Genomic DNA, 57,671 nt, shown 5'->3' on the forward strand with positions numbered 1-57,671 from the left:
GTAGATCATCTCCCCTGCTTCGTTTAGGCGAACCGGAGCTGATCAACCCGGTGCGGTCGAGAGGCACATGACAGGCCAGGAATCGCCCGTTGACAACTTCCCTGAAGCTGTACATTTTTGGTGTAGCGCATTCTGATCCTTGACAGGGGCACGTCCTACGCGCTGTCTGTCTGCGACAGCGGTTTTGAACTGCGCCTCCCCCCACATCCCAAAATTGTTTCACCGATAAGGACGGAGGATTCTCCATGGCCGATGCCCAATGTGTGTGCGGCGCACTCAGACTTATGATGCGAGAGCCAACAAAACTGGTTGCCGCATGTCATTGTTTAGCCTGCCAGCGGCGAACCGGTACATCGTTCAGCGTCAACGCGTTCTATGCAACTGATACCGTCGAGATTTCGGGAGTTGCAACGGAGTTCATTCGCGTTGCCGATAGCGGCCGCAATGTCCGCATGTATTTTTGCCCAACCTGTGGTTCGACAGTCTATTGGAAGCCTGATGCTCAACCCACAATAATCGGCGTGGCCGTTGGTGCATTGGCCGATCCAGACTTTCCGCCCCCAATGATATCGATATTTGAGAGATATAAACATCATTGGGTAACTCTTCCTGAAGAGACCGAGTGCTTCCAGGCGAGTATGATAAAAGAATACTCGCCTGATCTGACGCGAAGGTCACTTTAGCGTCAGCATTCCCGGATGGAGCCTTATTGCTGTTCCATCTTTGCCCGCGCAGACTCCTCCGGATGAGGTTAGAGTGTGTCGGCCAAGGAGACGGGACGAATGGAGCTGTCGAAAGCGGCCAGAGCGGGCGCGGCGCGTGGATATAGGGACGCCGTTCTGCCCGCGGCGTTGCCAGCGCGCCCGCATCGCAGACGATGACCCTGCCCGCTATCGGCTCGAATGCCGCACGGAAATGCTGCATCGACTTCAGAACCAACACGCGGCGAGCCGTCGGTTCTATCCCGAAAGTGCGCAATTGCTGAAGATCGCATCTGCTGCGCTTCTGAAACGATCGGGACTTCGATCCCCTCAATATCGATTACGGCGTGGCCGACCTCCACCGACCCAGTTCGCGGCGCCGATGAACCAGATCCGCAAGGCCGTCTTCTCACGACGGGCGGAGCGAGCTTCGCCCGCAGCCTCGTCGCCCAGGGACTGGTCGACCGGTTTGCCCTGCTGGTGGCCCCCGTGGCGCTGAGCAAAGGCCTGCCGCTGTTCTCCGAACTCGCCGCGCCGATGTCTCTCAAGCTTGTGAGCTCGAAAGCCTTTCCGGGGAGCGCAGTGGCGCAGATTTATCGGCCGGCATGAGCCCCTGCCGAAAGTCCGGTTGCCGGTAGTCTATCTACTCTTGGACAACCTATTCATTCAGCGTGCGACCCTTCCATCAGACTAGCTAATTTCCCGAGCGATGAATCGGCAGGCTCTTCGGCACGGTGCGTGCCCTGCGTGACGTCTCCCAATACGCAACAAGGCCCCTCGCGGGGCCTTGTCCTATTAATTTTGCCCTGAACTCATTTCCCCATCATCTGCTTGGCATTCTCTGGCGTGATCGCGGTGGTAGCCACCGTCACCGTCGGCTCAACCGACGAAGCACAATCAAGCAGAATCTTCTTCGACATCTCGATCGCCTCCTTGGCGCCGGTCGGGTAGGTGAAGGTTGCCGCCCAGTCGCCCTTGGCCACGGCCTCGATGCCGCCGGCCGGGCCCGGCAGGCCGTCGGTGCCGATAATCTTGACCTGCTTGCCCGCGCCCTTGGCTGCAAGCAGCGCGCCGGCTGCCATCATGTCGTTCGAGGCGTAGAGCACCTTGATGTCGGGGTGCGCTTGCAGCATGGCAGAAAAGGCGGTCTGAGCTTTGTCGGGCACCCAGTCGGCGGCCTGCTCGGCCACCACCTGGATCTTGCCATTTTCCTTCACACCATCCTTGAAGCCGTTGAGCCGCTCCACCGCCGGCGTCGAACTTGGCAGGCCTTCAAGCACCGCTGCCTCGCCGCCTTCCGGGAGCAGGGTCTTTGCGGTGTATTTTCCTGCTTCGAGAGCGATCTTGTAATTGTCGCCGCCGATGAATGCCGTGTAGTCCTTGCCGGGATCGCCGACCGTCTTGCGGTCGAGTTCGATCACCGGGATGCCGGCGTCCATGGCACGCTTCACCGCGGGCGTCAGCGGTGCCGCCTCGAAGGGCGAGATCAGCAGAAGATCGACTTTTTGAGTGATGAAGTTGTCGACCTGCGAGGTCTGCGTGTTGACGTTGCCGGCGCCATCGGCGATCTGCAGTGTAAGCTGCGGCACGGCCTTCACCGCCGCAGTCAGCTCGTCATTGACATGCTGGCGATAGGGCTCGGCATTGTTCGCCTGGGAAAAGCCAATGATGAACTGGCCGTCCTTGGCGCAGGCCTTGACCATAGGGTCGGCGGCCTCTGCGGTGCCCGCCATGCACAGGCACGTGCCGGCGAGCAGTCCAAGCCGCCAGGCACGCCACGATCCTCGTTCTATGGTTCTCATGCTCTCTCTCCTCCTTTTGGGGCCGCTGCGGCCAGATCTTGGTTTCTAACGCCTTCCACTTGCCGCCGTCTGCATGCTATCTGCCCAAACCCTCGCGGCGGCGAACAAGGGATTGAAGCACTGCCGCCAGCACGATGATCGCGGCGGTCGCGAGCAACTGCATGGCCGGGGTGATGTTGTTGAGCTGAAGGATGTTGGCGAGCGCGCCGAGCATGATAGTCCCGGCGACGGTGCCGACCATAGAGCCGGCCCCACCGAACAGGCTTGTCCCGCCAATGACCACTGCTGCGATTGCCGTGAGCTCATAGCCCATGCCGTCATTGGCGCTGCCGAAATTGAACTGGCCGGCATGAACGATGCCGGCAAGGGCGGCGGCAAAGCCGGTGATGGCATAAACCGACATCTTGACCACCGAGACCGGCACGCCGGAAATACGCGCCGCCCGCTCGTTGCCGCCGACGGCAAAGACATAGCGGCCGAAGCGCGTGGTGTTCAGTACCAAGGTGGCAATGGCGGCGAAGACGATGAAGACAATGGTCGCCACCGGCACGGTGTTGTTGAACAGACGCTCGCCCAGCACCGCGAAAACAGGTGGCGCCAGGCCGGGACCGTCGCCATAGGAAATGTTGATGTACTGGTTGCCCGAAACGACCAGCGCGAGCCCCCGCGCCGCCTGCAGGCCAGCGAGCGTGACAATGAACGGCTCGAGGCGAAAGCGGCTGGAAATCATGCCCTGGATCATGCCGAAGACGGTGCCCATTGCCAGCACAGCAAGGACGGTCGGGATAAGCCCGAAGCCGCCGGAGATCATCATCGTTGCGGTAACCACGCTGGAGAGACCGAGCACGGCGCCCACTGAAAGGTCGATGCCGGCGGTGATGATGACGAAGGTCATGCCGATGGCAATGATGCCGGTTTCAGACACCGCGCGCACGATGTTGGCCATGTTGTCGGGCGCAAGGAACAGGATCTCGCCATGGCGCCTCGGCGAGAAGATGACGCCGCCGATCGCGACCAGCACCAGGCCGATCAAGCTCTGGAAGCGCACGACCAAAGCGAGCGGATCGCGATGCACGGGTGCTGCCGCCAACGGCACGCCTGCAGCCGAAGTCGTCTCGTCAGACATCAGGTCTCCTTGCCGTTTGCTGCGGCCAGCACCGTGTGCTCGTCGACGCCGCCGATGAATTCCGCTACGTTGCGCCCCTGGCGCAGCACTACGATGCGATCGCATAGGCCGATCAGCTCAGGCATTTCGCTGGAGGCGACCAGAATGCCCAACCCTTGAGCGGCCAGTTGCCTCAGCCGCGCATAGATCTCGCCTTTCGCACCGACATCGACGCCGCGCGTCGGCTCGTCGAGCAGCAGAAGACGCGGATTGCCTAAGATCTCCTTGGCCAGTACCACCTTCTGCTGGTTGCCACCTGAAAGCGCGCCGACGGCGATGTCGGGGTTCTTTGGCCGGATGTCGAACTGACCGAAGGATTGTTTCACCGCCTCCGCCTGCCGGCCCGGCGACATCAGTCCGGCCGGCGAGAGGCGGCGGATCACCGACATGACCAGGTTGAGGCCGACAGCCATCCTCAGCATTAGCCCGCTGCCGCGACGGTCGTCCGTGACGAAGGCGATGCCAGCCGCTCGAGCCGCCCTGATCGAGTTGAGCTTCACCTGACGCCCGTCGAGGGCGATGTCGCCCTCCCAGCGACCGGAGAGGCCGGTGCCGTAAAGCGCGCTGAGAAGTTCGGTCCGCCCTGCCCCCATGATGCCAGCCAGTCCGACGATCTCCCCTTCATTCACATCGAGGGAAAGCCCTGTCGGGGCCTGCCAGCCGGCACTGTCGCGCGTCAGCCGGAAGGTTGCATTACGCAAGCTGAGGAGCGCCCGGCCGACTGCTTTAGCGCGCTGGGGATAAAGCTCGTCGAGGGGACGCCCGACCAGCAGCCGCACCAACTCGGCTTGCGGGGCGTGCGGCTCGGTGACTCCGGCAACGCGCCCGTCGCGCATCACCGTCACCCGGTCTGCGATCTCGGGCACTTCCTCCAGCCGGTGCGAGATATAGACGATACCGATGCCGCTGGCGGCTAGCTTGCGCATGATGTCGAACAGCCTTTCGACCTCGCTCACCGTCAGAGCCGCCGTCGGCTCGTCCATGATCAGCACGCGCGACGCGTAGGACAGCGCCTTGACGATCGCCACCACCTGGCGCTGGCCGATCGAGAGATCGGCGACCAGTCGTGCCGGGTCAATGGCGAGTTCGATCGCTTCCAGCCGTCTGTGGGCCTCGCGGCGCATCGCCGCCACATCGAGCAAGCCGCCCGGGCGCACTAACTCGCGGCCCAGGAAGAGGTTCGACGCCACATCGAGCGTCGGCACGAGATCGAGTTCCTGAAAGATGGTGGCAATGCCGGCGCCCTGGGCTTCGCGTGGATTGCTGAAGCGCACTGGCTTGCCGTCGATCTCAATCACGCCCTCGTCCGCCGCATAAACTCCCGACAACAGGTTCATCAATGTCGACTTGCCGGCACCGTTCTCGCCCAGCAGGGCGTGGATCTCGCCTCGCTTGAGATCGAAATCGACTCCCCGTAGTGCCTGGACGCCGCCGAAGCGTTTTACGGCGCCTGTAACCGATAGAAGCGGCGCGCTCATGCCGGCCTCCCGCAAGATTGGCGGGCATGCAGCGTCGCCTGAAGCCGCACCGAGCGGGGCTCGATATCGGTGGATGCAATTCGGGCACTAAGCAAGGATGCCGCCTGCCGGCCGATTTCGGTGCAAGGCTGCGCAATAAGGGTCAGTCGGGGCTCAAAACAGTCGGCCCATTCGAAGTCGTCAAAGCCGACAAGTGAAAGATCCCGAGGTATTGCGAGACCTTTTTCGCGAACCGCTCGGACCGCTCCGATCGTCGCCATATTGTTGCCGGTGACCAACGCTGTAGGTGGCGAAGGCAATGACAACATCGCGTGGGTCGATGCCGTAGCGCTCGCCGTGTCGACGTTCCCGGGCGGCAGATATTCCGGCACGTAGGCAAGTCCGTTGGCCATCAAAGCTGACTTGAACGCATCGATACGTTCGCGAGTCGTAGCAAGGCCCGGCTGCCCTGCAATGAACCCAATCCGCTGGTGGCCGAAAGATGCGACGTGATCGATAAGAGCCCGCATCGCGGATTGGTTTTCAACGCCGATCTGGTCGAAGCGTTCGTCGGCGAAGCGGTCGATCAAGACGCAGGGCAACTTCTTCTCGGCCAGATAGTCGATCGCCCGCTGCGGCGCGCCCGATGGCGCCAGAATGACGCCGTCGACCCGCCGCTGATGGAAAGCACGGACCACCGAAAGTTCGCGATCCGGGTCGTCCTGGGTGTCGGACAGGAAAACCATAAGACCGAGACGCGCGCACTCGGCCTCCACTGCGCAGATGATGTCGGTGAAATAGGGATTGGAAATTGCCGAGATTGCCAGGCCGACGCTGTTGGTCGTCGAGGCCTTGAGAGACCGCGCCAGCTCGTTGGGCTGATAGCCCATCGAGGCAATCACGTCGTTGATGAGCTTCGCCTTCTCGGGCGATACAAAACGGGTGCGGTTGACGACATGCGACACGGTCGAAACCGACACGCCCGCGCGGCGCGCCACTTCAGCCATTGTCGGCATGGCGGCTCAAATGGGGTGCTCGCAAGCGCTCCTCCCTAACTGCGTTTCCCATTCGCTCTTGTTCTGATTGGCGCATTGAGCGAAACGATACCGCAGTCGAAACGTTTGCGCAATCGTTTCGATGCTCATGAGGGCCGTTTCTAACCTCTCGAAAATGGCCAATTGTAGCGCTGTCAGCCGCAATGCCTGGAATAGAATTCTGTATTCTGGCCCAGCAGTGGTGATAGACGCCGCAATGATCTGGCTTGGCCTCGACACCGAGCTCTTCACTCGCTGGTCTTCGGCAATAGCCAACAGCGTTGAATAAGACCTCATTGTCACAATCTTTGGTGGGGGGAACCTGGTTGACGCATGAGGCGCCCGTGCGGCGCCGTGCCCGTGGTCGCCATGCTTGCAGCACCCCAGTGGCTGAAGTCGTCGAAGCTGTGGGTTGGCGATGCGGTGGCAACGGACGTTGGGCGGAGATGGGTTACAAGCCAGTGACGCTTCGAACGGCCGCCGAGTATTTCGTTCGCTCCTTCCCTGAGCTTCGAAGTTTGTCGCTGGGTCCCGGCCTTTTATCGTGTTATGCTAATAAACCAAAAAGACCTTCCTTGAAGGGAAACGGAAATGTCCGCCATGTCAGCGTTGACGCGGACTTTCATTGCCGCTGTTCTTGTCGGCGGCGCGCTCGTCATGTCGTCGGCCATCGGAGCGGGAGTTACCGACGATGTCGTGACGGCAACGCGACTCGCGGAATTGCTCCGGGCGGGGCGAAGTATCATCTCGAACTATCAGACGCTCATCAATGACCCTGCTCTTGGCGACAAGCACCTCGACGGTGAGCGCATTGCGAGAGAGGCCATCGTCGCTTACTCAAAACACACCGGTCACGACCCGCTTTCCGGGGAATTGACTGAGCGCGACCGTCGTCTGCTTGAGGCCCAGATTGAGGCGATGCGAGAGGTGGTGAACGAACAACAAGATAACATCAACCGCTCGGGAACCGCTTTCAAAGGGTTCGTGCCGGCCGTGTTTGCGCGTCTGATGAATGACAAGTTCGCCGCCAAGGCCGGCAGCGAAGCTCGGGTGCGGGTGACTGCGCCAGAGCAACTCGTGCGCAACCGCAAATCGCTTCCGGACGCCTGGGAAGCACAGATCATCAAAAGCGTCTTGCTAGATCGGCAGAGAGCGAAGGGAGAAGCCTATACGGAAGTCACAGCGGTGGATGGACGCCAGGCATTTCGAATGCTGTTGCCCGAATACTATACTGGCTCGTGCCTTTCCTGTCACGGCGAGCCGAAGGGCGAGATCGACGTGACAGGATATCCAAAGGAGGGCGGCAAAGCGGGCGATCTGGGAGGCGCGATCAGCATCGTCTTGTTCAAATGAGCGCTTTGGAACAATCACCCCGAGTGAAAGCGGTTTCGGCGCCGGCGAGGCCCCTTGCACGTCGCTTTGCGAATCTACCGATTTCGGCCCGCATAGCTGCGCTGACAGCGGCCGGCCTTATCAGCCTCATCCTATCCTCCATTTTTCTCACACAGGCACTTTATCGCAGTGCAGATCGAACCGCGGAGACCAAGGCATTTTTCGACGCCGCGTCCACTGCGGCTGCGGCGCACGTAACATTCGGCGAATTGCGATACTGGCTCACCGACCTGTCGGTTAGCTTGTTGATGAATTCGCAGCGTAATGCCGAGCAGGCGCGCGAGCGACTCCTGGCACACCTGGACCGCCTTTCAAAATCATCACCGGATGCGGTCAGGGAAATCCGCGTTGAGATCGATGCCTATGTCAAAACAGCGTTAGAGGCGGCAGACAGCTATACTCAAGACAACCGCATCATCGGCAACACTCTCCTCGCCCAGGCGCGCACCCACAGCGCAAATGTGGATGCTGCGCTTAACAAACTCGTTGAACGAGCGAGCGCCGAGGCAGAAGCCGCCCGGAACGAGGTCGTAACGGAAACCCAGAAAACGGCGACCACTGCTGCTGTTCTGGTGGCCATCGTGGTGATGATCGGGTCGCTTCTCACCATCCTTGTCCTTCGCTCGATCGTCGGCCCGTTGCGGCGGCTAAACCGGGTGATCGGAAATCTGACGGAAGGACGTTACGACGTCGAAATACAGGCAGAGGGAGGGGATGAGCTCGGCGCGATGGCGCGGACGCTTCGGCTTTTCCGGGCGAGCGCAATTGAAAAGCAAAGACTGGAAGATGAGGCGGAGCGGCAAAGACGGACGATCGGAGCGGCACTCGAGGCGATTTCTGACGGATTTGTCCTGTTCGACTCGGAGGACAAGGTCCTTCTTGCCAACAGCAAATACTGCGAAATCTTTCCCGATAATGAGCGAGCTACTCTGCCTGGGAAAAGCCTTCAGGATATTCTGAAAAGACGCTTGGCGAGCGGGCACGTCGACCTTGAGGGCGCGTCGCCGGAGGAGTGGATTGCGAAGAGGCTGCGCATCCAGAAGGATCCGGCAGGCTTCGTCCACGAGGGGCGCTTCGGAGAACGCTGGGTCCGCGTCAGCAAACGAAAGACCCCTGACGGCGGAACCGTCGCCATTTATACCGACATCACGGAACTGAAGCAGAGAGAGGTCGAACTCGAGCGGGCCAAGAGTCATGCTGAAGCGGCAAATGAGGCCAAGAGCAGCTTTCTCGCGTCCATGAGCCACGAGCTACGCACTCCACTGAACGCGATCATTGGCTACAGCGAGATGCTGATCGAAGAGGCGAGCGGCCAGCAAATGAACGAGTTCGTGCCAGATGTGGAAAAGATCGCCGGGGCCGGTCGCCATCTCCTCGCGCTCATCAACGACATCCTCGATCTGTCGAAGATCGAGGCAAATAAGATGGCAAATTTCCTGGAGACTTTCGACGTCGCCGACTTATTGCGCGATGTCCAGGCCACAGTCGCGCCACTGATGGCGAAAAACCGAAACAGTTTCGTCCTGGACCTCGCGGGCGACCTCGGGAAGATGCATTCCGACCAGACGAAGTTGCGTCAGAACCTCTTCAATCTCCTAAGTAACGCGGCCAAGTTCACCGAGGGGGGCCGTGTAACGCTGGCGATTCGACGCGAGAGGAGATCGGACGGCGACTGGCTGATATTCAGAGTATCCGACACCGGGATCGGGATGACGCCAAAGCAGCAAGAACGGCTCTTTGACGCTTTTACGCAGGCAGACGCCTCCACCACTCGCAACTATGGCGGGACGGGATTGGGCCTCAGCATAACCCGGAGTTTCTGCCGCATGATCGGAGGCGTTGTAACCGTCAAGAGCGAGTTAGGAAAAGGCTCGACCTTCACAATGCAGATTCCAGCCGAGTGCAACGAAGATCCTGGCGAGCAGAAACCAGCCGAGCCGCTGTCGTCGAGGCCGTCGGAACAGACGGTTCTGATCATAGATGACGAACCAGCCGCCCGAACTCTCATCGCCAAGGCCTTGGCAGAGGTGGGACTGGCATCGATCGAAGCAGCAAGCGGCGAGGAAGGCATAGCCGCAGCGCGAGCGCATCGCCCGGCCGCGATCGTTCTCGACATCATCATGCCGCATCAGGACGGCTGGTCAGTGCTGCGCTCCCTGAAGGCCGATAAGGAGCTCTGCGAGATTCCGGTAATCCTTGCGACGATACTTGCAGATCGCGAACTCGGCCTCTCACTCGGTGCGGTCGAATACCTCACCAAGCCGATCGACACCCGGAGGCTTATTCGAACGATAGAGGCTTGCGGCGGCGGCAACCGCGATGTGCTTGTTATTGACGACGATCAAGCCTCGCGCGACTTCCTTCGGCGTATCCTGATCAAGAAGGGTTGGCGGGTTCACGAGGCAAGCGATGGCCTGCGGGGCCTCAAGCTGATGAAGCGATTGCTGCCGCGTCTGGTCCTCCTTGACCTGCTGATGCCCGAAATGGACGGGTTCCAGACGCTGAACGAGATGCAGCAGGTGCCCGAACTGCAAAACATTCCGGTCGTCGTCGTAACTTCGAAGGATTTGTCGGCGGACGAACTCAAATGGCTTCGCGACAGGGCGGTCTCGGTTGTGACCAAGGGCGCAAACAGTCGGTCCCAGTTGGTCGAGGCCCTCGAGCGCCAGATCTTCCCACTTGAGTCGACGGGTGCCGGCAACGCCGATCGCGGAAGCGCCCCTATAGTTGAAGGAAGCCAGAGATGACGAGGATCCTTCTCGTAGAAGACAACGAATTGAACCGCGACATGCTCTCGCGACGGTTGCTGCGGCGTGGGTTCGAAGTCCTCATTGCGGAAAACGGACAATCGGGGGTGGAACTCACCGTTTCGGAAAGGCCCGATCTCATCCTCATGGATATGAGCTTGCCGGTCATGGACGGGTGGGAGGCGACGCGGCGGATCAAGGCTGATCCGGCCACCTCCGGAATCCCGATCATTGCGCTTTCTGCACACGCGATGGCCAGCGATCGCGAAATGGCGCTCGAGGCCGGCTGCGATGACTACGATAGTAAGCCGGTGGAACTGTCGCGACTTGTCGGGAAAATTGAACAATTGCTCGCCGCGAATCGATGAGGCTCGGGCGGACGGTATGAAAATATGACTGCCAAGAACAAGTTCCAACGGCATGCGATCGCCGTCCATCTGGCACAGCAGCTCGCCGGACCGGCGCGGGCAATCTCAGGACTTCAGGAGTTGCTGACCGAACAGGTACAGAGCCTCGGTCTGGTCCACATAACACCCGACCTACAGAAGGTCGGCGCCGCGGCTTGCGAACTGAATAGCCTGATCAACAGCCTGATCCACGGCAAAGCCGATAATGAGAACCGGGCAGGGGCCGAGATCGAGGCGAAACTGCGCCACGACTTGCGAACGCCGCTCAACGCGATCATCGGCTATTCCGAAATGATTCGTGAAGAAGCCGAAGAATTGCGCGAATATGCGCTGGAAGAGGATGTCACGGTGATGCTCGCCGCGGCGGCCGAGTTGTTGGCGCATGTCGATGCAATTGCCGGCCTCTCACGCGCACCCGACAGCGAGGAACCGCGGACCACGGATCAGGCTGAGATCGATGCGGCAGGGCTCGAACGGGCACTGATCAAGGCAGAGCACGACGCAAGCTCCGGCCACGGTGGGCGCATACTTGTCGTCGACGACATCAACAGCAACCGCGGTCTCCTCTCGCGCCGCTTGCAACGTGACGGTCATCAGGTAGTCACTGCCGAGTCCGGTCCATCAGCGCTGGCTCACCTCGCGGAACACGAGTTCGACCTGGTTCTGCTTGACCTCCTGATGCCGGACATGAACGGCATCGAGGTGCTCTCGCGATTGAAAGCGGAGCGCCGATGGCGGCATATCCCTGTCATCATGATATCGGGGTTGGACGAAGTGGACGCGGTGGTCCGCTGCATCGAGGCGGGGGCGGACGACTACTTGCCTAAACCTTTCAATCCGGTCCTGCTGCGCGCCCGGATCAACTCGAGTTTGGAGAAGAAACGTTGGCTCGACCGCGAGCACCAGTATCTTCGGCGGATCGAGGCGGAGAAGCGGCGGGCTAACTCGCTTCTACATGCGATCCTGCCCGGTCAGATCGTGGCACGGCTGCAACGGGGCGAAGAGTTCATTGCCGACCGGTTCGATGAAGCGACCATCCTTTTTGCCGATATTGTCGGTTTCTCGAGCATAGCGGCAAGGTTGCCGCCGGCGGACCTGATCAAGCGCCTCGATGGGCTATTCAGCACGTTCGACGTCTTGGCGGAGAAGCATTCCGTGGAGAAAATCAAGACCATCGGAGACGCCTATATGGCTGCAGGCGGTGTTCCGGAACCGGCAGCTGACCATGCCGACAGGATCGTGGCACTGGGGAAATCGATGCTGGACGCGTTGAAGCCCTTAGCGTGGGGCAACGATAGTTTTCGGATCCGCATTGGCGTGCACACGGGACCGGTGATCGCGGGCCTGATCGGCCGGCATCGATTCGTCTACGACGTCTGGGGTGAGACCGTGAATATTGCAAGCCGGCTCGAGTCTCAGGGCGTGGCCGACCGCATGCAGATTTCGGAGGCAACCAAGCAGGCCCTGCGTACCTCCTGGAAGCTCGAACCGCGCTGCAATGTAGAACTGGCAGGTGTCGGCAGGATTGAAACCTATCTCGTTCAACACTGATGGGAACAATGTCTGACTGCCTAAGGGAATTTCGCGAAGCGATGCTTGGGGTCGCAACGATTGCATGCAGCACTAGCGTTCCACTTTCACCCGGAGTTACCTCATGAACAGGCGTCAGAGCCTTCTATTTCTCGCCGGAGCATCGGCCGCCGCAGCCAACACAAGCTTGTTACGCGATATCGTCGCGTCCGGCCTTCCTGCTGCCGGTGCGCGTGCTCGGCAAGCTATTCCGCCGCCTGTTCCTCTCTCGGTTGGTCGCGCTGCACGACGCCGGCCGGCTCGCCTTCTTCGGCGCAATTGCTCATCTCGCGGAACGGCGGGCATTCCTGCGCCACCTGTCGCCGGTCCGGAAGAAGCGCTGGGTGGTCTACGCCAAGGCGCCGTTCGCCGGGCCGGAGGCGGTGCTCGCATACCTGTCGCGCTACACCCATCGGGTCGCGATCTCGAACAGCCGCCTGATCGCCTTCGACAAGAACAGTGTCACCTTCCGCTATAAGGATTACCGCCGTGACAGCGCCAACCGCCAGCAGGTCATGGTGCTCGCGATTGAGGAGTTCATCCGCCGCTTCCTGCTCCATGTCCTGCCGCGCGGCTTCCATCGCATCCGCCACTACGGCCTGCTCGCAAGCGGCTCCCGCAAGGACTGCCTTGCACTCGCCCGCCAACTGCTCGCGGCCGCGCCTCCCGCCACGAACGATCCATCGGCGGAACCAGACAACTTCCGTCCGCCATGCCCATGCTGCGGCGGCCGCATGATCGTCATCGAGACTTTCGAACGGTGGAGGCAGCCGCGCGGACCGCCGACCGCATCGGGACCGGACCGGGGGAGCTGTCCATGACCCGGCATGGTATGGTCCAGCCTTCAGCCGCAGGCACTCAGCCTCCGGCAACGGATCGACGCGCGTCCATGGAGATCATCGAGGCCGACAGAGCCGCGCCCAGCCGCCCACCGTTCCGACAACACCGCGCGGAGGCGCAACGAAGCGGTCCGGCCGCATCAAACCCGCCGCTTTCCGGCCGCGGTCGCGACATCGCCGACATCAGCCGCAAATCGAAATCCCCATAGCCATCGGCTGTGGCCCGCGGGTTCCTTCCTCGGGGACTTTCGTGCGCCTGCCGGCGCCCGAAACTCTTCACGACAGCAGACCGTCCGGTGCTAGGGTACCCAGCACGCAAGCGGACATGTGAGACCTCGGTGCGAAGGTCCGGGATCAGGCCCATTGCGAACGTACGTGTTGGTTCGCATGCGCTGAAGCGCCTTATCGTTCAGTCTCGCGGCACATAGATCATATGGACCGTATCGTCATCGATCAATGTGCTCGACACCAGTTGCAGCGGAGGCCTTGCCTCGTGGAAGAAAGGCTTGCCCCTGCCGAGCACGAACGGCCTCACGTGCAGGTGATATTCCTCGATCAGGCCCAGCCTGGTCATAAGGCTGGCCAGTTCCGGACCGGAAACGCTCAGGGTACCGTCCGTGCGGGCCGCGATCTCGCGAATCTGCGTTTCAATATCGCCGGAGATGAGCGTGGCCTTCGGGCCGACCCCTGAAAGCGTGCGCGAAACGACCCATTTGGGCAGCTTGCGCCAGAGTGTCGCGAACTGGCGAAGCGAAGCATCCCATTCCGCGTGATCATCGTCCCAGTAGCGCATGACCTCGTACATCCGGCGGCCATACACGGCGCCGGCATGGTTGCGAATCGTCTCGATCCAGTAATCGAAGTGCTTCTGGCCTGGTGCGCCCATGACCAGATTTCCGGCAAGGTCATCGACATAGCCATCGATGGAGACGTTCATTCCCAAGATAAGTTTGCCCATGACCAGCCCCTTCTCATAGTGGGTTCACAGATTAAACTGATTGCAGTTTGCAATCGGTCAACGCTATCGCAACTGTTTGCAAATCGCAAGCGGTATGAAACGAAGCGTTCATGCCGCAAACGAGCCCTGCGTTGTCCCATCAACCTTACACTTGAACAGCTGGGTGACTGGTGGCCTATCCGCTGACCGGAAGAGCTGGCGAGTGCAAGACATCCGCTACCGGCGCACAGATGCCGTCACGCAGAAAGCAATGTGGTGTCTGCTTTCGGGCAGAGGCAACGGCTGACTCTAAGACCGACATGGGCGCATACCAGCCATTCAACAGCAGACCGTCCGAATTCCAGTCGTATCATCGCTCCCACATCGTCGATTGGAGAATAGCCTGCATATGCTCTGCGAGGTCGAGTTCGCCGCGCGCCTCGATCTCTAAAAGGTATCGGGCCTTGGCCAGGCGATCCGCTTCCCCAACCGCAGCATAGCTGCAGATGGCGAGCAGCGCCCTCTCCTCCTCCCAGCTGGCTCTGGCGGACTCATTTCTTCCACCGCCTACTTCGTGCAAGGCTTCGCCGAAGGACGAGTATGCTTTCTTGTGCACGTCAATCAGCGTTCGCAGTTTATTGGATGGTTCTGGGTCTTGGCCCGGCGACTCTGTGCCGAGTGCCGTTGCCGCAACCGTCGAGGCGACGACTGCGCTGCCGGAGTGGAAGAGTAGCGCGCGGCGGCTGATCCTGGACGTGGCGAACTCTCCATTTGCTTCGAGGGCTATGGAAACGGTGACGTAACATCATCAGACCGTAACACGCCGGTTTGCGCATTCGTGTCAGGATGGAGGGTCCCATGTCATCCGACAGCCACTGCGGCTGGGCGATGGCAGCGTCCGCATCTCGGACAGGATGCCGCGCCCTACAAGCCGCGATGGGAGCTTGAACGGGACAAGCTTGTCGCTGCCGGGGCGCTTCCAAGAGACCTTGAAGCCTATGCATCCCCAGTGCGGCGGGGAGCGCCAGCCGACAAGCCTGCGCTCGGCCGCCATCCTACGGCCGACGCTGACGATGTCGGCCCTCGCCGAGCTGCAACGACCACCTCCCAGGCAGCCGTGCCGACCACCGATCGCTGGCTGAAGTACTTTGCTGGCAACGACGCGGCACGTAAGCAGGCGGAATATCACGCGGAATTGCGCCGTCAGAAGCGCCTAGAAGAGCGAGCGAAGCGGCAGAAAAAGCGCGCTCGGCTGCGCTTTGCGGTGAGCCCGGATGTGCGTAACCGCGCCGTCCAGGCGTTCTGGGCCAAGCATGTCGAGGCGATGAACTGGAGCGGCATGGGCATCCGTGAATACGCCGCCGCGCTGCATCTTTCGCCGACAAGCCTGCGCACATGGCGTGACCGACTGGACGAGGGTGAGATGGTTGTGCGGTTGTGCTTTGCGAGGCTTTGTATCCATCGTCGTTCCTCGTAGATGTTACGACAAAACACGAATCTATTCTCTAGATTGCGATCGCACTTTTTGGCGTCAGGCTCCGATGCGCCGTGCAGTCTTCCGCGCTCTGCGACGGGGTAGTTGCGCTGCCTATTTGCAGCGATCGAGCCGTCGCGGCGTATTCTTCCATCAGACTGACGGAGCATCGCCACAAGCAATCGAGCGCGTCCGGCCCGTCTCGCGATCGGCGCGGCCGCTGGCAGGATAACGTCCGTTCCGTCGTTCCTGGTCTGCATCGGTCCTCATCCGCCGGGGCGGATTCCCTTTGTCTCAGTTGGCGTCCGTCAAACTGCGGACACCATGCGTTGGAACTGCCGCCGCACCGCTCATCGATGCACACCCAGAAGCTTGCGGGCCTTGGCATGCGCGCGCTGCGGGGCTGTGGCCCGATCCGCGGCCGCATCGCCCACATAGAACGTGCCGTCGCTCCAGAGCGCATGCATGACCACCACCAGCTTGCGCGCCACCGCGACGCAGGCCTTGCGGTGGCAGGAGCGCTTGGCGATCGCCTCACCCCAGCTTTTGACCTTGTCCCTACCCTTGAGGCGCGTCAGCATTCCCGACGCCGCCTCGTAGAGCGCGCGTTGCACATCCGCGTCGCCTGCCTTCGAGATGCGCCCCTGGATGTCAATCGAGGAGCCCGACTGCCAGCGCCGCGAGGTCAGCCCGAAGTAGGCCGCAACGTCGCGCGAACGGCGGAAGCGCGACGGATCGTCGATCGCGGTCATGAAAGAGAGCGCCGTCACCCGCCGACACCCGGGATGGCCATGAAGCGCCGGCAGGGCTCGCTGCGCGCGACGATCTTCACGATGAGATCATGCAGGCGGCAATACTATCGCCACAGCGCCGCGCGTGCCGCCAGCATGGCGTCCATCAGCTCGGCCGACAGCGGATCATCCGCCACAGCCTGGCGCACCGCCGGTGCGTTAGCAAAGCCCCTTTCGGTAGCAGCTTTCCGATTTGATGCAGGCCCCGCGAAACCCGCCCGTACGCATCATATGGGTAATGCCCAGCGCATCGGCCTGTCGGTTACGGTGACGAGACGAACAGGATATAAAGCTATTCGGCAGCAGCAGGTCGAGGAAAGCCTCACCGTCATGAAACCGATGAACGAAGAGCATCTTGCGATTCTACGCAGGCACATGGTCGAGATGATTGCGATCCATGCCGACCTTGCAAGCGAAGAACTCGGCAAGGCAACGCTCGATGAGCGGGTGATGGCATCGATGCGGCGGGTCCCGCGACATCTCTTCGTACCAGCTGCGGTCGCGCCTTACGCCTACCAGGACATGCCGCTGCCGATCGGCTTCGATAAGACCGTCTCGCAACCCTTCATTGTCGCTCTGATGACCGATCTCCTTACTCCCCAACCGCACGAAGCAGTGCTCGAGATCGGGACCGGCCTAGGCTATCAATCCGCAATCCTCGCGGAACTCGCAGGACAAGTTTGGAGCGTCGAAATCATCGAGGAATTTGCAAGCCATGCCGAGGCTCTGCTGCAGGGCCTTGGCTTCTCGAATGTCGCCATTCGTGTCGGAGACGGGTCTCGCGGCTGGCCCGAGCACGCCCCATTCGACAAAATCCTGGTTAGCGTGGCGGCTGCGCGGACACCGCCGGCTTTGCTGAATCAGCTCAAGCCAGGGGGACGCCTTGTTCTGCCTTTGGCGTCTGATGAAGTACAGTTTCTGACTATCATCGACAAGGATGCTGCTGGGCAACTCAAGACTCGGAAACTCATCCCGGTTCGGTTCAGCCGGCTTGAAACCATCTAACGAGGTGCGCACAACTGGCGCGACTTCGCTTTTCCGACCGTCAGCCGGATGCCGCCAGCTCCGCACCCTTCTCGTCGCGATCTCCGACTGTCAAACTCGATCCTCGTAGAACTCAATGGGGAGACCGTCGGGGTCTGCCACGAAAGTAAACGAACGTCCTGTGTGAGGGTCTATGCGGATAGGCTCAACTTCGACGCCTCGTGCCCGAAGCAACCGGGCTGTCGCCTCTACTGAGTCCACCGAGAATGCTACGTGCCGTAGTCCGCATGCCTCAGGCCTGGTCGGCCGGCTTGGTGGCATGGGAAAACTGAACAATTCGATCTGGACAGGACCATGCCGCAAGTCGCACTTCCAAGATTGCTTTTCGGCGCGCCAATTTTCGTCGACGATGACGAAATCGAGTTTGCTATAGAACTCCTTCGACAGCTCGTAGTCACTGCAGATGATTGCAATATGATGGAATCCTAGAAGCAACGAACTAACCCCACATGAGCATGGACAAGGCTGACGCCGCAGATAATAGCAGCCTTGAATCAAGAGAAGGACTGCCGCCTAGATGAATGGATCGATCAAGCTTGTCCCTGAGCGCATTTTTCGCCAGCGCCCGCACTTCGGCTGGTGGCGCGAGACAGGAAAAGCTTCAGGACGGCCAATCGATCGCGTTGTAGAAGCTTTCAACGACGCCTATTGGGGCCGATGGCAAACCATTCGGTGCTAGGACACCCGAGTAGCGTACGGCGACCACACCGGCGCTCAGGTCTGGCTTCTGGACAGACTGGCGCCATTCGCGCGGATCCATGCCCTTTGGCATGCCATAGGGCTACAATACGCGGCCTGAAAACCTTCCGACGATGGGCATTACCTCGGCAGCGGGCATAGCTTCGCCGGGCGCCTTGCTGTCAAACTTAATGCAAAACGTTGGGCTTCATGACAATTACGCCAGCACAATGCAGAGCCGCCCGTGGGCTTGAGGAACTAGACAAAGCCGCCCTTGCTGAGGCCGCCAAGATATCTCAATACCGTCTCTCTTTTGAAAAGGGGCAGAGGCTTTTGAAAAGGGGCAGAGGGTGCCGGGGAAAAAAACTTGGACGCAATCCAGCGCGCCCTCGAATCGGCCGGTGTCAAGTTCCTCCCTGAGAATGGCGGTGGCGCGGGGGTGAGGCTGAGGAAATGAAAGACGCGCGGATTTGACTCGCTAATCCCTGACTAAAGCGTACTGAAGGAAAGTCGCTGGCCAATTTGAACGGGCGCCTAGCGCTTGGAAGAGTCGATCATGCTTTCGCCCCACAAGGGAAAAGCAAAATGCCACACGACGACGCTCCCCTCGATTCCAAGCAGCTTTCCATGCTCGCTGCCGTACTGAAAGGCTACTGCGACGAAGCTGGAATCCCCGAATGGCACCCGGCAAGGGAACACTTCGGGCGGCGGCTTATGAGCCTGTTCCAATCCGGGGTAATTGAGCCTGACACTCTGAAAGCCAAGATGAACGATGGCTATGAAGATTGGCTAGGCGAGATCGGCGCAACCGGTCCTTTCATACCGCCCAAACTATCGTCCGAAGACCGTCTTGTAGGCGACAATATCTTGCCAGGATCGGACCGCAGAGGCAGACCAGCCGTCCGCGAAAACACAACGACTAGCTGATTTCTAGAGGATCATTGAAATGCGTCGGGTCCGCTGTCGACGGCTCCAAAGCGCGAACGTTGCGCAGTTGGACACATCCGGGAGACAGCGGACTCAAACTAGGGCCAAGAGGGGCAAGGCCCTTTATGATCCCTATGCGGGGACCATGGGAGTAACGGCGGGCGGGTGCAAACGTTCCGTCGGCTGAAAGATATATCCGGCCGATTGCCTTTCACCCACCTTTAATTGTGGTTGTCCAACAAGAGGGCAAGCTTTCTGGCTGCGGCGCTTTCGACAATCAGTTCCTCCAAACCGCTGTCGCCGACGCGCGATTTGTTGACGCGACGCCTGATTACACGGAGCGCTTCAGATATCGAAACTGCGGTGGTCTTCGCGTGATCATCCAGATATCGGCCCACTTCAATTACGGCATCTGCATCGATGTCGAAGGGCAATTCTCGCATGGCACACCCTCCCGTGGCACCCGAACCTTGCTTCCCCAATTTTCGCACTGAAATGGCCGAGACCACTATACCACTGCTAGCCGAAACACAGCATCATCAATAAGAAGGAAGCCCCGCGCCTTCCGTCATGCCTCGCGCCTCGCTTCTTCCGCGTGATCTCCTCGACCCGAACCTTGTCGCCGATCTCTTTCGGCATATCGAAGCCGCCTGCTTGTAGAGCACTTACGACTGACCTTCCAACGCAAACAAGCCTATCGACTGGATCATTCGCTAAAGTGCGAACCGACCTGATACGCCGGATGGTCGGTGCGGCTTGGGGCTATCTTGGGGATGCGAGGGCGCACCGATCACTGCGGGTTTGGTTTTTGGCTGCCTAAACTATGGGCATATTAGCAACCGCGCAATTCAGCCTATTGGCGGTACCAAGACTGAAGTCCCGGATGGCGCTACCCAGCCGTTGGGGGGAGACCTCAATGGCGGGCGTGCGGCGCGAAGCAGCCGTTCAGCACTAAAAACCAGAAGGTTTCGTGCTGACGTGCACGACCAGAGGTCGCGCCAGAAAGTCGATGCGTCCTCAAATTTTTCCTGAAACCGAAGCTAATTTCCCAATCTGTCCCATAAGCACACGCAATTCGGGCTGAGGCGCAACCCAGAAAGTTCGAAAAGCTTCCAGGAACCCAGGGCAAACTATATGCCTCGACGGACAATGGGGTCTACGGAATATCCCGGCGAACACCCGCATTGGAACGGTCAATATCGTCGGCGGAAGACCGTCCGAAAGGAGCTGTCGGCGGCTCTGTCGTGGGAACGAAAAAAGAAGAGAAGCAGAACTTACAATATCTCGTAACTAGCTGATTTTATTTATATATCTTTCCAGTCCATCATTGTCCTGACTCGCAATTTCAAGCTCGTGGTGCTCGATCTCGAATTGTTGTCAGGCCGCTTGCCGACGATAGCAAAAGAACGCCTCCTCTAGTGGGTCTTGCGATATGGCGGTCTACGACTCGAACCCGGACACGTTTGCCAATTGTTGACGTATCCGACAGGACTCTGAGGCATAGCGAGGATTGCTATAGCTCACCTTTCGGGGCATCATGAGTTATAGAAAGGTGCTCTATAACTCATGGTATGGAATTGGGAGCAGGCTGACTGGCCGCATTTTACCTACGATAAGAAGGTATCGGAACCGCTGGAAAGCGAGTTCCGGTTGCGATCGGGCGAGTTCCTGGGCGTCTTTCGTCATGTCGGTGCCGACGATCGCGATCAAATCCGCATCGACCTTATCAGCGAAGAGGCCTTGAAGACATCCGCGATTGAAGGGGAATACCTCAACCGCGAGAGTTTGCAATCATCCTTACGCCAGCAACTTGGCCTGGGAAGCGAAACCAGGCACATTCCGCCGGCCGAGCGCGGCATCGCTGAAATGATGGCCGATGTCTACTTGCATTTTGCCGACGCACTCTCGCACCGCACCCTCTACGCCTGGCACAAGATGGTGATGTCGGGTGAGGGGCGTATCGAGAGCATCGGCAGCTACCGCCAGCATGCCGATGCCATGCAAATCGTTTCCAATCGGCTGGATAAGCCCAAAGTGCATTTCGAAGCGCCGCCGTCGGCCCGGGTGAAGACCGAAATGGACGCCTTCGCGGCTTGGTTCAACGAAACCGCGCCCAAAGGCAAAATACCGATTCCGGCGCTGACGCGTGCCGGAATCGCGCACCTTTATTTCGAGAGCATTCACCCGTTCGAGGATGGCAACGGGCGCATAGGGCGTGCCCTCTGCGAAAAGGCGTTGGCGCAAAGCCTGGGTGAGCCCAGTCTCATCGCTTTGGCGTACACGATTGAACGCCACCGCAAGGCCTACTACGACAATCTGGAGGCCAGCAACAAGAGCAACGCGATTACGGATTGGCTGCTCTACTTCGCTAACACGATCCTTGAAGCGCAACGCGTAACGCTTGCCCGTGTCGAATTCTCGATCGCCGAGGCCAAGTTTTACGAACGCTACCGCGGTCACTTCAATGAGCGCCAGGAAAAGGTCATCACCCGGATGTTCCGCGAAGGTATAGATGGTTTCAAGGGCGGTCTCAGTGCCGAGAACTACATCGCCATCACTCAGGCATCCCGCGCGACAGCGACAAGAGATTTGCAGGACCTCGTTGCGAAGGGTGCACTGATAAGAACCGGCGAACGACGACACACACGTTACGCATTGAACATTCTTGCTGGCCGAGCGTAAACCACAACAAAGACAGAAGAAGCAGGCTGTCAAAGAGCCTGCCTGCCGGAGCATCGAGGGGGTGGCGGGCTGCAATCTGGCAGGAGGTCCTCGAGGCCAAGACAATGGTGCGAGTCTGTTCGAACTGCCGCCGATAGAGGAACGGCGCTGGCTCTACTGGTGTTCTGATCTCTTGCGAGGGGATCAATCATCTTTCGTTTGGCGACTGTCACGACAAAGCCCCGAACTCAACGCGACCTACAAGACTTTACGTGCCGACAACTATCCGACACTCGCCTGGGCAACCCTATGCGTCAGCCGAGGCCAGCCTGACCGGTTGGCTCTTCGGCTGCCGTGCTGAAAGCAGGGCGGCGAACTGGTCCACCGCCTGCGCGGCCCGCGCCAGCAACAACGGGTCCACAAGCTTGCCATCGGAAAAATCACCGTCATTGCTATAGACGGCGCTCGGCACCGTCAGCGCCGAGTAGAAGCCGAGCAGCGGGCGAAGCTGATGTTCGACCACCAGCCCGTGGATGACGGGCAGAAATCGGAAGTTAATTTGTTCGTCTATGTGACGTACATTGTTTGCGAAACGCAGACCATGGCAGGAGTGACCCCAATGCCGCGCAAACAGCCCAAGATCGAAAGAGAGATGCCCAACCGCGTCGAACGCCTCGGATTCCGGCTAGATGAAGAGACTAAGGATCTTATCGAGCGCGCAGCGCATCTGTCACGACGCAAAGTCAGCGACTTCTGCGTCACTGCGCTCACCGACCCTGCGCGCCGGACGATCGCCGAGCATGAGACGTTGGTGCTGTCCGATCGCGACCGCGCGGCATTCTTCGACGCGCTGGTCAATCCGCCACAGCCGAGTGAGCGGCTGGTCCGCGCCTTGGCCGGGCACAAGCGCCGGATCGCTTCCTGAGCATGGCGGCGTCTCGGCCAGATTTGAAGATCGAGGCGCTCGCGTCGCGTCACGACCGGGACGGCTTTGCCTGCGGCGTCGACAGACTCGACCGTCATCTCCGGACCCAGGCAAGGCAAGATGTGCGGCACAAGGCGAATGGGGTCTTCATTCTAGTGGAGTCTGACAAACCGGATGTCGCGCTGGGCTATTATACGCTTTGCGCAACCGGCGTTGCACAGGGCGACGTGCCGGCCGCCGCGCGCAAGCACATGCCGCGCTATCCGCTGGTCAGCGCCACACTGGTCGGACGGCTGGCGGTCTCGGAAGCCCGTCAGGGCGAACGCCTGGGTGCGATGCTTCTCGCCGACGCCGTGCGGCGCGCCTATGCGAGCGCGGCCCAGTCGGTTCCTCGATGCTGGTGGTGGATGCCATCAGCGAGCGCGCCGCTGCCTTCTAGGAGGGAAACGGCTTCGTGCGGCTGCCGGATTCCCTCCGGCTGGTCCTACCGATGCACGCAATCCAGCAACTGGTGGAGCCATGATCGACGCAGCACCTACATCGCCTAACGCGGAGCCTTCGCCGGCGGACCGCGACGGTTTCGGCCACCCTGTCCTATGCCGAGGTCCTCAGAAGCATCTCGCACACCAAGTAAAGGACCCTCTGTCGTGGTGCTTCGGCGTCCTGTCACGTGCCCTGTCGCTCGAGCGGCCGAAGCCGGGCGACAATCTCTCAAACATCGCGTCACAGCATGCCCTGTTCGCCTCTTCGCGAAAACGGAACCGAAAGATGGGAGAACTTTGTGTGCACCGAGCGTGCACGTCGCCCTCTAAACACTGGTTTCCTGTCCTGTTGCCCAACCCATCACTGGATACCTCAGAGCACCCCGGATGATCCAAACGCTAATTCGGCGCCGGCATGGTCGGCCTTCAAACTCCGTTGGCCGGGAACTTGGTACGGATAGTCGGAATCAGGCAACACCTGTTTCCGAACTGGATTTTGAAGCCGTGAATGAGCGGCTATGATGAACGTGCCGAATGCAAGTAAGGTCGAGGAGGCCTCGGACAGTCGGCTTTAGAGGAGATTACGTCGATGACGAACGTGCGTGCCCTTGTCCTTGAACGCCAGCACGAACTCAAGCTGCGTGACATCGATCTGCCACAGATCGTAGGCCCGGGCGAAGTTCGCATCAAGATCCATACGGTGGGCGTCTGCGGCTCTGACGTGCATTACTACACACATGGCCGCATCGGCCCGTTCGTGGTCGAAGCGCCGATGGTCTTGGGTCACGAAGCCGCCGGCACCGTCGTCGAAACAGGGGAAGGCGTCGAGCATCTAAAGGTCGGCGACCGCGTCTGCATGGAGCCGGGTATCCCCGATCCCAATTCGCGGGCGAGCCGGCTCGGCCTCTACAACATTGACCCGGCTGTCAGATTCTGGGCAACGCCGCCGATCCACGGCGTGCTGACACCCTATGTCGTCCACCCCGCCAACTACACATTCAAACTGCCCGACAATGTCAGCTTTGCCGAAGGCGCCATGGTGGAGCCTTTCGCGGTCGGCATGCAGGCGGCGGCCAAAGCAAGGATCGCGCCGGGCGACACGGCGGTGGTGATTGGCGCCGGGCCGATCGGCACGATGGTTGCGATCGCGGCACTCGCCGGCGGCTGCGCCCGCGCCATTGTCGCAGATCTCGCCCAACCCAAGCTCGACATTGCCGGCGGCTATCAAGGCGTGATCCCGGTCAACGTCCGCGACAAGAACCTGGCGGCGGAGGTAAATCGCCTGACCGATGGCTGGGGTGCCGACGTTGTCTTTGAATGCTCGGGCTCGTCCAAGGCATGGGAGACCCTGCTCGATCTGCCCCGGCCCGGTGGCGCGGTAGTGGTGGTCGGCCTGCCGGTGGCGGCTGTGGCGTTCGACATTGCCACGGCCTCGACCAAGGAAGTCCGCATCGAGACTGTGTTCCGATATGCCCACCAATATGAGCGGGCAATTGCGCTGATGGGGTCGGGCCGGGTCGACCTAAAGCCACTCATTTCGGCGATCTTCCCCTTCGAAGATTCCATCACTGCCTTCGACCGCGCAGTCGAAGCCCGGCCGGCGGATGTGAAGCTTCAGATCCGATTGCCGGATTAACGAGTTCCAACGAAGCCCCCGGACGGTCCTCCCGATCTCCTCGATGCGTTGCGTAGCTTCTTGGGCTGCCAAATTGGCGGCGGCCTGAGCGCTTTTGGTGCTGGCACACGGCATTTGCCGGCGGCGTTCCGTCCAAAAACAACTCCATACCCGGCGATGACGGCATCCACCACGAGCAAATCCCTTGAGCGCTGACGGACCTACGGACCCGACACTTGACAAATCGGCGGCCGTCCGACACGTTCTTAACAAAAGGCACAACAAACTTACAAAAGTTCAAGTTGGCACAATCTGGCCGATAGGGAGAAGGCCGATGCATCTCTGTGACCGAGCGGAGATTTGCACGTGAGCAGCGCTATCCTCACGCGGCCGACTTCCAGGTGGGCCCTGCCCTGGTTCATGACGGCCGAGCATCCTTTCCCCTGGCTCGCGCCGATCACGGTGATGCTTCTCGTTTTCGGCATCTATCCCCTCGCCTATTCAGTCTGGCTATCCTTTCACAAACGCAATGTCGTCTCCCGGCAGCTTGACTTCGCCGGGCTCCACCAATGGACGCGCGCCTTCTCGGATGCACGTATGTGGCATTCGCTGGAAACCACGCTGATCTACACCTTCGTCGCGCTTGCGGTTCAGCTTGCGCTCGGCATCCTCATCGCGCTTCTGCTTGACACCGATCGCAAAGGTTACGGCGTGCTGCGGGCGCTGATGACACTGCCGCTGGTGGTACCGCCTGCGGTGACCGGAATGATGTTCCTGCTGATGCAGGACGGCTCTTTCGGCGTCCTGTCGTTCTACCTCTATGCCCTCGACCTGATCTCGCCGGCACAGCCGATCCTGACGCAGCCGGGAACCGCATTGGCGGCGATCCTGCTGGCGGACATATGGCAATGGACGCCGTTCATGGTGCTCATCATCCTTGCAGGGCTCAGGGCGCTGCCGAAGGAACCTTTCGAAGCCGCGGCGATCGACGGCGCCAACGGCATCCAGACGTTCTTGCGGCTCACATTGCCGATGCTGCGCAAGGTGATAGCGGTCGCGGTGCTGATCCGCGGCGTCGATCTCTTTCGCATCTACGACTATGTCTACATCATCACCGCCGGCGGGCCAGGCACGGCCACCGAGACGCTTTCATTCTACGCTGGCCGCATCTACTTCACCGGAGACTTTCCCTATGCCGCGACCCTGTCGCTGATCGTGCTCGTCGTCTTGATCGTCGTGTCGAACCTGTTCGTCAGGCTGTTCAAGGTGAGGTTCTGATGGAGTCGTCGCGCGCCCAAACCATCGCTCGTGACGTGCTCGCCGTCCTGGTGGTGGCGATCTTCATGTTCCCGATCGCGTGGTGGGCGCTGTCGTCCATCAAACCCTATTCGGCGATCTTCGATCGCAGCGGACCGGTCTACGTCGGTTTCACGCCGACGCCGGACAATTACCGTGTGACGCTGCTTGGCGTCTCGCGCGTCGACATCGGCATGGAACAGGGCGGCGAGGCGGCCGGGGTCATCAAGGGTGGCGCCAGCTCCTACGATTCCCGCCAGTCGTTGCTCGACAGCGCCACCATAGCCGTCGGATCGACGGCGCTGACGCTGCTGCTGGCCACTCTGGCCGCCTATTGCCTGTCGCGAATGCAGTTCAGCGGCCAGCAGGCCTTCCTGTTCTGGATCCTCTCGCAGCGCTTCATGCCGCCAATCGCGATCGTCATTCCGATCGTTTTCATGTTCCGCGATCTCGGCTTGCGCGATACCTATACGGGGCTCATCCTCGTTCACAGCTTGATCAACCTGCCGCTGGCGGTTTTGCTTTTGAAGTCGTTCTTCGACGATGTTCCGCGCGAGGTTGATGAGGCGGCGCTGATTGACGGCGCGACGCGCTGGCAGACGTTCCGACGTGTGGTCCTTCCCATGGTCAAGGGCGGCATCGCCGCGACGGCCGTGCTATGTTTCATCTTTTCGTGGACCGAGTTCCTGCTCTCACTGTTCCTGACAACGTCGATCCGCACCGTGCCGGTGAAGATCTCGACCTTTGTCACCTCGACCGCGACCGAGTGGGGCTACATCACAGCGCTCGGCACGTCCGCGATCATACCCAGCTTCATCTTTATCCTGCTGGTTCAACGGCATCTGGTCCGCGGCCTCACCCTCGGATCCCTGAAGGAGTGAGGCGCAGACGAGAAGAACGACGACAAAAACGCAATGGAGGAACGATCATGAGCTTCAGTGAACACGACAAGAAGACATTCGTCACCGATACCTGCAACGATTTTACGGCGCGCCGAATAACCAAACGCGACTTCATGAGGAAGATGGCGCTCGCCGGTGTCGGCTTTTCCGCCTTCGGGTCGGCCATGCTAGGTGGCGGCCGCACCAATCGGGGGATGCTGGGGCTCGGGGTTGAGGAAGCCCGCGCCCAGGACGCCGATATGCTGAAGTGGCTGGGCGATGTCGGCAAGCCATATGCCGGCACCAAAATCCGCTACACTTCGGAAGCGACGCCGCCAACGATCGTGGCCAACCAGCTTGTCGCGGGTGAATTCACCAAGGCAACCGGCATTGAGGTGGAAGTCGAGATCGTGCCGCTGGAGCAGGTTCTCGCCAAGGCGACGCAAGACGTACAGGGCCAGCTTGGCACCTATGACGTCTATTATCTCGACCAGTCCTGGATGGCGACATTTGCCCAGGATGTCGTCGATCCGCGCGAGTATTATGACCAGAACAAAGAACTGGCCATGCCCAATTTCGACTGGGACGATTTCTCAAAGCCGCTGGTCGACGGCATTGCCATGTACAACGGCAAACAGTGCGGAATTCCATTCGATATTCCGATCTTCATCCTGATGTACCGCAAGGATCTTTTCGACAAACATAACATTGCGCTGCCGACAGACCTCGACGCCTACCTCAAGGCCGTGCAGGCGCTCACAGAGGCAGAAAAAAGCAACGGCATCTTCGGCACCGCGTGCCAGGCGAAGTCCGGCCACTATTCGCTGGAATGCGACTGGACCTTCGCATTGTGGGGCCATGGCGGTTCCATCTTCAACAAAGACAAGAAGTTTGTCGGCAATGACGAGCGCGGCGTGGCCGGGCTCAAATTCTATCAGGAGCTGGTCAAGAACTCGCCGCCTTCCGCGACGACTTGGACCTGGGACGGCCAGGGACAGGCGCTGACACAGGGTCAGGCCGCCATGGCAATCACCTGGGGCGAGGATTTCCCCGGCTTCGACGCCAATGATTCCAAGGTCAAGGGCCTGTTCGAGGCCCTGCCCGCGCCCAAGGAAGTTCCTGGCCGTCGCGCCGCCGCCGATTGCGGCTTCAACGAAATCCCGGCCGTCGGCCACCAGGGTGGCTCGACGATTTCGCTGTCGCAATATTCCAAGAACAAGGAAGCAGCATGGCTGTTCATGCAGTGGGTCTGCTCGAAGGATGTGATGGCGCGGGTATCGACGCTCGGCGGCGGCGCCTCGCCGATGCGCAATTCCTCTTTTACCGATCCTCGGGTCAAGGCGAAGGCCGTTGTCGGGCCCGGAACGACACGCCATTTCGACGCGATCAAATACACGATCGACAACCAGATGGGATCTGAGCCGGACATGCCGATCTGGGCGGATCTGTCGAACAACGACATTCCGGTTGAACTCGGCAAGTTGCTTACGGGCCAAGACTATGGCGGCGACGCCAAGGCATGCCTGGATGCCATTGCCGGCATTGTAGACGGCAAGGTCAAGGACGCCGGTCTTTAGCGGCTGGTCGGTGATTTGGGCGAAGGCGGCTTCGGCCGCCCTCGCCGTTTGGCAATGTGGCGGCAATGGTTCCGGATCTCGTCATCGGCATTGATTCCTCGACCTCGGCAACCAAGGCGATCGCCTGGGACCGCAATGGTCTGGCCGTGGCTGAAGGTCGTGCACCGCTTGCAATGTCCAACCCGCGTTCGGGCTATTTCGAGCAGGATCCGGCCGAATGGTGGGCCTCGACGGTCACGGCGCTTCGTGCTGTCGCGGCAACGGTTTCGCCGGCACGCATTGCCGCCCTTGCGATTGCCAACCAACGCGAGAGCTTCGGCCTTTTCGACGAGCAGGGCCAGGCGGTCGGGCCCGCAACGCTTTGGCTCGATGAGCGCGCCCGGGGGAAAGCACGGCGCTTCGGCGAGAGTTTCGGCGCGGCACGCGTCCACGCAATATCCGGCAAGCCGCTGGACGTCATTCCTTGCCTTTACCGCATGATCTGGTTTCGCGAGGAACAGCCCGAGATTTTTGCCCGCGTGGAGCGAATGGCCGAAGTCCACGGCTATCTGGTGTTTCGCTTGAGCGGTCGGTGGGTGACGTCCACTGCATCCGCCGACCCGATGGGCATACTCGACATGCGAGCTATGGACTGGTCGAACGATATACTGAACGCGGCAGGCGTCCCCCGGCGCATGATGCCGGATCTGGCGCGGCCCGGCACCGTTCTGGGTCAACTGACTTCGGAAGCGGCCATTTCGACCGGCCTGCGCGAGGGCACGCCGATCGTCGCCGGCGGCGGCGATGGTCAATGCGCCGGCACGGGCGCGGGTGTGTTGCAGCCGCGATGCGCATACATCAACCTCGGCACGGCGGTCGTCTCTGGCAGCTTCGGCACGGACTACGTCCACGACCTGGCCTTCCGCACCGAGACGGCGGTCGCCGATGACGGCTATATCTACGAGACATGCCTTCGCGCCGGCACTTTTCTTGTCGACTGGATGGCGCGCGAAATGCTTGGCGTCGATCTGCATGGCGCAAGCGAGATCCTGGAGGCGCTCGAGGCCGAAGCCGCTGCCAGCCGGATCGGCGCAGGCGGCATAATGCTCCTGCCCTACTGGCAGGGCGTCATGGACCCGCACTGGGACAGTGCGGCCCGTGGTGTGATTGCCGGGCTTTCCGGCTCGAGCCGCCGCGGCGACATCTATCGCGCCGTGCTGGAAGGCATAGCGCTGCATCAGGCCGCGACAAGTCAGCGGGCCGCTGCGGCTGCCGCCCAGACCGTCGACCAGTTCATAGCCATCGGCGGAGGAGCGAAGTCCGACCTGTGGATGCAGATTCTGGCGGATGCGCTCGATCGTCCCGTAAAACGTTCGACGACCGTCGAAGCCTCCTCGCTTGGCGCGGCGATGGCGGCGGCAAAGGGGGTGGGCTGGTTTTCCACCATCGCCGAAGCGTCGCTCGCAATGGCCAGCGAGCCGGCCAAAACCTTCGAACCGGACACGAAACGTGCCGCGCGCTACGCCGAGCTTCTTGCGATCCATGCCGATCTTTGGCCAACGCTTTCAGCCTGGAACCAGCGCCTCGCGGCCTTCATGGAGGCTGATCATGGCTGAAACGACCAACTGGAACGCGTTGATCGAGGACGTCGTCGCAGGACGCTGGAAAGATCCCAAGACAGGCGCGGCCGCGGTCCTGCCGTTCCAGACGATCGAATTGCTGGAGACGACGGAGGGCCGCGAGGCGGATCTCGTTGCGCCGCTGAAGCTAGGCGGCCGCATCGCGGTTGTGTCCGATGTCAACACCGTCGATGTAACGGGCAGGCGCGTCGCGAGGGCGCTGCGTGCCATCGCCGACATCGACGAAATCGTGCTGCCTGACGGCCTCGACTGCGATGAGGCAACGATCCAGATGGTCAGGGAGAAGACGCGTCACGCCGACGGGGTCGTGGCCGTCGGGTCGGGCGTCCTCAACGACAGCTGCAAGCATGCAACCTTCCTCGACGAGCGGCCCTATGCCGTCTTCGGCACGGCAGCCTCGATGAATGGCTATGGCGCTTCGACAGCGTCGGTGACCTTGGCCTCCGGGCTCAAGATCTCGCTGCCCTCGCATGCGCCGCGGGGCATCTTCCTGGACCTTGGCGTGTCGGCCGCAGCACCCTCCTGGCTCAGCGCCGCCGGGCTTGGCGACAGCCTCTGCCGCTCCACGGCCCAGATCGACTGGTGGGCTTCACATCGGCTGTTCGACACTTACTATTCTGCCGTGCCGTACCTGCTGCAGGCGGGCGACGAGGAGCCGATGCTGGCCCATGCGCCTGGCCTTGCCAGGCATGACGTCACCGCTGTCGGGCATCTCCAGCGCGTCCTGACGCTGTGCTCGATGGGTGTGTGCTTCGCCGGCGTTTCCCATCCCGGGTCGATGGGAGAGCACCAGATTTCCCATTGGGTCGACATGTTCGCGCAAGACCATCATCCCGGCACCACGCACGGCCAGCAGGTCGGGGTTGCCTCGCTGGTCATGGCGCGACTGCAAGCACGGCTGCTGGATATGGAAGAGCCGCCGCAGGCAAAGCCTACCGTCATCGACGAGGCGGCGATGCTGGCCCGCTATGGCGCGCAGCTTGGACCACTTTGCATTGCCGAGATGAGGAAGACGGCACTCGACGCGAGCCAGACTGAAAGCTTCAACCGCAGGCTTGCGGAAATCTGGCCGGCGCTGCGCCAGGAGGTTCGGCCGATGGCAATGCCGGTCGCCCGCATGGAGGCAGCCCTCAAGGCTGCCGGAGGGCCGGTCACCGGCGCGGAACTGGGCCTGCCGCGCGCCCTTTGGCACGACGCCATCCGTTATTCGCGGGAAATCCGCGGCCGATGGTCCTTTGTCAATCTGGCCGCCGATGCAGGACTCCTGGAAGCGTTTCTGGAGTGCGAATGGTGAGAGCGCATCCGATCGCCAGTGGCTCGTATGGCGAAAGTGGAATCCACAGGCAAGGGCAATCGAAGGGTAGCAATTAATGGCGTCTGTCACCATCAGCAACATAAAGAAGGACTATGGCGCCCTCTCGATTATCGATGGGCTCGATCTCTCGATCGAGGATGGCCAGTTCGTCGTTCTGTTGGGACCGTCCGGCTGCGGCAAGTCCACGCTGTTGCGCATGATAGCCGGTCTCGAGCCCATCACATCCGGTGAGATCGCCATAGGCGACAGGGTCGTCAACACACTACATCCCAAAGACCGCAACATCGCGATGGTCTTCCAGAATTACGCGCTTTATGCGCACATGACCGTCTTTGACAACATGGCCTTTTCCATGCAGTTGAAGAAGCGCCCAACCGAAGAAATCAAACAGAAGGTCGGATGGGCGGCCTCGATCCTCAATCTGACCCCCTACCTGGAACGGTACCCCCGCCAGCTTTCGGGCGGCCAACGGCAACGCGTCGCCATGGGCCGCGCCATCGTACGGGACCCAACTGTGTTCCTGTTCGACGAGCCGCTGTCCAATCTCGACGCCAAGCTGCGCGTGCAAATGCGCACCGAAATCAAAGAGCTGCACCAGCGGCTGAAGACCACCACCGTCTATGTCACGCATGACCAGATCGAGGCCATGACCATGGCCGATGTCATCGTCATCATGCGCGACGGCCATATCGAGCAGATCGGGCGCCCGCTCGATGTCTATGATCGCCCGGCAAACCTCTTCGTCGCCTCTTTCATCGGCTCGCCCGCAATGAACATGTTCCATGGCGAGGTGGCTTCCGAGCGCGACGCCTGGGTGGTGCGGACCGACGACGAGCTGTCCCTCCCGCTTCCGCCAGGAGCTGCGGTCCGGCCCGGCCAAAAGGTGATCTACGGCATTCGCCCCGAACATCTTCGACCAGTGGCAGACGGGCGCGGGATCCCAGCAAGGATTACGGTTGTCGAGCCGACCGGCCCCGAAATCCACATCTTTGCCAGCATGGGCAACACCGCGATCTGCTCGGTGCTACATGACCGCATGGAGCCCTCTCCTGGAGCTGTGATCCATCTGAAGCCGACGCCTGAGCGAATCCACCTGTTCGACCAAGGCAGCGGCGAGCGGCTGGACAAGGGAAGAAGCTGAATGGCGCGGATCATCATCCTCGGCGCCGGCGTCATGGGCTCTGCCATGACGCTTCCGGCCGCTCATGCCGGTAACCGCATCACTCTTGTCGGCACCCATCTCGACGAGGAGATCGTCGGCTCTGTGGCCGATACAGGTCGTCATCCACGCCTCAACATCACTCTGCCTGACGCGGTGACCGCCTGTTCCTGGACCGAATTCGGGGCGGCGATGAACGATGGACCCGATCTGCTTGTAATCGGTGTTTCGTCGGCCGGCATTCCTTGGGCGATCGACCGCATTGCGGAAAGCATCAAGTCGCCCGTGCCTATACTGATGATTACGAAAGGGCTTGCAGCGAGCGACGAAGGCATCGAAATCCTGCCACATCTGCTTGCCCGCGAGATCAAGCAACGCACTGGCTTGCCTGTCCCTGTTATGGCCGTCGGCGGACCGTGCATTGCCGGCGAACTGGCCGCACAGCGCGACACCTCTGTGATCGTGGCCGGGCATGATCCCGACCAGGTGGCCGCGGCGTCTCGCATTCTGCGCGCGCCCTTCTATCATGCGCGATCGTCATCCGATCTCGTCGGCGTCGAGATCTGCGCCGCTTTCAAGAATTTCTACACACTCGCCGTTGGGGCTCCCGTCGGGCTGCTCGAGCGCGACGGCAAGGCGCCCAATGGCGCGCTGATGCACAACCTAGCCTCGTCGCTTTTCTCGCAGTCCCTCGCCGAGATGGCGATTCTGGTCGAAGCTCTGGGTGGAAAGGTCGAAACAGTGCTGGGGCTGGCCGGCTCCGGCGATCTTTATGTGACCTGCCAGGCGGGCCGTAACGGTCGCATGGGGCGCCTGCTCGGCCGCGGCCTGCCCTATTCCGTGGCCAAGCGCGAACATATGAGTTCGGACACGGTCGAGGGCGCGCAACTGGCGCTGGACCTTGGTCCGACTTTGAAGAATATGATGGCCGGGGGTGTACTTCCCCACGATCGCCTGCCGCTGACGACTGCTATCATCGACGCAATTTGCCATGATGCTCCGCTGGTTTTGTCCTTCGACCGCTACCATCGAGGCTAGCGGAGCCGGGGAAACTCAATTGATGCCTCGTATCGACGGGCACATGGCCCGGCCGAGCCCGCTCTGGACCCGCTGCCGCGGAGTGGACAGGATGATCTGATGGACAAACCCGCACGAAAGAAACGCGACGGCCGTCAAGCCGTAACGAGTTCCGTCACGGCCGATCGCGAGGAAGGGCTGCTCGTGCGCGCCGCCTGGCTTGCTTATGTCGGTGACCTGACGCAAGCGCAAATCGCCAAGTCTCTTGGCCTGACACGCCTTCGCGTCAACCGGATGCTGGCGCATGCCCGCCAGCGGGGGATCGTTCAGATTCGCATCAATTCCAAGGTGGCGAACTGCATCGAGCTGGAGCACCGGCTTCGGGACGCCTATGGTGTCTCCGACCCAATCGTGGTTCCGACACCGCCCGATCCTGCCCTGGTGCCACAGGTCATTGCAGCTGCTGCCGGTGAAGCCCTGTCGCATAGAATCCGTGACGGGATATCGGTGGGCGTGGGATGGGGACGGACGCTCCAGCTCAGCCTGCGGTCAGTGACCGTGCGCCCCGTCAAAGGGATGTCGGTCGTTTCCCTGCTTGGCGGGCTCACGCGTGGATCGGCGATCAACATCTATGAAATCGCCTCGCGGCTCGCCGCGCTTTTTGACGCGGAATGCTTCTACATCGCGGCACCGGTGTTCACGGACACCGAAGCCACACGCGACCTGCTTATGCGCCAGTCCATTCTGGAAGACGCCTTCACCCATGCCCGCGACGTTGACGCCGCTTTCGTTTCGGTGGGCGCGGTGCACAAGGACGCCACCATCTTTCGGATCGGACTGGTAGGAGACGATGATCTCAGATCGCTTCGCGAAGCCGGAGCGGTCGGCGATATTTGCGGCCATTGGATCGGCGCCGACGGACAACTCGTCGATCACCCGCTAAACAGCCGCGTCATCGGCCTCGCCCCCGAACATCTGCGCGACGTCGACACCGTGATCCTGCCCTCCGGCGGCCTCGACAAGGTTCCGGTGCTGCGCGCGGTGTTGCGTCTGGGAGTCGTCGATGTGCTAATCACCGACGAGAAAACCGCTGAGGCGATCCTTGCGGAAAAGCCGTAGCGCAGACTGACCTCTACCAGCAGAGTGGCTCGCGAGTGATCGCTTCTCCACGTCACAGAACCTCGTGGATTTCCTCGATCGAAGTCTCGCCGATCCGCTTGTCGAGAACGATCTCGCCGCGCGCCATGGCCACGACCCGGTCACAGCATTCGAAAACATGATGCATGTTGTGGCTGATGAAGACGCTCGTGATGTTCTGGGCCTTGAGGGCGCGAACGAAGCCGATCACCTTTCGCGTCTCCTTCACGGAGAGATGATTGGTCGGCTCGTCGAGGATCATGACTTTCGACTTGAAGTGCATGGCCCTGGCGATCGCCACGCCTTGGCGCTGGCCGCCCGACAGTTCGCCGACAAGCGCGTCGGGTGACCTCAGATGCAGATCGACGTCGGCGATCGCCTTGACGCTTTCGTCACGCATACGCTTCTGGTCCAGGATGCCGATGCCGAAAACCGAGCCCTTCACCGGCTCGCGTCCGATGAAAACGTTGCGGGCGATGGTCATGGTCGGGACCATGGAATTGTACTGGTAGATCGTCTCGATGCCGCGATCCATGGCGTCGCGCGGGTTCGAGAATCGGACCGGTTCACCGTCGATCCTGATCTCGCCGCCATCGGGCTTTTGGGTGCCTGACAGGATGTTGATCAACGTCGATTTGCCGGCGCCGTTGTCACCGACGAGGCCCAGTGCCTCGTCTGGATAAATGTCCAATGTGACGTTCTTCAAGGCGTGGACGCCGGAATACCATTTCTGGAGTCCCTTGATCGCGATGATGGGTGCCGCCATGATCAGGTCTCCACCTTCATTGCCCTGCCCCGCTTTCGAAGCCAGGCATTCATGACCACCGCAAAGATAGTCAGGAAGCCGATTGCCATCTTGAACCAGTTGGCGTCAACCTGGCTCAGTACCAGTCCGTTGTCGATGACGCGGATAAGGGCAGCCCCGATGATGCCGCCGAAGATGGTGCCGATTCCGCCAGCCAGCGAGGCGCCACCGATGACGGCAGCCGACACGGCCTGCAACTCCAGCCCCTCGCCGATCGAGGGCAGCGGCGCGCCGAGGCGCATCACCTGAATGGTGCCGGCAAAGCCGGCGAGCACCGAACAGATCATGAAGCAGGCGACCTTCACCCGGGCCGTCGGGATGCCCATCGATTGCGCGGCGGGCAGAAAGCCGCCGGTGGCGCGCACCCAGTTGCCGAAGTTCGTGCGCGACAGGAGCACCGTCACCAGGATTGCCACGGCGACAAACCAGAAGAACGACATGCGAAAGAGGTCGCCCGGCCCGACATAGATCGTAAACAGCCATTTGGGCAGGGCGTTGGCTGGGATGACGGGAGGGAAGCCACCGGAGATTACCACCGTCAGCGAACGCGCGATGAACAGCATGCCAAGCGTGGTGATGAAACTTGGTATCGCGAAACGAATCGTTATGAACCCGTTGAAGAAGCCGATCAGGGCGGCGATCGCGAGGCCTGCGGCAAAGGCCGGCGCGAACGGCACGCCGGCCGCCAGCATCACCGCCATGGTCATCGGGGTCAGCGCAAAGACCGAGCCCACGGAAAGATCAAACTCGCCGCATATCATCAGCAGGGTCACGCCGATCGCGACCAACCCCATTTCAGGCAGCAGCCCGAGCATTCCGCGCACGTTCTGTGTGTTCAAAAATACGCCGTTAGAGCGGATCTGAAAGACGAGGAGGAGAAGGAGCAGGAAGACGACCGCCGCAAGCTCCGGCTTCTCCAGATAAATCTTCATCAAGCGCTTCATCATTCGCTCCGGCTTGGGATTGTTTGCGCTGGCTTGTGGCGTCGGCACGGGGGATGGCGGCAGTCTGGGACGGAGCCAACCCACGGCCGTGCTGCCTGGCCCTCCCCTTGCCCTCTCCACGCAAAGAACGAGGAGAGGACGCCGGCTTCGCGCCTACCGCACGCCTTTTGCGGCCAGTTCCTTGAGCTTCGGCACGTCTTCCTTGACGATGATGCCCTTGCCGGTGTCGATGTCTGCCGGCAGCAGACCGACGTTCTTGGAGAGATAGGCTTCCATCACCGGCATGAAGCCCTGCATGTAGGGCTGCTGGTCGACCTGGACCTGGATATAACCCGCCTCCATCTGTTGCAGGACTTCCGAGACAATGTCGAAACCGCCCATCAGCACCTTGCCCGGCTCGATGCCGCGATCGATCAGGACCTGGGCGACGTAGGCGTGCCAAAGGCCGGTGTCGAAATACACCGTGGTGTCCGGATGGGCAGACAGATAGGCGCCAACACGATCGGCGACGACGGCGCCATCTGTGCCGGTGTCGAGCCGTTCAATGACCACTTCGCGTCCGGCATTCGCGGCCTTGTATTCCTCAAGGAACTTCATGACGCCGGCTGCGCGCTGTTCCGACCAGTTCTGACCGGGCGCGGAGACGCCGACGAGCGCCCTGATCTTGCCTTCCTTGGGGAAGAACTCGGACATCTTCTTGCCGAGTTCGTAGCCAGCGGGAATGAAACCCTGGCCGATGAAAGCCTGGCGGGCATTGCCGGCTGCACCCTCGGTGTCATCGACGTTGGACGCGATGACGGTGACGCCGGCGGCGCGGGCGTCGGCGATGATCTGGTCGAAGGCATTGTTGTCGACGATCGAGGTGATCAGCGCGTCCGGTTTTGCCGCGAGTGCCGCCTGCATGTTGGCCGATTGTTGCTCGATCGAGCCTTCGGTCTGCGTGAAGACCATCTGGCAATTGGCCTGGATCTTGGCGCAGGCGTCGTCAAACCCCTTCTTCACCGCCTGCCAGAACGGGTTCGACGCCGACGAATGATGCGTGAAGACGATGTTCATCGGCTCCTGCGCACGTGAGCCGATTGCCGAGCCTCCAGCCAGTACTGCTCCCAGGGCTGCCGAGATAAGTAGCTTCTTCATGGTTTTCCTCCTCCGTAGAAAGCTGCTTCAGGTTCATTTTCAGACAGTAGATGCGTCGGTCACCCGTCGAAGCGCCGTGAAGGCGCGATCGATCTCCGGGTTCAGTTCCATGCCGAGGCCCGGTCCGGGAGGCACGGTGATCATGCCGTTCTTCACCTGCGGCAAAGCGGTCACAAGGTCGCGGTACCAGGTCTTGTAAAAGGCCCTGACACTCTCCTGGACAAGCGCGTTCGGCGCATTCAGCGACAGGTGGGTCGATGCGCCGAGCACCACTGGACCGGTGCAGTCGTGTGGCGCGACCGGCAGGTGCCATGCTTCAGCCATGGCAGCGATCTTGCGCGCCTCCGAGAGCCCGCCGCACCAGCTGATATCAAGCATGATGACACCGGCCGCTCCGGTTTCGAGAAGGTCGCGGAAGGCCCACCGGGAACCGAGCGTTTCCGAAGCCGATATCGGCGCCAGCGAAGCCTCGGCATAGCGTTTCAGGCTGGACAGGCTGTCCATCCTGATCGGATCTTCGTGCCAGAAGGTCTTGTAGGGGGCAAGCTCGCGAGCGATCTGCATGGCCGGCAGCAGCTGCCACATTGAATGGAATTCAACCATGATGTCCATCTTGTCGCCGACCGCATTGCGGATTTTCTCGAATGGCGCCAGGGCGGAATTCAAGTCGGACTGCGATATATACTGGCCGCGCGTTTTCTCGGCGGCCATGTCGAAGGGCCAGATCTTCATGGCCGTGATGCCTTCCTCCAATAACGAATGCGCCAGTTCGTCGGCGCGGTGAAGGAAGCCGTTCAGATCATCATAGGCGTCGCCGGGCTTATCGAGCCCGTAATTGGCCGTCGTCTGCCCGGTGGCCTTCTTGATGTATTCGGTTCCGGCACAGGTGTTGTAGGTCCTGATCTCGTGCCTGGTGAACCCGCCGAGGAGTTGTGCGATCGGCTGACCCGTCGCCTTTCCGAACAGATCCCACAGCGCGATATCGAAAGCGGAGTTGCCCCTGACTTCCGCGCCCGTCGATCGGAAACCGAGATACCCGACGAGGTCGGCGGCGAGCAGGTCGATCTGCAAGGGGTCGCGCCCGATCACGCACGGCGCGACGTATTCGTGCAGATAGGTCTCGACGGTTTCAGCCATGAAGAAGGTCTCGCCCAGTCCGACGAGGCCTTCGTCCGTGTGAACCAGGACCCAGAGAAGATTCGGCCGCTCCTTGAGCCGCAGCGTTTCCAGTTTCGTGATCTTCATTGCGCCCCGCTCCTCAAGCTATGCCGGCCGCCAGCAGGGCCTTGACGCTCTCGTCAAAATGCCTCGCCATCAGGTCACGAGCCGACTGAGGATCACCGGTCTCGATTGCTTCGGCGAGATCGATATGGATCTGGATCATCTCCAACTGCTCGGCATCCGAAGGGCGGCTGCGCCAGCCGATCGGCCAGGTCTGGCGCGATACGCGCTCGAACGCGCCGACGATGAGGCTGAAAACCGGATTCTTCGCAGCCTTGGCGATTTCGAGGTGAAAGGCGAGATCGTGCTCCATGACCTGTTCCGGCCGCTGGAAATTCTCGCGCATGGCGAGCGCGTGCGTCCTGATCCTTTCCACTTCGTCGGCTGTTCTGCGCAAGGCCGCCAGCATGGCGGTGCGGGTCTCAATCGTGCGGCGCACGTCGTAGATTTGCTGCACCGTGATCTGCTCGGTGTGCACGCCATGCTCGATCACCAGTGACATGGCGCCATAATCCAGCTCGGCGACTGTAGCCCGTCTGCCCGCCCTCAGGTCGATAAGCCGCATGGCCGCGAGCGAGCTGAAGGCCTCGCGAACCACGGTGCGCGAGACGCTCAATTGCCTCGAAAGGGCGGCCTCGCTGGGTAGCCGGTCGCCGGGCCCGAGCTCATGCGCGCGAATATGACGCGTGATCTCGCCGATCGTATTGCTGACCAGGCTCCCTGCGTCGGACTGTTTTGCGGATACCGCCGTGCTCACGCGATCTCCAGTTCAGGCGGCAAACCTGTATGGCAGGTTTTAAAGATGTGTTGATAGTATAAAGGAAAGCTGTATGTCAAGATAGAGTCAGCATCATCGTTAGGAGCCGGTGACCAGACGCTTGCATGACCGATGCTCTTGACGCGACCGATGCCGAGCGGCCGGGCGCGGGATTCCTCAGACGATCATCCCGGTGGGTAGGCTCGACATGCTCGTCGTGAACACTGGCGGGCGGCCGACCGTGCCGCCCGAAAATATCTCGGCGGACAATTCACAGATATTTCGATCGATCCACCCCATATGAGCGGAAAGAGTGTCACGTGAGGACTTGCCTATGCTGATTTCGCGTTGGAGCCGGTTTGCGGTTTTGTTTGCGGGATTGTTCCTGGCATTTTCCGTCGTGGCTGTGGATCACGCCGATGCACGCCGTGGCGGCAGTTTCGGCAGTCGCGGCATGCGCACTTTCCAGCCGGTCCCGCCGACCAGAGTTGCGCCGCAACCGGCCGCACCGGTCGAGCGCTCGATGACGCCCAATGCGGCAACGAACAATGCGGCCCGTCAGCCGCAGGCATTTCAGCGCCCGGGCTTCTTCAACGGCTTCGGCGGATCGATGATGCGGGGGCTGCTTCTCGGCGGTTTGATCGGCGTTCTACTGGGCCATGGGTTCGGCGGCTTGGCCGGCGTGTTGGGTCTTTTGCTCCAAGTACTGCTGTTCGGCGGCGCGATCATGCTGGCGATCCGCTTTTTCCGCTCGCAGGCGGCGCAAAGCCCAGCGCCCGCTATGGCGGGTGCCTCGCGCGGTACAGCGCGCTTTGGGCGCAACGCAGCAGCCCGGCCTGAGCCGAGCAACGCCACAGCGTTTCCCATTCCAGGTATTGGGTCAGGATATGGCGGAACGAGCCAAGGCAATCCTTCCCAAGCCAGTGCTTCCGATGAGATCACACTCACCCAAACTGACCGCGACACGTTCCAGCAACGGCTGACGGAGGTTCAGGAAGCATTCGGACGTGAGGACAATTCTGCATTGCGCCGGTTGGTGACGCCCGAGATGGTGTCCTATCTGTCCGAGGAACTTGCCGACAATGCCAAAAAGGGGGTCAGGAACGACGTATCGGACGTGAGCCTGCTGGAGGCCGATATTGCGGAAAGTTGGCGGGAGGGTGATCGCGACTACGCGACGGCTGCTTTACGCTATGAATCTCGCGACGTGACGCGCGATCGCATCAGCGGCAAGATCGTTGAGGGCCAGGCCGATCGGCCGACGGAGACAATCGAACTGTGGACCTTCATGCGCCAGGACGGCGATGAGTGGAAACTCGCCGCGATCCAGCAGCCTGGCTGATGTGCTTGCCTCGACTGAATGGGTCCCGCTACCACTGGACAGCCAGCCCGCCTTTGCTGGCGCGCTGGGTCTTGGATAGGGTCAGGGTCAAGCACCATACTTGTGAGCAGCGTTGATCATTGGACAATTGATGATGCGCATCGCCGCCATTCAAACACGCGCCGTGGCCGGTGAGCCGGAAGCCACCTTGCACAGATCGAAGAGGCTGCGCGCGCGTCGGCTGCCGCTGGCGCAAGTCTGCTGATCACGCCGGGGCTTGCGTTCCCCCGGCTACGGCGCGGGCGATGAAATGCGCGTGCTGGCCCAAACACCTGGTGGCGATCTTGTCACCCGGCTGGCCTCGATGGCCGGCGAGCTGAAGATCGCCATCATCGCCGGCCTTGCCGAAATTGCAGAGGAGAAGACCTACAACAGCGCCGTCTTCGTCGATGGGTAGACTTCTCCCATTGTCTACCGCAAGACGCATCTCTACGGCGACTATGAACGCGGCCTCTTCAGCGCCGGGCACCCTTCGGCCGTGATCGTCGAGCATGGCGGCCTCAGGATCGGTATGCTCATCTGTTACGATGTCGAATTTCCTGAAAACGTGCGGCGTCCGGCGCTCGCCTGCGCCAATCTTGTCGCCGTGCCGACCGCCCTGCCCGCAACAGGAGCTGGACCCTGCGGCCCCGCCAAGTCATACATCTCGAGCCACCAGTACAGTCGGTCTGTGGACAACGGGGTTTCAGCCCTTGGAGCGGCCGTCGCGTGGCACTTAACCGGTAAGAATTCGGCAGTTAGTGCCGGATCTTGGATTGTCAAACGAGCTCTCTCGATTCAGCATTTCATCGATCTTGGCCGACTTTTCCGCGCCCCCTGTGCGCCGCCAGCAATCTCGCGTAGACATGCCTGCCCACATCGGGCGCTGCGACGTGAGAACCTCATGCGAATCCTGTTGCCTGTCTTCTTCCTCTGCCTGACCAGCCTGTCGCCCGCCAGGGCCGCGGCCGGCGATTGCGGCGATGCCGCCGCGCTGGTGCAGCAGGCCTATCCCAAGGCCCGAAAGAGCGCCGACGGTATCTCGTTCACGCTTGAACCCCATACCAGCATCGCCTCGACGCTCCCGGAGAGCGCTGCGCCATTCGGCTTGGTCTGCAAGATCTGGCCCGCCCATGACGACCTGCTGCTGGTCGCAGTGCCGCTGATTGACAGCGCTAACCGCGACCATTTGCATGTCGGCGATATCGAGCTTCTGGTCGTCGACAGGAAGAGCCTGCGGGTGCGCCAGCGCCTGCTCCAGCCAGGTCTGATGACCGATGACATGATTGTCATCGAAAAGGTGGAATTCGACACCGGCCGTTATGCACTGGCCCCGGATGTCACCGCATTCGGACTGCGCATCGAAATGGCACACCATTCGCTGACCGCTCCCTTCACGGAAACCGACCTGCGGCTCTACGCTCTCGCCGGCGATACGCTGCGCGTGGTTCTCGACGGCCTCGTGGTGGCCGGCTCTGTCGGTGACAGCGATGGTAGCTGCGCCGAATCCTTTCATTCCAGCCAGGTCAGCCTGGCGATGAGCCCGGCGAGCCATCATGGCTATCATGACATCGCCGCGGTTGAGCGGACGGATACCGACAATCCCTCCCCCGACCAGGACGGCGAATGCCAGTCCCATCCCGGCAAGCCCGTGAAGCGGACTTACCGGCTGCGCTATGACGGCAACCGCTATCCGGTTCCAGCGGCACTCAAGGTGATGGGGTTGTAACGCGGCCGCACACGTCCCTGCCTTGGTTCGTCAATGTGATCAATTCCAGTTGAATGGGTATCGACCGTTAATTCTCTCGTGGTAGGAGGCGCTCAAGGGGGCTCTTCTCAAAGGAGCTGATGATTTGTGGTGGTCAAGATTCAAAAGGGGTTTTGCCGGAACGTGGGATGACAGACTGGACGGGCTATTCTCCGCAAAGGTCGACTACGCCGGAAAATCCATTCTCGATGTTGGCTGCAATATGGGTGTTGTCGCCTATGAGATATCCAAACTGAAACCCAGCTCGATCCACGGGATCGACATTGCCAAGCCGCACATCGAGACTGCAAAAATGTTATTGAGCGGCTCCCCGGTGCATGCCCGGTTCGATCGCCTGAATCTTGGCAGCCGGCGCCTCGGCAATATCCTTCTACCGAAATACGATATCGTCCTGCTGCTGGCCGTCTACCAGCACATGCAGCGCAACATCGGCCCAGGCAAGGCGCGAAGGGTGCTTTCCAATATTGTGAGGCGCACCTCAAACGTCGTCGCCCGCGTTCCGCCTGGAACGGATGGCGAATTCATCGAGACGCTTTCGGACGAAGGTTTCCAGGTCAAGAGCACTCACACGTCGCCTCTTGGAAGTCATGTGCTGGTGCTTGAGAAACCCACCCTAGGAAATCCGCAGCCATAGAGATTTCGCATCGCCAGTGGCAATCTGCCCCACTAACATCCCATGTGTCAGCAGCGGGCGCCCACCCGCTGCTGGCTGCAACTCAGCCCGGGAGCGCCCATTCGCCGGGAGAAGCATCTCGGGGCTGGACTTCGCCAATGCCGTTGACATTGATGGTCGCGGCTGCGGTGTTCTCTGCCACTGCCTTAACAGGACCGGATGCGCCGGTTGGCGTAGGTGACGGATACCAATTGGCCGTCATGGCGAGAGCACTGGCCGTCCCGCCTGCGGTCAGCGCGCCCCCGGCGTCTAAATTCAGCCATGTGCCCTATCAGCTCGCAGGCGCCCGTCCAGCGCTCTAGCTCACGGCGCCGGGCGAGTGAACAGGGTTTGGAATAGCTCCTCAGCACGCCGCAGTCCTTCATCTGTCAGAACCACCGACTTCGCCTTGTTTGGCGGATTCGCGATCAGCCCCTTCTCGTGCAGGCGATCCAGAGCATTCCAATCCAACCCCTTCCAGGCGCGCCTCTCTTCATGCAGCGTCAGCCAAAGCAGGCCCATAACGGCATCGTCGATCTTGTCGGCGTCGATCTCCATGCAAGCAGTCTAACACGCGAAAGCGCCTCTGCCACGACCCACACCGTAGGGTTATTCCTCGCCGCGAGGGTTCGGCTGAAGATAAGTGCTTCACTCAGGCGTCGCGTGCGCGACAGCGTCATTTGCGCCGGCGACGAACCGGGATGGGATCGGAGTTCATCACGGTGCCTAAGCGGCCGTGGCAGCTTTGCCGCTGGCAATGAAATGCGGATTGGCGAAATCCTCGGTCAAGGTCGGAGCTTGGCAACAACCGCTCAAGATCGGTCCGACGTCGCAGGGCTGACGTGTTTTCATTGAGCCAAGACTGACTCTAGTACCGTGCCGGGAATGAGTTATAGTTCAGATACTAATGGCGGCCGGGCGCTTGCACAATGGCTGGACTGGGTGAACAGATTGCGCGTCAGCAGCGCACCATGGGACCGCTCCTGGTGGCGGCAGTGGTCATCGGCCTTGTCGGTCTACCCGTCGCAGCCTGGCTCGACCTCCGAGACCTATCGGAACGGATGCTGCGCAGGCAAGCCAGCGAAATCAGCCGGATCATCGACGAAATGCGCGGATTCTACGGCAGCGACGTCGTGGGACGCGTGCTGCAAGCGAACGGCGCCGTGACTGCGACGCACAACTACCGGGACGTGCCAGGTGCGATCCCTATTCCAGCAACCCTCTCGATCGAACTCGGCAAGCGCATCAGCGCTCACGACGGATCCGTCAAATATCGGTTCGTCTCGGATCTGCCTTTCAAAGGTCGCGCCCCCCACCAGCTCGATGCATTCGAGCGGAATGCAATCCTGGCTTTGCGCGCCAACCCGAAGGAGCCGATCATCGAAGTCTCGGGTTCACTGTTTGACCGGCAGGTCCGCGCCGTGGCGCCTGTCATAATGGGACAAGTCTGCGTGACCTGCCATAACTCACACCCGGACAGCCCCAAGACGGACTGGAAGGTAGGTGATGTCCGAGGGATCCAGGAGATATCAGTCAATCAGCCTATCGCTGCGAACATCCTCACCTTCAAGTATCTGCTCCTATATTTCGGTTTCGCGGCGGCAGCGGGCCTGACGTTCATTCTCCTGCAGCGTCGGCAGTCCGCGTTGATTCAGGGCATCAACAAGGAGCTTTCCGAGGCAAACGACTTCCTGGCCGCGATTTCATTGAAGATCGCCAAATACCTTTCGCCTCAAATCTACAAAAGCATCTTCAGTGGCCAGAAGGACGTCACCATCGCGACCGAGCGCAAGAAGCTCACGATCTTTTTCTCCGACGTCAAGGATTTCACCGCGATCGTGGAACGGCTCCAGCCCGAGGACTTGACGCTTCTCCTCAACGAGTACTTCACAGAGATGTCGACAATCGCGCTCAAACACGGCGGCACCATCGACAAGTTCATCGGCGACGCGCTTCTTGTGTTCTTCGGAGACCCCGAGACGCAAGGCGTCGAGGAGGACGCGAGAGCCTGCTTGCGCATGGCCGTCGACATGCAGCGTCGGCTGGAGCAGTTGAACAGGGTGTGGCATGACCGCGGAGTTGAACGGCCCTTCCGAGCTCGCATGGGCATCAACACGGGCTATTGCAATGTTGGGAACTTCGGTTCCGATGATCGGATGGACTACACAATCATCGGAGCCGAAGCGAACTTGGCTGCCCGTCTGCAGTCGATTGCCGAGCCCGGCGGCATCTGCCTCAGCTATGAGACTTACGCGCTCGTGCGCGACCTTGTCCGGGCGCGTCCGTTAGCACCGATTGCGATGAAGGGGATCAGCCGGGAGGTTGTCCCCTACGAAGTCGAGGGCCTCCTGGGTGAACTCGCCCAGCGCCCTCAGGTCATCAGCGAGCACGCGACTGGCCTCGACTTGTTCCTCGATGTTGAGGCAATCGACGAGAGCGGGGTGGAGCGGGCGAAGAAACGACTTTCGGAGGCGCTCCTGGCCTTAACCATCCGAAGCAAGCCCGCCGCATTTTAGGTTCTTGTACGTGACGCAATGTGGACCGTAGCCAGCCACATAAAGTCGGGTTCAACGCCGTCTCATGCGCCGCCTGTGTTGACGCACTCGGCTGGTATCACGAAAAGCACGACGAGGCCTGCAAGGACTTGGTCCAGAGCATGACTGGTTCGAGCCATACTGCAGACGCCTTTGGCTTGATGTGGGTCGCTGACGTTGCTCCCCGGCGTGGGCTGTGCCCTGCTGGGCGGGTGAAGCGACGGGCGCTGGCGCGGAGCCTTGGTCGCCCGGCTTCAGAACACGACATCCAATCTTCCCGGCCTACTCATTTGTATGGTTTAGTAGCGCCCTGATCGAGAGCAGAACGAACGTAGTCATTGTCGGCCATGGCGCGGGCCAGCACCTTAGAAAACTGTTGCGCTGCGGGGGCGGAAAGATGATAGCCGTCTGGAAAGTCCGCAGAGGTAAAGGGTATCACCCCCTGAAGGTCGATAAGTTCTGCGCCTGCGTTGCGGATCGTATCGCGAAGTTCCTGTGGAAGAGGGTAGCGGCGAGGAACGGGGACGGCAACGAAGACGAGCTTATTGTCGTCCTCCACGACCATCTCGATGAAGCGCGCGAGTCGATGATAAGTCGCGGATGGATCAGGAAGGTCGCGTTGGCTCTGGCCCCTAAGAGTTCTGTTGATGACCTGGGCGAGCGTTGTATATCCGGGGATCAGTGCAAGAACCCTCGTCTGCACGCGTACTCTGTCCGCCCACAACCGGAAAGCGCAACTAAGCAGGTATTCAATGCGGTCGTTGGGTGACAGGACATCGTGGGCGAACGCCTCCGGGGCGGAGGAAAGTCCTGCAAACTCGCCACCCAGGCGTTCGACATTGAGCGGCTGATGATCATCCAGATGACCATACGCAAAGCTAATCACGACTAAATTAAGCTGGGGGTTTTTTGGCTGAATAAGGTTACGGTATAAGTAGTGCCAATCGACGATGGTTGTATCGTCCGGAAAGATCATGGCAGGGTTAATCTTAGGAAGGTTAGCGCTAGCCAATGTGTCTACGACAAGATCAGGTCGGATGCTGGCGCGTGTGAGCGAATTTCCAAGAAATAAGACGCGCGGAGGCCCTACCGTCCTAAGATCTTCAACGATTCTTGGTATTTGCCGGATGTGCCGTACGTCGGCAGATAGCCAGGGCTCACCCAGATAAAGACAAAACTCCACCGCCGCCAGCAAAAGCAGGACGGCCGCAATCACCTTCGACTCCCTCCTAAAATTGGAAATAAATGAATTCATGGGCGTTCGGTGATGGAAAGAAAATCAACATTAGGATCATGTATGCGTACACAACGGCGCGAACTGACCATGATCCCTGGGGAAGGGCGAGAAGGTTCTTCTTACGACGGTCGAGCCAGAACTCGAAAAGAAATAGAGGAAGAGTGTAGAAAACCATGAGCCCCAGCATGGCGGTTACGCCAGCCGTGATCCGCCAATCAGTGGCTATGAGATGAAGGAAGGTTCCTACTTGGCTTATGTTCTCAGCCCGAAACAGAAGCCAGCCGAAGCATACCAATTGGAACATCAGAACAATTCGCCAGGCACGGCCGAAAGCGGAGAGAGGAGCTCTGCCCTCCCAGCCCATGAAACGGTAAATGCAAAGCAGTAATCCATGGAACAAACCCCATAAAACAAAAGTCCAGTTGGCGCCGTGCCAGATGCCGCCCAGAACCATAGTGATCATGAGATTTCGATAAACTATTGGCGTGCTACCCCGGCTACCGCCGAGAGATATGTAGACATAGTCGCGTAGCCATGTGGAAAGGCTGATATGCCAGCGTCGCCAGAAATCGCTGGGCGAGATGGCTAGATAAGGTATCTTGAAATTATCCATCAAGTCGATGCCCATCCACTTGGCGAGACCTTGCGCAATGGAACTGTAGCCGGAAAAGTCGGCATATATCTGCCATGCGAATGCATACACACCCACGAGACATTCGAGCCCGGTAAGTTGATCGGCCTCACGACCAAAAATGCTGTTGACCAGCGAGGCCATGTTGTCGCCGACAACAACCTTCTTAAAGAGTCCTACAAGTATGTAGTACAGGCCGAGGCTGAAGTCGTCAGGACGACTGACGCGCGGCACCTCAAGCTGTTTTAGGAGTCCGCGGCCTAGCTCCTCATGCCCCTTGGCACCGGAGCGCATTATAGGTCCCGCGACCAAGTGCGGGAAAAAGGAGACGTAAAGGGCGAAATTCCAGAAGCTGCTAGCCGGCTTTGCAATGCCACGAGCTATGTCGAAGACATAGCTCATACTCTGGAACGTATAGAATGATATACCAACGGGAAGAATAACGTTAAGCAAAGGTAACGATACTGCTATTCCTAACGAAGAAAGAGCCGTATCGAGTTGGTCGGCGAAGAAGTTATAGTATTTGAATGTTCCAAGCAGCAACAGGTTAACAAAGACAGAGATCCAGATGTATCGTTGTCTGGGTGGGCCTGCCGGAGCCGCCGCCACAAGATTTCCCAGGCAGAAATCCATGACCGTAGAGAAAGCGATGAGTGGGAGAAATCGCCAATCCCACCAGCCATAGAAAAAGTAGCTTGCGGCGAGGGTAAATAGTCTCTGCCCGCGAAACGGAAGCGCCCAATAAACGGGGATAAATAACGAGAAAAATATCCAGAAGGGCCAGCTATTGAATACCATGGCTTCCCAAAGTTAGCTAAGCAGGACCTTGTAAATATTTCAACTTCGAAGGCGCAAATAACGACCTGATTTTGAAGCCGACACTTGCAGAGATTGGCGGCACGGCCCCCAGCGATTGTCAGGATCAAGACTTTCCACGACGGTTCATCCCGTCTTGACGTGCAAGGTCAGCGACGTAGCGACTAAGGGTTGTTCTAGGAAAGCTGTCTCCCTTGGCCAGTCGGCTTACCAGGCCCCAGCAAGACGATTTCGATTGTTCCCACCTTTTTCGCGCTGTCCCGCCGGGCGGCTATACGCTGAAATATGCAGAAGATCGGCGAGGTGCGCTTTAGATCAACGCTCAGGCTAAGGTCTGGCCCTAATTTGTCTTCGTTCATTCGAACGACAAGGCGCAGCTGCCTCCGCGAGACGATCCGGTACTGGTGGACCCGTCTGGGACTCGATATTTGCCGCCGAGATCCGGCGCAGGCGGACACAAGGGATGCGCCCCAGGCCACAATGGCACCTAGATGCGGGTGTTCGTCACGATCAATAGGCAGACCCTCTACCTTTGGCGGGCTTTCGATCACGAAAGCAGGTTCATGAAGCGCCGCGTTCCTATTGCGCCGATGAAGCTCATAAGCTGCGCGACAGACAGGAGACCGGCCGCTTGGCTGGACAATCGAGATGAGAACAGCCGGCATCGCGCGTTCTCGTCGTCGAAACGTGCATGTGTGCTACAGGCGCCACCTGGCACAGACGCCAGTGCTCGTCGCCTTTGCCTACCACAGTAGCCGGCGAGCCTGGCATGATTGGCTCGGCCGGCGGTTTGCGAAACTGACGAAGTGACTAACCAAGCGTCCTTGAGGGAAGATCAGGGCATCATCAGAATGATCGATGAAAGGATTGGGGCGGGGGGCGATAAGTGACCCTAATCCTAGCGTGACAGCTCATGTCTTCGGCATATTTGGGATCAGAAGTCGCGGATCAGGATCTAGCGGTGGATTGTCAGACAACGACCTCCGATAATTGGTCAAGTGTCGCACAATACGCACTGGATCAGGGTGGTCCCGTACTGCGCCCATTTCAACGATTGGGCGTCGATTTTACCAACATTGCGGCCTTCGATCACCTGCGAAATGTCGTCCGCCAGTACCCCGACAAGCTTGCAATCAGCGACGGCGCCAATCGTCTGACCTATTCGCAGCTCCTCCGGTCAGTCGAGACGCTGTCCCACCAGATCGCGGCGGCCGTCCCCTGCGCTCTTCAATGTCCCAGCCGGGCTGGAGCGCGCGGCCCAGTTTCTGCTTGCAAGCGTCGGCGCTGCATTCCTCGTGACAATTCTGAGCAGCAATTTCGGTGTTGCAAGCCTGATCAAGCAGTGCTTGATTTTCAAAACGGACTCTTAAAGTATTGCTCGTTACATCAGGAAGGTCCAAGTATTACCCCTAGGATCCCATAGCTGACGATATAGGCTAACCTAAGATGATCAAAATCAATGTACTCGGCGATCTCGTGCTGACGGACCCCATCAACGAGCTTGCAAAACAGCCCGGTTCGCCGGCCATCTTTTCTTGCTCCACGAGAAGATTTTTGAGCGCGGCAGACCTGAATATCTTCAATCTCGAGTCACCAATAACTTCTAAAAAGACGAGCGAAAAGAAGGTGGGGCCCGCGCTCAGGGGGAATAAGGATCTCCTGCCCTCTATAGCTCAGAGCGGATTGGCCGTGGCAACACTCGCTAATAATCACATGATGGATTTTGGCACCTCCGGACTTGAGGACACATTAAATGCCCTCGATGAAAACAATATCGAGCATCTGGGTGCTGGAATGAAAGGGGCAGAAGCACCTCACCGGCTTCGCTACATCGCGCAAGGGACTTCTGCTTCGTTCATCAATGTCGCGGAGCAAGAATTTGGCGTCGTTGAGGCGGGGCGTGTGGGCGTGATAAAAGAAGATATCGCATCAATGTATTACTGGATAATAGAGGAAAAGACCGTTTCTGACTTCGTAATCGTTATCATTCACGGAGGTGCCGAATATTTTCCGCTACCTTCTCCGGAACGAATTCAAAGAGCCCGCCTCTATGCTGATTTTGGCGCAGATGCTGTTATCTATCATCATACGCACGTGATAAGCGCATACGAGAGCTACAAGAGCAAACCAATATTCTATGGGCTTGGAAACTTCCTTTTCTATTGGCCCAACAAGGGAGCCGATTGGAATACAGGAATGGCTGCATCGCTCGTTCTAGACGTCGAACATAAACGAATCATCGGTGAGCCGCTTGTCCACCGGTACTCGCCTGATGATGGTGTTCGCATACTTTCCAAGCAAGAAGCTCAACGTGAATTCTCCTGTCTCGATAATCTTAACGTGGCTCTCGCAGATTCATCTCATCTGGGCAGGCTTTGGGAGGAATTCTGTCTCCAGCAACGACACAGGTACTTGCGGCTGAACAACTTGATCTCGGAGTTTCAAGAGGGGATGGCCCAGCGCGGCGTTTGGCCGATTCCTATGTTCCCCAGCAAATCGCTGCTAGGTGGGCTAAACGCGTTGAGGTGCGTTTCGCATCGTGAAGCTTCGGTGACTGTGCTTGAAGCCGAGGCTAAGCGGCGCTTCGATACATTCATCACTTGACAGCCGTCCGACTTGAAACGACTTGCGGGATCCGGTTTTGCGCGTCAAACTCAAGCTATGGGGTTTTTTGCTGACATCTTGGCGCCGCATACGAGCTGCGCGCTGTATCATGGATAATTGGATTGCTTTCGTCGGCCCGGCAGTGGTCCAAGGGGGCGGCAGGACGGGAAATGTCATGTCGAATGCCGGCGTCACCCGTAACGCCGATGGCTGACGTAGCGAGATTACGCTTCGCCAGCAATGTGGCTGCCAATGCATGCTACATCGTTCTGAACACAGCCATCATGCTATGGTATATCCCGTTTCTGGTAAATCATCTCGGCGTAGCAGCATACGGGATGATTGCGCTGGCAAATTCCCTGGTCATGTATGGAGCCCTTGTCGGAACTAGCCTAAACGTTTCCATTAGCCGTTTTCTTGCGATAGACCTGAACAAGGGCAACACAGCCGGCGCAAACGGGACATTCAACACAGGCTTGGCACTTTCGGTAATTGCTTGTAGCGCTCTGCTGGTCCCGGCAGGTATTCTGACCTATTTCCTTCCGGCGCTCTTCAATGTCCCAGCCGGGCTGGAGCGCGCGGCCCAGTTTCTGCTTGCAAGCGTCGGCGCTGCATTCCTCGTGACAATTCTGAGCAGCAATTTCGGTGTTGCAAGCCTGATCAAGCATCGCTTCGACCTGCGAAATATTGTAAACTCGCTTACGTTGCTGACCCGGGTGTGTATCATAGCACTCTGTTTCATGGTCTGGCCGGCAACCCTCTGGCACGTGGCAGCGGCTTTCGTCATCGCCGCCATGGTCGGGCTGGCGGGCGATGTAGTCGTCTGGAGGCGCTTGACGCCCGAGTTGCATCTCAACTACCGAGATATCGATCGTCATCATTTTCGGGCGCTTGCGAATTTGGGCGGCTGGTCGGCAGTCAATCAGACCGGCGCACTCCTGCTGATGCAGGTGGACCTCCTGATCGTGAACGCCATGTTCGGTGCCGAGATGACCGGACGATATGCTGCCGTCCTGCTCTTCCCTGCTTTGATCAATACGCTCACGGAGGCGGTCGTCACGGTGTTAAGTCCGGCAATAATGGCGCGCTACGCCGTAGGCGACATCGACGGAATGCGTCGAATCGCTCGTCATTCCGTCAAGCTCCTTAGTGTTGCATTAGCCCTGCCGGTTGGCCTGCTGTGCGGCTTTTGCGCACCTTTGCTGCATCTTTGGCTAGGCCCGCAGTTTGCTCAACTTAACGTGCTGCTGATCCTTCTGGTTGGTCATTTGGCTGTTAACCTAGCCGTCAGGCCACTTTTCTACGTAGTGACGGCATACAACCAGGTCAAAGTGCAAGGGCTGCTCACCCTAGCCCTCGGCTTGGCGAATATCGGCTTGGCGATAGCGCTCGCACGCTGGAGCGGATGGGGAGTAGTCGGGGTCGCGGCTGCCGCGGCCATCGTGTGGACGATCAAGAACTGTCTGTTCATGTCCAGCTACTGCGCAACCCTGTTGCGTCTCCCCTGGTGGTCGTTCTATCCGCCCTTAACGGCCGGGGCACTCGGCACGCTAGCTATCGGCTTCGCCGGCAGGTTCATCTCACAGCTTTGGTGGCCACCTAATTGGCTAGCTCTCGGCGCAATGGCCGTGACAATAGCTGTATTGTACAGTATAATTGCTTATTTCTTGTGTTTAAATCGCGCAGATCGCGAATTGCTGTGGAGCATTCTAGACGGGAGGCCCCGTGCTTAATTGGCGTGCACCGGTCTTGAAGGTCTACGACACACGGATTTCCCGTAATCCGATCCCCGGCTATTGTTCCTTTTTGCACGAATTCCATAATCGGCCGGTCTCACGGCAGCGAGAGGAGCAGCACGAGCGTCTTTCGCAACTCTTGCGGCACGCTGCGCGCAACGTGCCGCATTACCGTGATGTGCTGGCCGCTACTGGTGTGGTGCACGGCGATCAAGTGAACCTCGAACGCTTTCGGCAGGTGCCGGAGCTTACCAGGGAGATGTTGCACACGAAATTCGACCTTCTGAAGAGCGATGATCTGGCCTCGAGGGCGTGGTACAAGAGCAGCTCGGGCGGAAGCAGTGGAGAACCGGTGACGTTGCTGCAGGACAGATACTACAACGACATGGGGCAGGCCTTGACCCAGATGCACTATTCCTGGGCTGGTCGAGCCTCGGGCGAACCCTTTGTCAAACTTTGGGGGTCGGACCGCGACATAATGTTTGGGACGGTAGGATGGCGTAACAAGCTCAGCAACTTCATCCGGAACCAAACGTTCCTCAACTCCTTCGATCTAAGCAGACAACGCATGCAGAACTATGCAAGAGTAATTCAGCGTGTGCATCCGGTCATCATCGAAGCTTACGCCGAAAGCATCTACGAACTTGCGCGCTACATCAATGCCGAGAAGATCAAGTTGCCCCGTATCAGGAGCGTCGTCACCAGCGCCGGAACTCTGTATCCTTTCATTCGTGAAGAGGTCACGCGTGCCTTCGACTGCCCGGTATTAAATCGTTATGGCTCACGAGAGGTCGGCAGCGTCGCCGGCGAGCGCGAGGCCGGAGCAGGGCTGAAAATTTACACCTATACCCATTTTGTCGAGGTCGTGGATGAGGCAGGCGAGCCATGTGGGCCGGGCGAAGAAGGCGAAGTGCTGGTCACGTGCCTGACGAACTATGCCATGCCGATTATTCGCTACCGGATCGGCGACCGCGCGATGGTCGGAGCCGCGGTTTCGACCCCGACGCCCTCCGTTGAAAAGCTGGAGACGGTTACCGGACGCATGATGGATGCCTTCGTGCGCGAAGACGGCTCGACCATCCCCGGTGCTTTTTTCGTCCACTTCCTTGGTGTGGTGCACAAATCCGACTGGCTGAAGAAGACCCAGATCATCCAGCAGAACTACGATTCGATTCTGATTAAGATGGTCACGGCAGCGCCGCCACCGGAAGGTGCCTTGGAGGAAATCCGCAGTTCGCTGCAGCGTGTTACGGGACCCGCATGCCAGGTTACCTTCGAGTTCGTCGATGCCATTCCGAAGCTGGCCTCAGGCAAATACCGCTATACGGTGTCGCTCGTTTCTCGTCCACCACACAGCACATCCGCTATACAGTAAGTGGCTGAAGTTCGCGCTGCCTGCCGCGCGGCGCGCGGCAGCCCCTCCGTTCGCAGAAGGCCCACTCGGCTGCTGGAACGCTGGAACCAGGCGCCAAGCACCCAAAGCCAAGCTTGCTGCCGCGCTGCCTGCATCGGCAACAGCGGCTCCGCCGGCTTTTGCAGGGGGAAGTTCGCCCTCACGAGTGTTAAAGGAATGCCGCACAACCTCGCGGCCCACTCCACGACGGTAACCGCCCGGTTGTTACCGCGGAGATTTCATTTCGCTTTGATGCGGGCGATGAGTTCCTGGTCACCTGGTCATCGACGAAGGCTTCGAGGAAGTCATTCCATTCGTCCCACGACGCGATAGTCCAGGAAAGGCGAACGCACCTCGATAGAACGCGCGATTGAGGTCGGGTCATGTCCCAAGGATGTCGACTGTCGACCGGCAGCTACAGCGTAATCCAGTGCCTGTTGGCGCGGCCGACATCGTTTGCTCGCGCCGTGGCACTCCACAGCTCCGACCGCGGTGCGCATGCCGCGAAATTGTGGCGCACAAGGGAGGCCGACGGCGAGTTGCGGACCGGATCGGTTCGCACGCCATCAAACGCCGCGGCGTATCCCCATCCCGATCTGCCCGCTCAGGGCGCACTCCAGATCGGCGTCCAATTTTTTTTCACGCCGATTCACATATTGCCCAATCGGGCGCGGTGCGGCTCGTCCAGTTCTCCCCAGCCGGAGAGTGTGCTGGCGGGAGCTTTTTTGATAGCCCTTCAAAATGCACCGGTCCCTGGAGAGATCGTTCAGGGCCAGATACTCGGCAAGTGCGGCAGCCACCTCTTGGCAATCGCCTACGCTGGCGAACGGTGATTGGCCCGCGTCAGCAAGTCCTCCCTGATGCTAGCAATCGGGCCGGAAACAGGAAACAATAGCAATCCTAGAAGTATGAAGAAAGTCGGATGGGCAGCCATGCCTCCGCCCTTCAACCACGAGGCGAAGTAGCCAACGGACACGCCCAACACCAGCGGAAAATAGCCTGCGACCAGCTCATCGTAATTATGCAATCTGCGGCGGTACCGAAAGAATTGCCATACCCCGAGAACTACTGCACTGGCGTACAGAACAACGCCGAGCACGCCTGTCTCTGCTGCTACCTCGAGGAGAGGATTGTGACTCGGCACACTAGAGCGATCAGCGTAGTTGCTCGTCAGGGGAGCGACATATTGGTAGAGCTCGGACGGGCCGTTGCCAATCCCCACCCCGCTCCACAGGTGGTCCCGTACAAGTTGCAAACTGGCATACCACAGCACAACGCGCCCCCCCAGATCTCCGCCCTCACCTTCCTCGAAGCGTCGCACGAGGACATCAGTGGCGAGTGGTGCAATCGCAAGCAGGGAAACCACCAGTATTATTCCGACGATGCCGAACGGTCTCATGCGCTTGTAGAAGAAGAACGCGAGCAGCACGAGCAGGAGCGAGATCGAACTTCCCCGGGACCCGCTGAGGGCGACGAGGCCCAAGGTGCAAAGGATGAAGAAAATACTGAGGACCAGATGGAATGCGCGGGTCAGGCCGGAGGAGCGCAATACCGGCCAAATCTGGCCGGGAAGCGTCAGGACCAGGGTCACACCAAAAAGATTCTCGTTCATTTCCAAGACTTGCAGTCTCTCACCAAGCTGGTAACCGCCTGCGAATACTACCTGCAATCCAGCCAGGATGAGCATCCAGCCCATCAACATTAGGACGCGCATCAATCCGTCTATGGCTGCGATTGATCTGACCTCCGCAGAAATGAGTAACAGCACAATGAATCCACTGGCATAGGCGACAAGTTCTTTCCGGGCCAGGATGAGATCGGGAGCCCAAAGCAGGGTGACGACCGCCCAGACAAGATAGAGGGCCATTAGAACACATACGGCGTTCCACTGAATGTGCTGCCGCTGAACGATGACGCTAAGCAGCCACGCCCCTAGCGCTAAGGCGAGAGCTGAATTAGCGGCGACGTCGTAGACCAACCCGGACCGCAGCCCCATTGGCATCAGCGCAAGGAAGATCGCGACATAAAGGGCGCTCAAGGGCCGTTGGACCAGATAAAGAGCGATGGCGGCGCCGCCGGCGGCGCCGACGGCCAAGATGGGAGCCCGGGGATCGCCCCACAGGATCAGCAGCAAAGCCATCAAGATGGCAAGCAGGACAGCCGAACTCACATACATCAGGCTTATCGGGGATGGTATATCAGGAGAAAGATTCGACACCGCTCGTCTCCCTGCCTTCGAATCCGATTCAGCTGCGATCCAAAGATGGCGTCGCGACGTTCCAGGTCCGGCACCGGCCTAACTGCACTCCCGGAAGCGCCCTTTCCAAGGCTCGGCACACTGCCTCGAGGCTATGCTGCCGGCGAACGTAGGAAAGCGCGAGTTCTCCGCACCGCTGATTGAGCGACTTCGTTCGAACGATCGTATCCACATCATGGACCAACTGAGTCATGGTTCGGCTGACGAAGCCAATCCCCTTCTGCTCGATCACTCCTCCAGGATCCACCGATAGTGAGACGACCGGAACGCCAATACTCCATGCCTCAAGCATAGTATTGGGGAACCCTTCGACGGACGATGTATTTACCAGAGCGTTGGCTTTCGAGAGCAGGGCCATGACCTCGTTGTCGCGCTTTGGGCCGTAGAAGGTCAGGTTTTTAAGTCTGCGGATCCGCTCCTCCAGCGCCACCTTTACCGTGCTGCTTACCGTGGGATCGAATCCGCCTACCACTGCGAAGCGCAGGCGAGGCAGCGCTTCCGCCAAATCCAGGAACAGATGGAGCTGTTTGCTTGTTCGGATCTTCGCGATCCAGATCGCATCAATGGTGGCCGTGTCGTATACGCGAGGATGTTCGGAGACCGAGCGCACCAGATTCGGCACGTGTGCCGAGCGCTCTCGCAAACGTGGGTTGAGCATAGCCGATTGCTGGTGATGCTGGACCGCAATCACGTCGGTACTTCGCATGCCAAGGCTGAATAGAGGAGCGTGGAACCATTTCTTGTGATCGTAAGCGGTCCAGGCGGTGCAATGAACATCGTTGGCCAGAGCATATATGAAGCGCGTATCGCGGCGCGATCTGGCAAACAGGCCCATCAGCCAAATAAAATCTGTTGGGAGGCGCGCATAGAGAACATCCGGGCGCAACGTGTCCATGGCACGCCAGAATGCTGGGAGACTTGCAGGCAATCGCCACGCCGGTGCGGCAGCGATGCAGCTGACCCCCGCAATCTTGCTGAGGGACTGCGTTTGCCCGTCGCCATATATGAGGCTGACCTCATGCCCCAGACCCGCGAGAGCCGCGGCAAGATGAGCTATCTGTGCTTCAGCACCGCCCGATGAGCGACTATCGCCGGCAAGGACCTGAGTCGATCTATATCCAGGAGAAACAAAGCACCACCGCAACGTCCAACTCCCACTCTTTGGCAAAAA

The 57,671-nt window shown here is 59.8% G+C and carries 46 protein-coding genes and 4 pseudogenes; 30 read left to right on the forward strand and 20 right to left on the reverse strand.

The genetic code is table 11. The features are described from left to right. Positions 1–245 precede the first annotated feature (245 nt). Entirely contained in the window at positions 246–683 is a 438-nt protein-coding gene (locus NKI19_RS11510; RefSeq protein ID WP_352565891.1) for a GFA family protein, read from the forward strand. Between the two features lie 202 nt (positions 684–885). Here the strand turns inward: NKI19_RS11510 and NKI19_RS11515 are convergent. Beyond that, a pseudogene (locus NKI19_RS11515) lies at positions 886–942 on the reverse strand (hypothetical protein); the annotation flags it as partial. Positions 943–1,040: 98 nt separating this feature from the next. On the opposite strand from NKI19_RS11515, the gene NKI19_RS11520 reads away from it, so the two are divergent. After that, positions 1,041–1,310, forward strand: coding sequence for a dihydrofolate reductase family protein (locus NKI19_RS11520; protein WP_352951133.1), 270 nt, complete (start codon positions 1,041–1,043; stop codon positions 1,308–1,310). Positions 1,311–1,513: 203 nt separating this feature from the next. Here the strand turns inward: NKI19_RS11520 and NKI19_RS11525 are convergent, their stop codons facing one another. From NKI19_RS11525 to NKI19_RS11540, 4 genes are all read right to left on the reverse strand, one after another. After that, positions 1,514–2,503, reverse strand: a complete 990-nt coding sequence (locus tag NKI19_RS11525; protein ID WP_352565890.1) for a substrate-binding domain-containing protein — start codon at positions 2,501–2,503, stop codon at positions 1,514–1,516. Positions 2,504–2,579: 76 nt separating this feature from the next. Beyond that, the gene (locus NKI19_RS11530; protein ID WP_352565889.1) at positions 2,580–3,629 is read right to left on the reverse strand and encodes an ABC transporter permease; all 1,050 of its coding nucleotides are present in this window, start codon (positions 3,627–3,629) and stop codon (positions 2,580–2,582) included. Further along, a complete protein-coding gene (locus NKI19_RS11535; protein ID WP_352565887.1) occupies positions 3,629–5,146 on the reverse strand; it encodes a sugar ABC transporter ATP-binding protein in 1,518 nt (505 codons plus the stop codon). The genes NKI19_RS11530 and NKI19_RS11535 overlap by 1 nt, the downstream gene beginning before the upstream one ends. Next, positions 5,143–6,141, reverse strand: coding sequence for a LacI family DNA-binding transcriptional regulator (locus NKI19_RS11540; RefSeq protein ID WP_352565886.1), 999 nt, complete (start codon positions 6,139–6,141; stop codon positions 5,143–5,145). Before NKI19_RS11540 ends, NKI19_RS11535 begins: the two co-directional genes overlap by 4 nt. A 609-nt stretch (positions 6,142–6,750) precedes the next feature. On the opposite strand from NKI19_RS11540, the gene NKI19_RS11545 reads away from it, so the two are divergent. The 5 genes and pseudogenes from NKI19_RS11545 to NKI19_RS11565 all read left to right on the forward strand — a co-directional run. Next, the gene (locus tag NKI19_RS11545) at positions 6,751–7,512 is read left to right on the forward strand and encodes a Tll0287-like domain-containing protein (RefSeq protein ID WP_352565884.1); all 762 of its coding nucleotides are present in this window, start codon (positions 6,751–6,753) and stop codon (positions 7,510–7,512) included. Beyond that, positions 7,509–10,298, forward strand: coding sequence for a response regulator (locus tag NKI19_RS11550; protein ID WP_352565882.1), 2,790 nt, complete (start codon positions 7,509–7,511; stop codon positions 10,296–10,298). Before NKI19_RS11545 ends, NKI19_RS11550 begins: the two co-directional genes overlap by 4 nt. Beyond that, positions 10,295–10,666 (forward strand): response regulator, encoded by a 372-nt coding sequence (locus NKI19_RS11555; protein WP_352565881.1) that lies wholly within the window; start codon positions 10,295–10,297, stop codon positions 10,664–10,666. Before NKI19_RS11550 ends, NKI19_RS11555 begins: the two co-directional genes overlap by 4 nt. Before the next feature lie 24 nt (positions 10,667–10,690). After that, positions 10,691–12,256, forward strand: coding sequence for an adenylate/guanylate cyclase domain-containing protein (locus NKI19_RS11560; protein WP_352565879.1), 1,566 nt, complete (start codon positions 10,691–10,693; stop codon positions 12,254–12,256). Positions 12,257–12,432: 176 nt separating this feature from the next. Then, positions 12,433–13,095 (forward strand): annotated as a pseudogene (locus NKI19_RS11565) (IS91 family transposase); the annotation flags it as partial. Positions 13,096–13,522: 427 nt separating this feature from the next. Here the strand turns inward: NKI19_RS11565 and NKI19_RS11570 are convergent. Next, positions 13,523–14,071 (reverse strand): dihydrofolate reductase family protein, encoded by a 549-nt coding sequence (locus NKI19_RS11570; protein WP_352565878.1) that lies wholly within the window; start codon positions 14,069–14,071, stop codon positions 13,523–13,525. Positions 14,072–15,167: 1,096 nt separating this feature from the next. Between NKI19_RS11570 and NKI19_RS11575 the strand changes: the two genes are divergently transcribed. Beyond that, positions 15,168–15,527, forward strand: a complete 360-nt coding sequence (locus NKI19_RS11575; protein ID WP_352565876.1) for a hypothetical protein — start codon at positions 15,168–15,170, stop codon at positions 15,525–15,527. Positions 15,528–15,874: 347 nt separating this feature from the next. Here NKI19_RS11575 and NKI19_RS11580 read toward each other — a convergent pair. Continuing rightward, positions 15,875–16,594, reverse strand: a pseudogene (locus tag NKI19_RS11580) (transposase); the annotation flags it as partial. Positions 16,595–16,645: 51 nt separating this feature from the next. Here NKI19_RS11580 and NKI19_RS11585 point away from each other — a divergent pair. Further along, positions 16,646–17,320, forward strand: coding sequence for a protein-L-isoaspartate(D-aspartate) O-methyltransferase (locus NKI19_RS11585; RefSeq protein WP_352565875.1), 675 nt, complete (start codon positions 16,646–16,648; stop codon positions 17,318–17,320). A gap of 90 nt (positions 17,321–17,410) precedes the next feature. On the opposite strand, the gene gloA2 is transcribed toward NKI19_RS11585, so the two are convergent. Further along, complete coding sequence (gene gloA2 / locus NKI19_RS11590; RefSeq protein ID WP_352951130.1) at positions 17,411–17,857, reverse strand: SMU1112c/YaeR family gloxylase I-like metalloprotein; 447 nt, start codon at positions 17,855–17,857, stop codon at positions 17,411–17,413. 765 nt (positions 17,858–18,622) lie between these two features. Here gloA2 and NKI19_RS11595 point away from each other — a divergent pair. Beyond that, positions 18,623–18,964, forward strand: coding sequence for a hypothetical protein (locus NKI19_RS11595; protein WP_352565872.1), 342 nt, complete (start codon positions 18,623–18,625; stop codon positions 18,962–18,964). Between the two features lie 221 nt (positions 18,965–19,185). Here the strand turns inward: NKI19_RS11595 and NKI19_RS11600 are convergent, their stop codons facing one another. Beyond that, a complete protein-coding gene (locus NKI19_RS11600; RefSeq protein ID WP_352565871.1) occupies positions 19,186–19,407 on the reverse strand; it encodes a hypothetical protein in 222 nt (73 codons plus the stop codon). A 1,123-nt stretch (positions 19,408–20,530) separates the two neighbouring features. Between NKI19_RS11600 and NKI19_RS11605 the strand changes: the two genes are divergently transcribed. Beyond that, on the forward strand, positions 20,531–21,646 hold the full coding sequence (locus NKI19_RS11605) for a Fic family protein (RefSeq protein ID WP_352565870.1): 1,116 nt from the start codon (positions 20,531–20,533) through the stop codon (positions 21,644–21,646). Between the two features lie 286 nt (positions 21,647–21,932). Here NKI19_RS11605 and NKI19_RS11610 read toward each other — a convergent pair whose 3' ends face one another. Continuing rightward, positions 21,933–22,148 carry an NADPH-dependent FMN reductase family protein gene (locus tag NKI19_RS11610; protein ID WP_352565868.1) on the reverse strand — a complete coding sequence of 72 codons (216 nt, stop codon included), beginning with the start codon at positions 22,146–22,148 and terminating at the stop codon, positions 21,933–21,935. Between NKI19_RS11610 and NKI19_RS11615 the strand changes: the two genes are divergently transcribed. The 11 genes from NKI19_RS11615 to NKI19_RS11665 all read left to right on the forward strand — a co-directional run bounded on the left by NKI19_RS11615 (position 22,137) and on the right by NKI19_RS11665 (position 34,630). Next, positions 22,137–22,550: a type II toxin-antitoxin system TacA family antitoxin gene (locus NKI19_RS11615; RefSeq protein WP_352565866.1), complete on the forward strand. Its 414-nt coding sequence runs from the start codon at positions 22,137–22,139 to the stop codon at positions 22,548–22,550. The two genes, NKI19_RS11610 and NKI19_RS11615, sit on opposite strands and share 12 nt — an antisense overlap. 23 nt (positions 22,551–22,573) lie before the next feature. Further along, on the forward strand, positions 22,574–23,098 hold the full coding sequence (locus NKI19_RS11620) for a hypothetical protein (protein WP_352565865.1): 525 nt from the start codon (positions 22,574–22,576) through the stop codon (positions 23,096–23,098). 523 nt (positions 23,099–23,621) lie between these two features. Beyond that, the gene (locus NKI19_RS11625) at positions 23,622–24,668 is read left to right on the forward strand and encodes an NAD(P)-dependent alcohol dehydrogenase (RefSeq protein ID WP_352565864.1); all 1,047 of its coding nucleotides are present in this window, start codon (positions 23,622–23,624) and stop codon (positions 24,666–24,668) included. 345 nt (positions 24,669–25,013) lie between these two features. Further along, positions 25,014–25,925, forward strand: a complete 912-nt coding sequence (locus NKI19_RS11630) for a carbohydrate ABC transporter permease (protein WP_352565863.1) — start codon at positions 25,014–25,016, stop codon at positions 25,923–25,925. Further along, on the forward strand, positions 25,925–26,824 hold the full coding sequence (locus NKI19_RS11635; RefSeq protein WP_352565861.1) for a carbohydrate ABC transporter permease: 900 nt from the start codon (positions 25,925–25,927) through the stop codon (positions 26,822–26,824). Before NKI19_RS11630 ends, NKI19_RS11635 begins: the two co-directional genes overlap by 1 nt. A gap of 47 nt (positions 26,825–26,871) precedes the next feature. Beyond that, entirely contained in the window at positions 26,872–28,401 is a 1,530-nt protein-coding gene (locus tag NKI19_RS11640; protein WP_352565859.1) for an ABC transporter substrate-binding protein, read from the forward strand. A 65-nt stretch (positions 28,402–28,466) separates the two neighbouring features. Beyond that, entirely contained in the window at positions 28,467–29,996 is a 1,530-nt protein-coding gene (locus NKI19_RS11645) for a xylulokinase (protein WP_352565857.1), read from the forward strand. Next, on the forward strand, positions 29,989–31,314 hold the full coding sequence (locus NKI19_RS11650; RefSeq protein ID WP_352565855.1) for an iron-containing alcohol dehydrogenase: 1,326 nt from the start codon (positions 29,989–29,991) through the stop codon (positions 31,312–31,314). Before NKI19_RS11645 ends, NKI19_RS11650 begins: the two co-directional genes overlap by 8 nt. Before the next feature lie 76 nt (positions 31,315–31,390). Next, on the forward strand, positions 31,391–32,476 hold the full coding sequence (locus NKI19_RS11655; protein ID WP_352565853.1) for an ABC transporter ATP-binding protein: 1,086 nt from the start codon (positions 31,391–31,393) through the stop codon (positions 32,474–32,476). Next, a complete protein-coding gene (locus tag NKI19_RS11660) occupies positions 32,477–33,532 on the forward strand; it encodes a hypothetical protein (RefSeq protein ID WP_352565852.1) in 1,056 nt (351 codons plus the stop codon). Positions 33,533–33,631: 99 nt separating this feature from the next. Further along, positions 33,632–34,630: a sugar-binding transcriptional regulator gene (locus NKI19_RS11665; protein ID WP_352565851.1), complete on the forward strand. Its 999-nt coding sequence runs from the start codon at positions 33,632–33,634 to the stop codon at positions 34,628–34,630. 52 nt (positions 34,631–34,682) lie between these two features. Here NKI19_RS11665 and NKI19_RS11670 read toward each other — a convergent pair whose 3' ends face one another. From NKI19_RS11670 to NKI19_RS11690, 5 genes are all read right to left on the reverse strand, one after another. Continuing rightward, on the reverse strand, positions 34,683–35,414 hold the full coding sequence (locus NKI19_RS11670; RefSeq protein WP_023678772.1) for an ATP-binding cassette domain-containing protein: 732 nt from the start codon (positions 35,412–35,414) through the stop codon (positions 34,683–34,685). 2 nt (positions 35,415–35,416) lie between these two features. Next, the gene (locus tag NKI19_RS11675) at positions 35,417–36,397 is read right to left on the reverse strand and encodes an ABC transporter permease (RefSeq protein WP_292655808.1); all 981 of its coding nucleotides are present in this window, start codon (positions 36,395–36,397) and stop codon (positions 35,417–35,419) included. A gap of 153 nt (positions 36,398–36,550) precedes the next feature. Next, positions 36,551–37,534: a sugar ABC transporter substrate-binding protein gene (locus tag NKI19_RS11680; protein WP_352565850.1), complete on the reverse strand. Its 984-nt coding sequence runs from the start codon at positions 37,532–37,534 to the stop codon at positions 36,551–36,553. 39 nt (positions 37,535–37,573) lie between these two features. Then, entirely contained in the window at positions 37,574–38,779 is a 1,206-nt protein-coding gene (locus NKI19_RS11685; protein ID WP_352565848.1) for a mandelate racemase/muconate lactonizing enzyme family protein, read from the reverse strand. A 13-nt stretch (positions 38,780–38,792) separates the two neighbouring features. Next, entirely contained in the window at positions 38,793–39,512 is a 720-nt protein-coding gene (locus NKI19_RS11690) for a FadR/GntR family transcriptional regulator (protein WP_352565846.1), read from the reverse strand. A 337-nt stretch (positions 39,513–39,849) separates the two neighbouring features. Between NKI19_RS11690 and NKI19_RS11695 the strand changes: the two genes are divergently transcribed. The 4 genes and pseudogenes from NKI19_RS11695 to NKI19_RS11705 all read left to right on the forward strand — a co-directional run bounded on the left by NKI19_RS11695 (position 39,850) and on the right by NKI19_RS11705 (position 43,274). Further along, positions 39,850–40,854, forward strand: coding sequence for a Tim44 domain-containing protein (locus tag NKI19_RS11695; protein WP_352565945.1), 1,005 nt, complete (start codon positions 39,850–39,852; stop codon positions 40,852–40,854). Between the two features lie 256 nt (positions 40,855–41,110). Next, positions 41,111–41,563, forward strand: a pseudogene (locus NKI19_RS32830) (nitrilase-related carbon-nitrogen hydrolase); the annotation flags it as partial. A gap of 213 nt (positions 41,564–41,776) precedes the next feature. After that, positions 41,777–42,601: a PA3715 family protein gene (locus tag NKI19_RS32835; protein WP_352492412.1), complete on the forward strand. Its 825-nt coding sequence runs from the start codon at positions 41,777–41,779 to the stop codon at positions 42,599–42,601. Between the two features lie 124 nt (positions 42,602–42,725). Beyond that, positions 42,726–43,274 carry a class I SAM-dependent methyltransferase gene (locus NKI19_RS11705; RefSeq protein ID WP_352464038.1) on the forward strand — a complete coding sequence of 183 codons (549 nt, stop codon included), beginning with the start codon at positions 42,726–42,728 and terminating at the stop codon, positions 43,272–43,274. 342 nt (positions 43,275–43,616) lie between these two features. Here NKI19_RS11705 and NKI19_RS11710 read toward each other — a convergent pair whose 3' ends face one another. Then, complete coding sequence (locus NKI19_RS11710) at positions 43,617–43,850, reverse strand: DUF6429 family protein (RefSeq protein ID WP_352492413.1); 234 nt, start codon at positions 43,848–43,850, stop codon at positions 43,617–43,619. A gap of 371 nt (positions 43,851–44,221) precedes the next feature. Here NKI19_RS11710 and NKI19_RS11715 point away from each other — a divergent pair, with 371 nt between their 5' ends. Continuing rightward, positions 44,222–45,808 carry an adenylate/guanylate cyclase domain-containing protein gene (locus tag NKI19_RS11715; RefSeq protein WP_352492414.1) on the forward strand — a complete coding sequence of 529 codons (1,587 nt, stop codon included), beginning with the start codon at positions 44,222–44,224 and terminating at the stop codon, positions 45,806–45,808. Between the two features lie 304 nt (positions 45,809–46,112). Here the strand turns inward: NKI19_RS11715 and NKI19_RS11720 are convergent, their stop codons facing one another. Together NKI19_RS11720 and NKI19_RS11725 are read right to left on the reverse strand one after the other, a co-directional pair. Next, on the reverse strand, positions 46,113–47,081 hold the full coding sequence (locus tag NKI19_RS11720) for a hypothetical protein (protein WP_352492415.1): 969 nt from the start codon (positions 47,079–47,081) through the stop codon (positions 46,113–46,115). Continuing rightward, positions 47,056–48,492: an MBOAT family O-acyltransferase gene (locus NKI19_RS11725; protein WP_352565842.1), complete on the reverse strand. Its 1,437-nt coding sequence runs from the start codon at positions 48,490–48,492 to the stop codon at positions 47,056–47,058. Before NKI19_RS11725 ends, NKI19_RS11720 begins: the two co-directional genes overlap by 26 nt. 1,464 nt (positions 48,493–49,956) lie before the next feature. Here NKI19_RS11725 and NKI19_RS11730 point away from each other — a divergent pair. From NKI19_RS11730 to NKI19_RS11740, 3 genes are all read left to right on the forward strand, one after another. Further along, on the forward strand, positions 49,957–51,114 hold the full coding sequence (locus NKI19_RS11730) for a CapA family protein (protein ID WP_352493243.1): 1,158 nt from the start codon (positions 49,957–49,959) through the stop codon (positions 51,112–51,114). Between the two features lie 206 nt (positions 51,115–51,320). Next, complete coding sequence (locus tag NKI19_RS11735) at positions 51,321–52,847, forward strand: lipopolysaccharide biosynthesis protein (RefSeq protein WP_352493244.1); 1,527 nt, start codon at positions 51,321–51,323, stop codon at positions 52,845–52,847. A gap of 16 nt (positions 52,848–52,863) precedes the next feature. Continuing rightward, positions 52,864–54,225 carry a phenylacetate--CoA ligase family protein gene (locus tag NKI19_RS11740; protein WP_352565840.1) on the forward strand — a complete coding sequence of 454 codons (1,362 nt, stop codon included), beginning with the start codon at positions 52,864–52,866 and terminating at the stop codon, positions 54,223–54,225. An 832-nt stretch (positions 54,226–55,057) separates the two neighbouring features. Here NKI19_RS11740 and NKI19_RS11745 read toward each other — a convergent pair. Beyond that, complete coding sequence (locus NKI19_RS11745; RefSeq protein ID WP_352565839.1) at positions 55,058–56,461, reverse strand: O-antigen ligase family protein; 1,404 nt, start codon at positions 56,459–56,461, stop codon at positions 55,058–55,060. Between the two features lie 28 nt (positions 56,462–56,489). Further along, positions 56,490–57,668 (reverse strand): glycosyltransferase family 4 protein, encoded by a 1,179-nt coding sequence (locus NKI19_RS11750; RefSeq protein ID WP_352493247.1) that lies wholly within the window; start codon positions 57,666–57,668, stop codon positions 56,490–56,492. Positions 57,669–57,671 lie beyond the last annotated feature (3 nt).

Source organism: Mesorhizobium sp. M0751, from assembly GCF_040320265.1.
In the GTDB taxonomy this organism is placed as follows: domain Bacteria; phylum Pseudomonadota; class Alphaproteobacteria; order Rhizobiales; family Rhizobiaceae; genus Mesorhizobium.

Excerpts from the sequence above, each read along its gene's own strand:
- NKI19_RS11510 (WP_352565891.1), top strand. The coding sequence starts at position 246 with ATGGCCGATGCCCAATGTGTGTGCGGCGCACTCAGACTTATGATGCGA.
- NKI19_RS11525 (WP_352565890.1), bottom strand. The coding sequence starts at position 2,503 with ATGAGAACCATAGAACGAGGATCGTGGCGTGCCTGGCGGCTTGGACTG.
- NKI19_RS11530 (WP_352565889.1), bottom strand. The coding sequence starts at position 3,629 with ATGTCTGACGAGACGACTTCGGCTGCAGGCGTGCCGTTGGCGGCAGCA.
- NKI19_RS11535 (WP_352565887.1), bottom strand. The coding sequence starts at position 5,146 with ATGAGCGCGCCGCTTCTATCGGTTACAGGCGCCGTAAAACGCTTCGGC.
- NKI19_RS11540 (WP_352565886.1), bottom strand. The coding sequence starts at position 6,141 with ATGCCGACAATGGCTGAAGTGGCGCGCCGCGCGGGCGTGTCGGTTTCG.
- NKI19_RS11545 (WP_352565884.1), top strand. The coding sequence starts at position 6,751 with ATGTCCGCCATGTCAGCGTTGACGCGGACTTTCATTGCCGCTGTTCTT.
- NKI19_RS11550 (WP_352565882.1), top strand. The coding sequence starts at position 7,509 with ATGAGCGCTTTGGAACAATCACCCCGAGTGAAAGCGGTTTCGGCGCCG.
- NKI19_RS11555 (WP_352565881.1), top strand. The coding sequence starts at position 10,295 with ATGACGAGGATCCTTCTCGTAGAAGACAACGAATTGAACCGCGACATG.
- NKI19_RS11560 (WP_352565879.1), top strand. The coding sequence starts at position 10,691 with ATGACTGCCAAGAACAAGTTCCAACGGCATGCGATCGCCGTCCATCTG.
- NKI19_RS11570 (WP_352565878.1), bottom strand. The coding sequence starts at position 14,071 with ATGGGCAAACTTATCTTGGGAATGAACGTCTCCATCGATGGCTATGTC.
- NKI19_RS11585 (WP_352565875.1), top strand. The coding sequence starts at position 16,646 with ATGAAACCGATGAACGAAGAGCATCTTGCGATTCTACGCAGGCACATG.
- NKI19_RS11595 (WP_352565872.1), top strand. The coding sequence starts at position 18,623 with ATGCCACACGACGACGCTCCCCTCGATTCCAAGCAGCTTTCCATGCTC.
- NKI19_RS11600 (WP_352565871.1), bottom strand. The coding sequence starts at position 19,407 with ATGCGAGAATTGCCCTTCGACATCGATGCAGATGCCGTAATTGAAGTG.
- NKI19_RS11605 (WP_352565870.1), top strand. The coding sequence starts at position 20,531 with ATGGTATGGAATTGGGAGCAGGCTGACTGGCCGCATTTTACCTACGAT.
- NKI19_RS11615 (WP_352565866.1), top strand. The coding sequence starts at position 22,137 with ATGTTCGACCACCAGCCCGTGGATGACGGGCAGAAATCGGAAGTTAAT.
- NKI19_RS11625 (WP_352565864.1), top strand. The coding sequence starts at position 23,622 with ATGACGAACGTGCGTGCCCTTGTCCTTGAACGCCAGCACGAACTCAAG.
- NKI19_RS11635 (WP_352565861.1), top strand. The coding sequence starts at position 25,925 with ATGGAGTCGTCGCGCGCCCAAACCATCGCTCGTGACGTGCTCGCCGTC.
- NKI19_RS11640 (WP_352565859.1), top strand. The coding sequence starts at position 26,872 with ATGAGCTTCAGTGAACACGACAAGAAGACATTCGTCACCGATACCTGC.
- NKI19_RS11645 (WP_352565857.1), top strand. The coding sequence starts at position 28,467 with ATGGTTCCGGATCTCGTCATCGGCATTGATTCCTCGACCTCGGCAACC.
- NKI19_RS11650 (WP_352565855.1), top strand. The coding sequence starts at position 29,989 with ATGGCTGAAACGACCAACTGGAACGCGTTGATCGAGGACGTCGTCGCA.
- NKI19_RS11655 (WP_352565853.1), top strand. The coding sequence starts at position 31,391 with ATGGCGTCTGTCACCATCAGCAACATAAAGAAGGACTATGGCGCCCTC.
- NKI19_RS11660 (WP_352565852.1), top strand. The coding sequence starts at position 32,477 with ATGGCGCGGATCATCATCCTCGGCGCCGGCGTCATGGGCTCTGCCATG.
- NKI19_RS11665 (WP_352565851.1), top strand. The coding sequence starts at position 33,632 with ATGGACAAACCCGCACGAAAGAAACGCGACGGCCGTCAAGCCGTAACG.
- NKI19_RS11670 (WP_023678772.1), bottom strand. The coding sequence starts at position 35,414 with ATGGCGGCACCCATCATCGCGATCAAGGGACTCCAGAAATGGTATTCC.
- NKI19_RS11675 (WP_292655808.1), bottom strand. The coding sequence starts at position 36,397 with ATGAAGCGCTTGATGAAGATTTATCTGGAGAAGCCGGAGCTTGCGGCG.
- NKI19_RS11680 (WP_352565850.1), bottom strand. The coding sequence starts at position 37,534 with ATGAAGAAGCTACTTATCTCGGCAGCCCTGGGAGCAGTACTGGCTGGA.
- NKI19_RS11685 (WP_352565848.1), bottom strand. The coding sequence starts at position 38,779 with ATGAAGATCACGAAACTGGAAACGCTGCGGCTCAAGGAGCGGCCGAAT.
- NKI19_RS32835 (WP_352492412.1), top strand. The coding sequence starts at position 41,777 with ATGCGAATCCTGTTGCCTGTCTTCTTCCTCTGCCTGACCAGCCTGTCG.
- NKI19_RS11710 (WP_352492413.1), bottom strand. The coding sequence starts at position 43,850 with ATGGAGATCGACGCCGACAAGATCGACGATGCCGTTATGGGCCTGCTT.
- NKI19_RS11715 (WP_352492414.1), top strand. The coding sequence starts at position 44,222 with ATGGCTGGACTGGGTGAACAGATTGCGCGTCAGCAGCGCACCATGGGA.
- NKI19_RS11720 (WP_352492415.1), bottom strand. The coding sequence starts at position 47,081 with ATGAATTCATTTATTTCCAATTTTAGGAGGGAGTCGAAGGTGATTGCG.
- NKI19_RS11725 (WP_352565842.1), bottom strand. The coding sequence starts at position 48,492 with ATGGTATTCAATAGCTGGCCCTTCTGGATATTTTTCTCGTTATTTATC.
- NKI19_RS11730 (WP_352493243.1), top strand. The coding sequence starts at position 49,957 with ATGATCAAAATCAATGTACTCGGCGATCTCGTGCTGACGGACCCCATC.
- NKI19_RS11735 (WP_352493244.1), top strand. The coding sequence starts at position 51,321 with ATGGCTGACGTAGCGAGATTACGCTTCGCCAGCAATGTGGCTGCCAAT.